General features: G+C 68.7%; 31 protein-coding genes, 2 tRNA genes and 1 pseudogene. 27 read left to right on the plus strand and 7 right to left on the minus strand.

What is annotated here, in order from left to right:
• The 3 genes from ACTWQA_RS50535 to ACTWQA_RS50545 form a co-directional block, all read left to right on the plus strand.
• The coding region (locus ACTWQA_RS50535; RefSeq protein WP_443165979.1) for an amino acid adenylation domain-containing protein at positions 1-8,219 on the plus strand (8,219 nt) is incomplete at its 5' end.
• Between the two features lie 2 nt (positions 8,220-8,221).
• On the plus strand, positions 8,222-9,985 hold the full coding sequence (locus ACTWQA_RS50540) for a non-ribosomal peptide synthetase (protein ID WP_443165980.1): 1,764 nt from the start codon (positions 8,222-8,224) through the stop codon (positions 9,983-9,985).
• Positions 9,972-10,928, plus strand: coding sequence for a TauD/TfdA family dioxygenase (locus ACTWQA_RS50545; protein ID WP_443165981.1), 957 nt, complete (start codon positions 9,972-9,974; stop codon positions 10,926-10,928). Before ACTWQA_RS50540 ends, ACTWQA_RS50545 begins: the two co-directional genes overlap by 14 nt.
• On the opposite strand, the gene ACTWQA_RS50550 is transcribed toward ACTWQA_RS50545, so the two are convergent.
• A complete protein-coding gene (locus ACTWQA_RS50550) occupies positions 10,912-11,874 on the minus strand; it encodes a hypothetical protein (protein WP_443165982.1) in 963 nt (320 codons plus the stop codon). The two genes, ACTWQA_RS50545 and ACTWQA_RS50550, sit on opposite strands and share 17 nt — an antisense overlap.
• 129 nt (positions 11,875-12,003) lie before the next feature.
• Here ACTWQA_RS50550 and ACTWQA_RS50555 point away from each other — a divergent pair, with 129 nt between their 5' ends.
• The 3 genes from ACTWQA_RS50555 to ACTWQA_RS50565 are packed head-to-tail and all read left to right on the plus strand — an operon-like array spanning position 12,004 to position 15,596.
• Positions 12,004-13,491 carry an amino acid adenylation domain-containing protein gene (locus ACTWQA_RS50555; RefSeq protein ID WP_443165983.1) on the plus strand — a complete coding sequence of 496 codons (1,488 nt, stop codon included), beginning with the start codon at positions 12,004-12,006 and terminating at the stop codon, positions 13,489-13,491.
• Between the two features lie 8 nt (positions 13,492-13,499).
• A complete protein-coding gene (locus ACTWQA_RS50560) occupies positions 13,500-15,089 on the plus strand; it encodes a tryptophan halogenase family protein (protein ID WP_443165984.1) in 1,590 nt (529 codons plus the stop codon).
• 9 nt (positions 15,090-15,098) lie between these two features.
• A complete protein-coding gene (locus ACTWQA_RS50565) occupies positions 15,099-15,596 on the plus strand; it encodes a flavin reductase family protein (protein WP_443165985.1) in 498 nt (165 codons plus the stop codon).
• 48 nt (positions 15,597-15,644) lie between these two features.
• Here the strand turns inward: ACTWQA_RS50565 and ACTWQA_RS50570 are convergent, their stop codons facing one another.
• A complete protein-coding gene (locus tag ACTWQA_RS50570; protein ID WP_443165986.1) occupies positions 15,645-16,904 on the minus strand; it encodes a condensation domain-containing protein in 1,260 nt (419 codons plus the stop codon).
• Positions 16,905-17,023: 119 nt separating this feature from the next.
• On the opposite strand from ACTWQA_RS50570, the gene ACTWQA_RS50575 reads away from it, so the two are divergent.
• The 8 genes from ACTWQA_RS50575 (at position 17,024) to sbnB (ending at position 23,298) form a co-directional block, all read left to right on the plus strand.
• Entirely contained in the window at positions 17,024-18,376 is a 1,353-nt protein-coding gene (locus tag ACTWQA_RS50575) for an AMP-binding protein (RefSeq protein ID WP_443165987.1), read from the plus strand.
• Positions 18,377-18,378: 2 nt separating this feature from the next.
• Positions 18,379-18,639 carry a phosphopantetheine-binding protein gene (locus ACTWQA_RS50580; protein ID WP_443165988.1) on the plus strand — a complete coding sequence of 87 codons (261 nt, stop codon included), beginning with the start codon at positions 18,379-18,381 and terminating at the stop codon, positions 18,637-18,639.
• Positions 18,636-19,010, plus strand: a complete 375-nt coding sequence (locus ACTWQA_RS50585; protein ID WP_443165989.1) for an ectoine synthase — start codon at positions 18,636-18,638, stop codon at positions 19,008-19,010. Before ACTWQA_RS50580 ends, ACTWQA_RS50585 begins: the two co-directional genes overlap by 4 nt.
• A 12-nt stretch (positions 19,011-19,022) precedes the next feature.
• Positions 19,023-20,198 carry an acyl-CoA dehydrogenase family protein gene (locus ACTWQA_RS50590; protein ID WP_443165990.1) on the plus strand — a complete coding sequence of 392 codons (1,176 nt, stop codon included), beginning with the start codon at positions 19,023-19,025 and terminating at the stop codon, positions 20,196-20,198.
• Positions 20,195-20,455, plus strand: coding sequence for a hypothetical protein (locus ACTWQA_RS50595; RefSeq protein WP_443165991.1), 261 nt, complete (start codon positions 20,195-20,197; stop codon positions 20,453-20,455). Before ACTWQA_RS50590 ends, ACTWQA_RS50595 begins: the two co-directional genes overlap by 4 nt.
• Complete coding sequence (locus ACTWQA_RS50600; protein ID WP_443165992.1) at positions 20,433-21,248, plus strand: aminoacyl--tRNA ligase-related protein; 816 nt, start codon at positions 20,433-20,435, stop codon at positions 21,246-21,248. The genes ACTWQA_RS50595 and ACTWQA_RS50600 overlap by 23 nt, the downstream gene beginning before the upstream one ends.
• An 81-nt stretch (positions 21,249-21,329) precedes the next feature.
• Entirely contained in the window at positions 21,330-22,310 is a 981-nt protein-coding gene (gene sbnA / locus ACTWQA_RS50605) for a 2,3-diaminopropionate biosynthesis protein SbnA (RefSeq protein WP_443165993.1), read from the plus strand.
• Positions 22,303-23,298, plus strand: a complete 996-nt coding sequence (sbnB, locus tag ACTWQA_RS50610) for a 2,3-diaminopropionate biosynthesis protein SbnB (RefSeq protein WP_443165994.1) — start codon at positions 22,303-22,305, stop codon at positions 23,296-23,298. Before sbnA ends, sbnB begins: the two co-directional genes overlap by 8 nt.
• 64 nt (positions 23,299-23,362) lie before the next feature.
• Here sbnB and ACTWQA_RS50615 read toward each other — a convergent pair whose 3' ends face one another.
• Complete coding sequence (locus tag ACTWQA_RS50615) at positions 23,363-24,250, minus strand: TauD/TfdA family dioxygenase (protein WP_443165995.1); 888 nt, start codon at positions 24,248-24,250, stop codon at positions 23,363-23,365.
• Positions 24,251-24,999: 749 nt separating this feature from the next.
• A tRNA-Leu gene (locus ACTWQA_RS50620) sits at positions 25,000-25,088 on the minus strand.
• A gap of 373 nt (positions 25,089-25,461) precedes the next feature.
• Here ACTWQA_RS50620 and ACTWQA_RS50625 point away from each other — a divergent pair.
• Positions 25,462-26,013 carry a hypothetical protein gene (locus tag ACTWQA_RS50625; protein ID WP_443165996.1) on the plus strand — a complete coding sequence of 184 codons (552 nt, stop codon included), beginning with the start codon at positions 25,462-25,464 and terminating at the stop codon, positions 26,011-26,013.
• Positions 26,014-26,212: 199 nt separating this feature from the next.
• The gene (locus tag ACTWQA_RS50630; protein ID WP_443165997.1) at positions 26,213-28,285 is read left to right on the plus strand and encodes a chaplin family protein; all 2,073 of its coding nucleotides are present in this window, start codon (positions 26,213-26,215) and stop codon (positions 28,283-28,285) included.
• A gap of 157 nt (positions 28,286-28,442) precedes the next feature.
• Here the strand turns inward: ACTWQA_RS50630 and ACTWQA_RS50635 are convergent, their stop codons facing one another.
• Positions 28,443-28,610 (minus strand): DUF5703 family protein, encoded by a 168-nt coding sequence (locus tag ACTWQA_RS50635; RefSeq protein WP_236667176.1) that lies wholly within the window; start codon positions 28,608-28,610, stop codon positions 28,443-28,445.
• Positions 28,611-28,818: 208 nt separating this feature from the next.
• On the opposite strand from ACTWQA_RS50635, the gene topA reads away from it, so the two are divergent.
• The 10 genes from topA to ACTWQA_RS50685 all read left to right on the plus strand — a co-directional run bounded on the left by topA (position 28,819) and on the right by ACTWQA_RS50685 (position 40,774).
• Entirely contained in the window at positions 28,819-31,509 is a 2,691-nt protein-coding gene (gene topA, locus ACTWQA_RS50640) for a type I DNA topoisomerase (protein WP_443165998.1), read from the plus strand.
• Between the two features lie 14 nt (positions 31,510-31,523).
• Positions 31,524-32,840 carry a metallophosphoesterase gene (locus tag ACTWQA_RS50645; RefSeq protein ID WP_443165999.1) on the plus strand — a complete coding sequence of 439 codons (1,317 nt, stop codon included), beginning with the start codon at positions 31,524-31,526 and terminating at the stop codon, positions 32,838-32,840.
• 70 nt (positions 32,841-32,910) lie between these two features.
• The gene (locus ACTWQA_RS50650) at positions 32,911-33,453 is read left to right on the plus strand and encodes a helix-turn-helix transcriptional regulator (protein ID WP_443166000.1); all 543 of its coding nucleotides are present in this window, start codon (positions 32,911-32,913) and stop codon (positions 33,451-33,453) included.
• Positions 33,454-33,592: 139 nt separating this feature from the next.
• Positions 33,593-35,644 carry a dTMP kinase gene (tmk, locus tag ACTWQA_RS50655; protein WP_443166001.1) on the plus strand — a complete coding sequence of 684 codons (2,052 nt, stop codon included), beginning with the start codon at positions 33,593-33,595 and terminating at the stop codon, positions 35,642-35,644.
• Between the two features lie 55 nt (positions 35,645-35,699).
• A complete protein-coding gene (locus tag ACTWQA_RS50660; protein ID WP_443166002.1) occupies positions 35,700-36,872 on the plus strand; it encodes a DNA polymerase III subunit delta' in 1,173 nt (390 codons plus the stop codon).
• A gap of 109 nt (positions 36,873-36,981) precedes the next feature.
• Complete coding sequence (locus ACTWQA_RS50665) at positions 36,982-37,872, plus strand: permease-like cell division protein FtsX (RefSeq protein WP_443166003.1); 891 nt, start codon at positions 36,982-36,984, stop codon at positions 37,870-37,872.
• A 57-nt stretch (positions 37,873-37,929) separates the two neighbouring features.
• Positions 37,930-38,457 (plus strand): SigE family RNA polymerase sigma factor, encoded by a 528-nt coding sequence (locus ACTWQA_RS50670; protein ID WP_443166004.1) that lies wholly within the window; start codon positions 37,930-37,932, stop codon positions 38,455-38,457.
• Entirely contained in the window at positions 38,454-39,503 is a 1,050-nt protein-coding gene (locus tag ACTWQA_RS50675; RefSeq protein ID WP_443166005.1) for a permease-like cell division protein FtsX, read from the plus strand. The genes ACTWQA_RS50670 and ACTWQA_RS50675 overlap by 4 nt, the downstream gene beginning before the upstream one ends.
• A 122-nt stretch (positions 39,504-39,625) precedes the next feature.
• Positions 39,626-40,447: a PSP1 domain-containing protein gene (locus ACTWQA_RS50680; protein WP_371825794.1), complete on the plus strand. Its 822-nt coding sequence runs from the start codon at positions 39,626-39,628 to the stop codon at positions 40,445-40,447.
• A gap of 250 nt (positions 40,448-40,697) precedes the next feature.
• Positions 40,698-40,774: transfer RNA gene (locus ACTWQA_RS50685), tRNA-Thr, on the plus strand.
• 90 nt (positions 40,775-40,864) lie between these two features.
• Here the strand turns inward: ACTWQA_RS50685 and ACTWQA_RS50690 are convergent.
• Positions 40,865-41,253 (minus strand): annotated as a pseudogene (locus tag ACTWQA_RS50690) (DUF5131 family protein).
• Positions 41,254-41,350: 97 nt separating this feature from the next.
• Between ACTWQA_RS50690 and ACTWQA_RS50695 the strand changes: the two are divergent.
• Positions 41,351-41,593: a helix-turn-helix domain-containing protein gene (locus tag ACTWQA_RS50695; protein ID WP_443166006.1), complete on the plus strand. Its 243-nt coding sequence runs from the start codon at positions 41,351-41,353 to the stop codon at positions 41,591-41,593.
• Positions 41,594-41,619: 26 nt separating this feature from the next.
• Here ACTWQA_RS50695 and ACTWQA_RS50700 read toward each other — a convergent pair whose 3' ends face one another.
• Positions 41,620-42,186 (minus strand): hypothetical protein, encoded by a 567-nt coding sequence (locus ACTWQA_RS50700; protein WP_443166007.1) that lies wholly within the window; start codon positions 42,184-42,186, stop codon positions 41,620-41,622.
• Between the last annotated feature and the right edge of the window lie 143 nt (positions 42,187-42,329).

Here is a 42,329-nt window from a genome sequence, read left to right on the forward strand (position 1 = left end):
ATCACATCGCGGGGGACGGCTGGTCCATGGCCCCGCTGGCCCGGGACCTGCTCGCCGCCTGCATGGCCCGCTCGCAGGGCCATACACCGGAGTGGGAGCCGCTGCCGGTGCAGTACGCCGACTACACCCTGTGGCAGCGGCAGCTGCTCGGCGACGAGAACGACCCGGACAGCGTGTTCGCCCAGCAGGTGGACTACTGGAAACAGCGGCTGGCCGGGCTGCCGGAGCAGCTCAACCTGCCCACCGACCGGCCCCGGCCCCCTGTCGCCTCCTTCCGGGGCGCCGACTACCTCTTCTCCCTCGACGGCGACCCGCATCGGCGCATCACCGAGCTCGCCCTGGAATCCAACGCCACGGTGTTCATGGTGCTGCAGGCGGCCATGGCCGCGCTGTTCACGCGCCTGGGCGCGGGCACCGACATCGCGCTGGGCAGCGGCGTCGCGGGCCGTACCGACGAGGCCCTCGAGGATCTGGTCGGCTTCTTCGTCAACACGCTGGTCCTGCGTACCGACACCTCCGGCGATCCCACCTTCACCGAGCTGCTTGAGCAGGTGCGCCAGACCAGCCTGGAGGCTTACCAGCACCAGGACGTGCCCTTCGAGCACCTGGTGGAAGTGCTCAACCCGAACCGCTCCACCGCCCACCACCCCCTCTTCCAGGTGGCGTTCGTGCTGCAGAACGCCCCGGGAGACGTCTTCGAACTGCCCGGCGTACGGGCCGGCGTCGAGCTGGCCGGCACCGGCCGGGCACGGTTCGACCTGCTGTTCTCCCTGAGCGAGCGGCACGACGGCGCCGGCGCGCCGGCCGGCATCGACATCGAGGTGGAGTACGCCACCGACCTGTTCGACGAGGAGACCATAGCGGTCCTCCTGAACCGCTACGCGGGTTTCCTGGACGACGTTCTCGCCGATCCCGCCCGGCGCATCGGGCAGGTGGACATCCTCACCGAGCCGGAGCAGCGCCGGGTGCTGGAAGGCTGGAACGACACCGTTGTCGACGTCCGGCGGGGCACCCTGGTCGAGCTTCTCGAAGATCAGGTCCGCCGTACGCCGCAGGCCACCGCGGTGCGGTCGGGCGAGGAACGACTCAGCTACGCCGAACTCCACGCCCGCGCCAACCAGCTGGCCCGCCACCTGGTGGAGCTGGGCGCGGGCCCGGACCGGCTGGTCGCGGTGGCGCTGCCGCGCTCGGCCGACACCATCGTCGCGCTGCTGGCAGTGCTGAAGGCCGGGGCCGCCTACCTGCCGATCGACCCGGACGACCCGGCCGACCGGATCGAGTTCATGGTGCGCGACACGCGAGCCATGCTGCTGGTGACCTCTCTCAAGGTGGACATGGCGTCGGTGGCCACCGGCACGCCCACTCTCGTCCTCGACGCTGACGAGACCCGCCTCAGGCTCGCGGCCCAGCCGGACCGGGACCTGACCGACGCCGACCGCCTCGGCCGGTTGGACCCGGCGCACGCGCTCTACGTCATCTACACCTCCGGGTCCACCGGCCGCCCCAAGGGGGTGCTGGTCGAGCACCGAGGGCTGGTCAACAACCTGCAGTGGATGCAGGACGCCTATCCGGTCGGCCCCGGTGACACGCTGCTGTTCAGGACCTCGGTCCGGTTCGACTCCGTGGGTCTGGAGATCTGGTTCCCCCTGCTGTCCGGTGCCACGGTGTGCGTCGCACCCGGCGACGTGGTGCGCGACCCGGAGTCGCTGGTCGCCTATCTGGCGGCCAACCAGGTCACGGTCGCCCAGTTCCCGCCGTCGCTGCTGGCGAGCCTGCCCGCCCCGCCGGACCATCATGCGGTGACCCGGATCTGGTCCAGCGGTGAGGCGCTGCGGCCCGAACTCGCCGCCGAGATCAGCACCCGCTGGAACAGCGCGCTGTTCAACCTGTACGGCCCGACCGAGACCACGATCCAGGTGGCCTCCGCGGTCTGGGACGACGCGATGACCGACCGGCCCGCGGTGCCGATCGGCCGGCCCACCTGGAACACCAGCCTGTACGTGCTGGACGCGGGTCTGCGGCCGGTACCCCCCGGCGTCGTGGGTGAGCTGTACGTGGCCGGCGTCCAGGTGGCCCGGGGCTACGTCGACCGCCCCGGCCTGACCGCGGAACGGTTCGTGGCCTGCCCGTTCGCCCCCGGCCGGCGGATGTACCGGACCGGAGACCTGGTGCGGTGGAGCGCCGAGGGCGAGTTGGAGTTCGCCGGCCGCGCCGACGAGCAGGTGAAGCTGCGCGGCTTCCGGGTGGAGCCGGGTGAGGTCCAGGCGAGCCTGCTCGCGCACCCGGGGATCCGGCAGGCCGTGGTGGTGGCCCGCGAGGAGGCGCCGGGCGACCAGCGCCTGGTGGCCTATGTGGTGCCCGACCTGGACGCCGCCGCGGCCCTGGCCTCGGACTCCGCCGGGCAGGTCGCCGAGTGGGAGTCGATCTACGATTCGGTGTACGCCGGGTCCGAGGTGGACGTCTTCGGCGAGGACTTCACCGGCTGGGACAGCGTGTACACCGGCGCTCCGATCCCCTTGGAGCAGATGCACGCCTGGCGTGCGGTCGCGGTGGAGCAGGTGCGCCGCTATCACCCGGAACGGATCCTGGAGGTCGGCGTCGGCTCGGGTCTGCTGCTGTCGCAGCTGGTCGAGCACTGCAAGGAGTATTGGGGCACCGACCTGTCCGGCGCCGTGATCAACCGGTTGCGGCAGCAGGTCACCACCCGAGGACTGGCGGACAGGGTGACCTTGCGGGCCCAGGCCGCCGACGTGGTGGACGGCCTGCCCGAGGGATACTTCGACACCATCGTGCTCAACTCAGTGGTGCAGTACTTCCCCGACGGGCCGTACCTGCAGCGGGTCGTCACCCAGCTGATGGGGCTGCTGGCGGCCGGTGGCCGCCTGGTGATCGGCGACGTCCGGAACGCCGGATCGCTTCGTGCCCTGTACGCCGCCGTGCAGGCCGGCCGCGCGGGCGGCGCGGACCTGGCCCGGGACCGGGTCGCCGTGGATCACGCCGTGCTGATGGAGAAGGAACTGGTGGTGGCACCGGAGTTCTTCACCGCCCTGGCCGAGACCGAGCCGCGGATCGGCGCGGTCGACATCCGCCTCAAGCCGGGAGCCCATCACAACGAGCTGACCCGGCACCGCTACGAGGTCGTCCTGCACAAGGACCCGGTCAGGGCCACCGACGTGTCCCTGCTGCCCACCGTCCCCTGGAGCGAGGACCTCCGGCTGGAGCAGGTCCAGAGTCCGGCACGGATCACCGGCATCCCCAACGCGCGGCTGGTCGGCGAGGTGGCCTGCGAACGCGGCCAGGCGACCGGATCCGCGCTGGCTCCGGCCGCCGGCGTGGACCCGGCCGAGCTGACCGAGCGGGGCCGGGCACGTGGCGTCCGGCTGATCCCGACCTGGTCCGCAGCGGGACCGGAGTTCTTCGACACGGTGCTGCTGCCCGAGGCCGCCGAGCAGGTGCTGTCCGGGGTGTACGCCCCCGCGGGCGCCGCCGGTTCGCCGTTGCAGTGGGTGAACAACCCGCAGGCGGTCCGTGGTCTGGGCGCGCTGCTGGCCGAGGTCCGTGACCAGTTGGGTGAGCGGTTGCCGGACTACCTGGTGCCGTCGGCGGTGGTGGCCCTCGGCGCGGTGCCGCTCACCCCGAACGGGAAGCTGGACAGGCGTGCCCTGCCGGCGCCGGACTACGTGCGCGCGGGCGGTGGCAGGAAGCCCGAGACACCGCTCCAGGAGATTCTGTGCGGGCTCTACACCGAGGTGCTCGGCCTGGCCGAGGTCGGCATCGACGACAACTTCTTCGACGTCGGCGGCCACTCGCTGCTCACCACCCGCCTGGTCAGCCGGATCCGCCGCGTGCTCGATGTGGAGCTGCCCATCGCCGCAGTCTTCGAGACCCCCACGGTCGCCGGCCTGGCCGAGCAGCTGGGCCGCCGCAGCCGCCTGCCGATGCGGGTGGCGTTGACGCGCCAGGAACGGCCCGAGGTGATGCCGCTGTCCTTCGCCCAGCGCCGGCTGTGGTTCCTGCACCGGCTCGAAGGCCGTTCCGCGACCTACAACATGCCCGTCGCGCTGCGCCTGTCGGGCGCCCTCGACCGGGAGGCGCTCCGGACCGCGCTACACGACGTGTTGGCCCGGCACGAGCCGTTGCGCACGGTGTTCCCGGAGATCGACGGCGAGCCGCGCCAGGTGATCCTGGACCCGGTCGACGTCGAGTGGCAGGTTCGCCAGGTCTGCGAGGCCGACATTTCCGCCGCCCTGGGCACGGCGGCCCGCTACGGGTTCGACCTGGCCACCGAACTGCCCGTGCGCGTCACCCTGTTCGACTGCGGCCCCGACGAGCACGTCCTGCTCATCCTGATCCATCACATCGCGGGTGACGGTTGGTCGATGGGTCCGCTGGCGAGGGATGTGCTCACCGCTTACATGGCGCGGGTGGCGGGTGAGGCGCCGGTGTGGGAGCCGTTGCCGGTGCAGTATGCCGACTACACGTTGTGGCAGCGGCAGTTGCTGGGGGATGAGTCCGATCCGGACAGTTTGTTCTCGCGGCAGGTGGAGTACTGGAAGGGGCAGCTGGCGGGGTTGCCTGAGCGGTTGGAGTTGCCGGCGGATCGGCCGCGGCCGGCGGTGGCCTCTTATGACGGCGCGTATGTGGTGTTCGAGCTGGATGCGGGGTTGCATCGGCGGTTGGCGGAGTTGGCGCTGGGTGCCAATGCGACGGTGTTCATGGTGTTGCAGGCGGCGATGGCGGCGCTGTTGACGCGGTTGGGTGCGGGCACCGATGTGCCGTTGGGCAGTGGGGTGGCCGGTCGTACGGATCGGGCGTTGGAAGAGCTGGTGGGGTTGTTCGTCAACACGTTCGTGTTGCGTACCGACACCTCGGGTGATCCGAGTTTCGCGGAGTTGGTGGGCAGGGTGCGGCAGGCGAGCCTGGCCGCCTACGACCACCAGGACGTGCCGTTCGAGCACCTGGTCGAGGTGCTCAACCCGCAGCGCTCCACCGCGCATCACCCGCTGTTCCAGGTCGCCCTGGTGCTGCAGAACACGCCCGGCCGGGAGTTCGATCTGCCCGGGCTGCGGATCCGCCAGGAGGAGGTGGGCATCGGCAAGTCCCGCTTCGACCTGATGTTCAGCCTGTCCGAGCTCGACGGCGATCAGGGCATGGGCGGGCTCGTGGAGTACGCGAGCGACCTGTTCGACCGGAGCACGGTCGAGGGCGTCGTCACCCGCTGGGTGCGACTGCTGGAACAGTTCGTGGCCGAGCCGCAGCGCCCGATCGGCCAGGCGGAGCTCCTCACAGGGACGGAGCTGGACCAGCTCCTGCATGGCTGGAACGACACCGCGGTCGAGGTACCGCCGCTGAGCCTGACCGGCATGTTCGAGGAGTGGGCGGGCCGCACGCCTGATGCGCCTGCGGTGGTGTGCGGCGGCGAGTCGGTCACCTACGCCGAGCTGGACGCGCGGGCGAACCGGCTGGCGCACTGGCTGATCGCCCTGGGTGTACGGCCGGAGCACCGGGTCGGCGTGCTGCTGCCACGGTCGTTGGACTTGGTGGTAGCCGTGCTGGCCATCGGCAAGGCCGGCGGCGTCTACCTGCCCGTGGACCCGGCGTATCCGGCCCGGCGGCGCGAGTTCATGGTGGCCGACGCGGCACCGGTGCTGGTGCTGGAGGAGCTGCCGGACGTCGACGGCTGCCCGGACACCGCTCCTGGCGTGGCGGCCGACCCGGCGGGCGCGGCGTACATGATCTACACCTCGGGCTCCACCGGCATCCCCAAGGGCACGGTGGTGTCGAACCGCGGCATGACCAGCCTGGCCGCGGCCCAGGCGAATCTCGCCGTCGGCCCTGGCAGCCGGCTGCTGCAACTGTCCTCACCCAGCTTCGACGCTGCCATCTGGGAGTACGTCACCGCGTTCGCCGCCGGCGCGACGCTGGTGGTGCCCGAGCAGCAGCGCCTGGTCGGTGACGAGCTACGGGACGTGCTCGCCACGCAGCGCGTCACCCACGCGCTGATCCCGCCGTCCGTGCTGGCCACCCTCCCGCCTGACGCCGCGACCCAGCTGACAGACTTCACCGGGCTGGTGGTGGGCGCGGAGGCGTGCCCGCCGGAGCTGGTACGGCGCTGGGCCCCGGGCCGGGAGATGCTGAACGCCTACGGGCCCACCGAATCGACCGTGTGCGCCTCGATGACCGGACCGCTGCCGCCAACCGGCGAGGTGCCGATCGGCCGTCCGGTCGCCAACACCAGGGCCTACGTTCTCGACGCGCGGCTGCGACCGGTCCCCCAGGGCGTCATCGGCGAGCTGTACGTCGCCGGGGCGGGCCTGGCCCGGGGCTACGCCAACCGCGCGGCGCTGACCGCGGAGCGGTTCGTGGCGTGTCCGTTCGCGGACGGGGAGCGGATGTATCGCACCGGTGATGTGGTGCGCTGGCGCGGCGATGGCCAGTTGGAGTTCGTCGGCCGGGCTGATGAGCAGGTCAAGGTGCGGGGTTTCCGGATCGAGCCGGGTGAGGTCGAGGCGGCGCTGGCTGAGCATCCGGGGGTGCGGCAGGCGGTGGTGGTCGCTCGGGAGGATGTTCCCGGTGACCGGCGGCTGGTGGCCTATGTGGTGCCGGATCTGGATGTGGCCGCCGATGCTGCGGCTGGGCAGGTGGGTGAGTGGCAGGAGATCTACGACACGGTGTATGCCGGGTCGCAGGTCGAGGCGTTCGGTGAGGATTTCACCGGCTGGGACAGCTCCTACACCGGTGAGCCGATTCCTTTGGAGCAGATGCGGGCTTGGCGGGCGGCCGCGGTGGAGCAGGTACGCCGCTATCACCCGGAACGCATCCTGGAGGTCGGCGTCGGCTCGGGCCTGTTGTTGTCCCAGTTGGTCGGGCACTGCGACGAGTACTGGGGCACCGATCTGTCGGGTGCGGTGATCGACCGCTTGACGCGGCAGGTGGCCGAGCGGGGCTTGGCCGACCGGGTGACGTTGCGGGCCCAAGCCGCCGACGTGGTGGACGGCCTGCCCGAGGGACACTTCGACACCATCGTCGTCAACTCGGTCGTCCAGTACTTCCCCGACGGGCCGTACCTGCAGCTGGTGATCGACCGGTTGGTCGGCCTGCTGGCGCCGGGTGGCCGGTTGGTGGTGGGCGACGTACGGCATGCCACTACGCTGCGGACCCTGCATACCGCGGTACGGCAGCCACGCTTCGCCGGCCAGCCCGACCGGCTGCGGGCCGCGGTCGCGCACTCGGTGATGGTGGAGAAGGAGCTCGTGGTGGCGCCGGAGTTCTTCACCACCCTGGCCGAGGCCGATCCCCGGATCGGAGCCGTGGACATCCGCCTCAAGCCGGGCGACTACCACAACGAGCTGACCAGGCACCGGTACGAAGTGGTGCTGCACAAGAACCCGGCCGAAGCCACCGACGTCACCCAGGTACCGGTCCTGGCGTGGAGCCGGGACCTCGACCTGGACCAGGTCGTGGCACCGGTGCGCATCACCGGCATCCCCAACGCCCGCCTGGCCGGGGAGATCGCGCGCGAGCGAGCACTGGACGCCGACGAGGTCGTCCCCGCTGCCGGGGTCGATCCGCACGACCTCACCGAGTGGGGCCGAAAGCGCGGCGTGCAGGCCGTCCCGACGTGGTCGGCGGCCTCAGTGGCCCACTTCGACCTGCTGGTCCTGCCCGCGGGCACCGGACCGGTGCTGTCCGGCGGATACCTCCCCGAGGTGACCGGCGGCTCACCGCTGCGGTGGGTCAACAACCCCCAGGCCGTCCGCGGCCTGGGCACGTTGCTCACCCGGATCCGCACGGACCTGACCCGGCAACTGCCGGAGCATCTGGTGCCGTCGGCCGTGGTCGCGATCGGCGCGGTGCCGCTGACGCCCAACGGCAAGCTGAACAGGGCCATGCTGCCGGCGCCCGAGTACGACGGCGGTGAACGTTACCGCGCACCCCAGACCGAGCAGGAGAAGCGGCTCTGCGCGCTCTTCGCCGAGGTGCTGGGCAGGGACGTGGACCGGGTCGGGGTCGACGACAGCTTCTTCGACCTCGGCGGGCACTCCCTGCTGGCGACCCGGCTGGTGAGCCAGATCCGCGCCACCGCTGGGGTGGAGCTGCCGATCGCCGCCATCTTCGAAACCCCCACCGTGGCGGGCCTGGCCGACCGGCTGGACGCGGCGCCGAAGTCCAACCGGCCCGCCCTGCGGCGGATGGCACGACCGGGAACGGAGCAGTGAGCATGCAGACATCCCTGGAGTTCGGCGTGGGTCCGCAGCGCGAGCTGCCGGACGTCCGCGTCCACCAGTTGTTCGAAGAGCGTGTGCGAGAGCACCCGGACCGGGTCGCCGCGGTGTGCGACGGGGTCGCGTGGACCTACGACGAGCTGAACCGGCGGGCCAACCAGGTCGCGCACGCGCTGCGGGAGCGTGGCGTGGGCACCGAGGACGTGGTCGGCGTGCACAGCGAGCGGCACCTGGAGTGGCTGGCGTCGGTGCTCGCGGTGTTCAAGGCCGGCGGCGTCTACCTGCCCATCGAGCCGCACTTCCCGCAAGCCCGGATCGCCGCCATGCTGTCCCGCAGCGGATGCCGCATTCTGCTCCGCGACGACGACCCCGTCCCCGACCACTATCCCACCACCGACCTGGACCTTCCGGTCGGCGCCGACCAGCTCGCGTACGTGTACTTCACCTCCGGCTCCACCGGCGAGCCCAAGGGCGCGATGTGCGAGCACGCCGGGATGCTGAACCACATCCTGGCCAAGATCGAGGACCTGGACATCGGCCCGGGACAGGTGGTCGCGCAGACCGCGCCCCAGTGCTTCGACATCTCGCTGTGGCAGCTGGTGGCCCCGCTGACGGTCGGCGCCCAGACGTTGATCGTGCCGCAGCGGGACATCCTGGACCTGGGCCGCTTTCTCGACACCGTTGTCGTCGGCGGGGTGGAGGTGCTCCAGGTGGTGCCGTCCTACCTGGAGGTGATGCTGAGCCAACTGGAGCGGCAACCCCGGACCCTGGGACGGCTGCGGTGCGTGTCGGTGACCGGTGAGGCGATCAAGGCCGAGCTGGTCAACCGCTGGTTCGCCTCCTTCCCTGACATCACCCTGGTCAACGCCTACGGGCTCACCGAGACCTCCGACGACACGAACCACGAGGTGCTGACCGGCCCGCCCGGCGGCGACCGGATCCCGCTCGGCCGGCCGGTCCGCAACGTCCGGATCTACCTGCTGGACGACAACGGAGAACCGGTCCCGGCCGGCGAACCTGGCGAGATCGTCTTCGCCGGCGTCTGCGTCGGTCGTGGCTACATCAACGATCCTGAGCGCACCGCCGCCGCGTTCGGATCCGACCCGTACCGGCCGGGAGAACGCAGCTACCGCTCCGGCGACTGGGGCCGGTGGCTGCCCGACGGCAAACTCGAGTTCCTCGGCCGCCAGGACGCCCAGGTCAAGATCCGTGGCTTCCGGATCGAGATCGGTGAGATCGAGAACCAGTTGCTGAAGTCCCCCGAGGTACGGGACGCCGCGGTGGTGGTCGCCGAGACCTCCGACGGCGCCAAGCATCTGGTCGCCTACTTCTCCGGCGCCGGCGAGCCGTCCCGGCTCGGCGCGGAGCTGGCCGCCGCGCTCCCCGAGTACATGGTCCCGCGCTGGTTCGAGCAGCGGGACGCGTTGCCGCTGACCGGAAACGGCAAGGTGGACAAGAAGACCCTCCGCGCGGAGGCGACCGCGCTGGTCTGTGCCGCGAGCCAGGCGGTGGGTTCTGACGCTCCGCTGACGTCGGCCGAGCTGCGGCTGGCCGAGGTGTGGGCCGAGGTGCTGAAGATCCCCGCGGACCGGATCTCGCGCGAGGACGACTTCTTCGGGCTCGGCGGGACCTCGCTCGCCGCGATCCGGCTCGGGATCGCCCTGGGCTCGGCGGTGACCCTCCAGGATCTGGTGGACCATCCCGTGCTGGCCGATCTCGCCTCCCTCATCGAAAGGAACACCACGCATGACCTCCGCTGACCTGGAGCTGAATCCGGGTAAACCCCCCATCCTCTCGGTGACCGGGCCGATAGACGCCGCCGAGTGGGTCGCGGAGCACCGGGAGCTGCTGACGGAGACGCTGCTCGGCCATGGCGCGGTGCTGGTACGCGGCCTCGGGGTGCGAGACGCCGCGCTGCTGGGGCAGCTCAGCGCGCAGCTGATGGAGTCGACGGTGACGGACCGGGAGGCGTTCGCCCGCCGCCAACCGCTCGGGGGCCCGGTGTTCTCCTCGCTGGAGTGGCCGGCGGACCAGCCCATGTGCATGCACCACGAGCAGAGCTACCTGCTGGAGGTGCCGCGACTCCTGGCGATCGGCTGCTTCCTCGCCCCCGTCTCGGGCGGGTGCACCGGCCTCGCCGACGCGGAGGCGGTGCTGGCCGCGCTGCCCGACTCGCTGGTGACGCGCTTCGCCCAGACGGGCTGGACGCTGAGGCGCTCCTTCAAGGAGGTGGTCGGCCTGCCGTGGCGGGACGCCTTCGGCGCGGCCGACCGGGAGGCGGCTGAGAAGTACTGCCAGGACAACCAGATCAGCTTCGATTGGGAGCCCGATGGCCTGCTTACCCGACAGACCCGGCGCGCCGTGCTGGACCACCCGGTCACCGGCCGCCCGGTCTGGTTCAACCAGATCGCCTTCCTCAACGAGTGGACCATGGATCCGGCGGTCCGCGAGTATCTCGTCATGCAGCTGGGCGCGGATGGCCTGCCGTTCAACACCTGCTACGGCGATGGCGAACCGATCACCCCGGAGACGGTCCGTACCATCAACGAGGTGTACGAGTCGCTCACCGTGCGGGAGCCGTGGCAGGCCGGTGACCTGCTGCTGGTGGACAACGTCCGGATGGCGCACAGCCGCGAGCCCTATCAGGGGCGCCGGGAGATCGGCCTGGTGCAGGGCGATCCGGCGCCTACGCCGCGCGGTTGAGCCGGATCGCGGTCTTGCCGTCCGGGATGCTCCAGCCGTGCCGGCACTCGTGCTGCAGCACCGGGTCGTCGGCTTCGTGGCCGGTGGGCATCAGCCGGTTCAGCAGCGAGCCGAGGCACGCCTCCCGGAACCCCGGGTGCGGCTTCTCCGCGTGATCGCGTGCCAGCAGCAGAAACGCCGGATCGACAGTCTTGACCTCACCGTCTTCGTCGATGACCTCTAGCCAGGAGTGAGCGATGTCCAACATGCCGAGGATCCAGCCGCGCCGGGTCCGGGCCTCGAAGCCGGCTGCCCGGCATTTCTCCGCCAGATCCAGCGAGGCGGGGATGCAGGGCGCGAACCCGTGGGGTAGCAGCAGCTCCGACTGCCACTGGAGCTGCTCAGGAATCCGGATCCACCGGTGGCCCTCGCTGTACTCCTGCACGATCTCGCGCAGCCGGGGCGACCGAAGCGAGCGCTGCGCGCCGTTGCTCACCAGAACAGCCTCGACAGCAGCTCCGTCTTTGGTCACGCTGAGTGTTTCGGTCCGGCCGCCATAGAGGTCCGGCTCCGGACGCGCGATGTCCCAGCTCCGCTCGCCGTCGCCGCACCCCTCGGGATGCGGGCACGAGACCTCGATCGAGAAGTTCCACGTCCGGGGCGTGTAGAGGGTCTCCGGCGCATCGTGCATCCACCGGAGCGCGTACTTCATGGCCAGCTCGGGCCCGGAGGTGCCGGATCCCGAGTAGAGCGAGAGGTTGAGCAGGTCGTAGCGGTCGAAGCGGATCTGCCCGCTGCTGTCGGAATAGGGCAGGCCGTGGTCGACCAGCGTCTGCAGCAGGGAGTCGCCGCCGCCCAGTAAGTCGCGAGCCCGATTCCACTCCACCGTCTCGTCACGGAACTCCGGCGGGATACGGAACAGCCTATTGAGTGAGTCAAGCCACCCGTCAAGTGTCTGCGTCTCCATGACTTTTAGCATAACCCGATAATATTCGGCAGGCTTGATTTCATTCAGGGCTTGTAGTTAACTGGTTTCTATTGTTCGGTTGCAGGCGCTCTATCCGAGGATTTGCGTGGCTTTTCCTATGCGTGAAACATGAACAATCTGCACGCCCATGAATTATCATTGACCGCGCTGTTCGAGGCGCAGGTGAATCGGGCGCCCAGCGCGACGGCCGTGACGTGCGGCACCGAATCCGTGTCCTATCGAGAGCTTAATAAGCGGGCGAACCGCCTTGCGTATTGGCTGATATCCCAGGGAGCCGGCCCGGAAAAGCTGGTCGGGGTGATGGTGCCCCGGTCGGTGGACATGGTGGTTGCCGTGCTGGCCGTGGGGAAGGCGGGCGGGGCGTTCCTGCCGCTGGACCCGGCCTACCCCGCCGAGCGGCTCGAATACATGATCGCCGACGCGGCGCCGGTGCTGGTGCTGGACGAGGACCTCGCCGGGGCCGACTACTCGGCGTATCCCGATTCCAACCCCGGCGTGGACTGCCCCGCGCTCGCCGCGGCCTACGTCATCTACACCTCCGGGTCGACGGGACGGCCCAAGGGCGTCCTGGTCACCCACACCGGCGTCGCCGGCCTCGCCCAGGCCCAGGTCGAGCGGCTCGCGGTGACCGCCGACAGCCGCTACCTCCAGCTCGCCTCGCTCAGCTTCGACGTGGCCTTCGGCGATCTGTGCACCACGTTCGCCGCCGGCGCCACCCTGGTGATCCCCGAACCGGGCCGCATGCTGGGCGCGGTGGTGCGCGACCCCACCGGAACCCGGTTCATGGTCGGCATCCGGGAGCTGGCGACCTCCCGCATCACGCACGCCGGCATCCCGCCATCGGTGCTGGCGGCGATCCCCGCCGGCACCGAGTCGAAGCTACCCGACCTGGTCACGATGATGACCGGTGGCGAACCCTGCCCGCCGGAGCTGGTACGCCGCTGGTCGGCCGGCCGCCGGATGGTCAACGCCTACGGGCCGACCGAGTCGACCGTGTGCGCGGCGATGAGCAGGCCGCTGTCGGCCGCCGACCCGGTGGCGCCGATCGGCACCCTGCTGGCCGGCACGCGCGGGTACGTTCTGGACGAGAAGCTGCGGGCGGTGCCGGAAGGCCAGGTGGGCGAGCTGTACCTGGCAGGGCCCGGCCTGGCCAGGGGATACCTCGGCCGGGCCGCCCTGACCGCGACCCGCTTCGTGGCGTGTCCCTTCTCCACCGGGGACAGGATGTACCGGACCGGGGACCTGGTGCGCCGGCGCGACGACGGGCAGCTGGAGTTCACCGGCCGGGTCGATGACCAGGTCAAGATCGGTGGGCATCGGGTGGAGCCCGGCGAGGTCGAGGTCGCCCTGACCGCGCATCCATCGGTACGGCAGGCCTTCGTGATGGCCAGGGAGGACACTCCCGGCGACCGGCGCCTGGTGGCCTACGTCGTACCCGCCGGCATCGACACCGGCGCCGTCCTCGACCACCTGGCCACGTGCCTGCCCCATCACCTGATTCCCGCGGCGATCCTGCCCATGGACACGGTCCCGCTCACCCCGAACGGCAAGGTGGACCGTAGGGCTCTGTCCGGACACCCTCTCCAACCACGCTAGGACGAACCTTGAACGATCGCATTGAGAACGTCGTCATCCTGGGCGGTGGCACCGCCGGCTGGATGACGGCCGCGTACTTGGGCAAGGCCCTGCAGGGCACGGTCAACATCACCGTGCTGGAGGCTCCCGCCATCCCCCGGATCGGCGTCGGCGAAGCCACCGTGCCCAACCTGCAGCGGGCGTTCTTCGACTACCTCGGCCTGGCCGAAGAAGACTGGATGCGGGAGTGCAACGCCAGCTTCAAGATGGCGGTGAAGTTCATCAACTGGCGAACCCCCGGCGTGGGTGAGGCCACCGCGCGGGAGTGGCAGGGCCGGCCCGACCACTTCTACCACCCCTTCGGACTGCTGCCCGAGCACGATCGGATCCCGCTCTCGCACTACTGGTCGCTGCGTAGGGCGCGGGGGGAGACGACCGAGCCGTTCGACTACGCCTGCCTCCCCGACACCGCGGCGATGGACGCCAAGCGGGCGCCGCGGTGGTTCACCGGCGAGCGGGCCACCAACTACGCCTGGCACTTCGACGCCAAGCTGGTGGCCGACTTCCTGGCCCGCTTCGCGACCACCAAGCAGGGTGTCGTCCACGTCCAGGACGAGCTGAGCGAAGTGCTGCGGGACGAGCGCGGCTTCATCACCGCGCTGCGCACCAAGAGCGGCAAGCTCCTCGAGGGCGAGCTCTTCGTGGACTGCTCGGGCTTCCGCGGCCTGCTCATCAACCAGGAGATGGCCGAGCCGTTCATCGACATGAGCGATCATCTGCTGTGCGACAGCGCGGTGGCCACCCAGGTGCCCCACGACGACGACGCGCACGGCATCGAGCCCTACACGTCCTCGATCGCGATGACCTCCGGCTGGTCCTGGAAGATCCCGATGCTGGGCCGGTTCGGCAGCGGCTACGTGTACTCGAGCAAGTTCGCCGGCAAGGACGAGGCGACCGAGGAGTTCTCCCGGCTCTGGGACCTGCCGGAGGACACCCCGTTCAACCACATCCGGTTCCGGGTGGGGCGCAACCGCAGGGCCTGGGTGAAGAACTGCGTCGGCATCGGCCTGTCCTCCTGCTTCCTGGAGCCCCTGGAGTCGACCGGGATCTACTTCACCTACGCGGCGATCTACCAGCTGGCCAAGTACTTCCCGAACCGCGGCTTCGACCAGACGCTGATCGACCGGTTCAACCGCGAGATCGAGGACATGTTCGATGACACCCGTGACTTCATCCAGGCCCACTTCTACCTGGCACCGCGCACGGACACCCCGTTCTGGCGCGCCAACAAGGAGCTGTACCTGACCGACAACATCCGCGAGAAGATCGCGATGTTCAAGGCCGGCATCCCGATCAACCAGCCCGCCGCGGACGAGGCCACGTACTACGGCAACTTCGAGGCCGAGTTCCGCAACTTCTGGACCAATGGCAGCTACTACTGCATCTTCAGCGGGCTGGGACTGCGGCCCGACGGGCCGCTGGCGGCGCTCACGTACAAGCCGGAGTCGATCCAGGGCGTGCAACCCCTGTTCGACGCGGTCAAGCAGCGGCAGAAGGAGCTGGTGGAGACGCTGCCCAGCATGCATGAGTACCTCAAGCGGCTGCACGGCGTCGGTTAGGCAGCACCGGTGACCGGCGGGGCCGCGGCGGCAGTCGGGGCGGACGACTTCAGAGCCTGGATGAGCCGGTATCCCACCGGCGTGTCGATAGTGACGACCACCGACCCGGACGGGCACCCCCGGGGCATGGCCTGCTCGTCACTGGCCAGCGTGACCCTGGACCCGCCCACGGTGGCGGTGAGCCTACGTAGCGAGGCCGTCACGTGCCGGGCGGTCGAGGCGCGCGGTGAGTTCGCGGTGAACCTGCTGCACAGCGGCGGACGGCACGCGGCGCAGGTCTTCTCAGGTCCCGTCGCCGACCGCTTCGCCGCTGTGCAGTGGCAGTGGTCCACCGGGAAGCTGCCCTGGCTGCGTGCGGACGCCTACGCCCTGGCCGAATGTCAGGTGGCCGGCGCCGTCGTCGTGGGGGACCACACCATCGTGCTGGGTGGGGTCGTCGGGCTGGTGGCCGGCGAGGGCGATCCGCTGCTGTACGCCCACCGCGCGTACCAGCGGCTTCACCCGTGAACGCGGCGCTTCCTGCCCGGGTCGAGACTGCCGACCGGGCAGGGCGCGCTACTCCGCGGAACGCAGCAGGGCCACGAAGTCGTCCAGGTGACTGCGCAGTTCCTCAGGACGGTACAAGCCCGCGTTGCCGTCGAACTCGATCAGCAGCCCGCTGCGGTCGGGCCTGTCGTAGATGTTGATGGACATGTCCTCGACCGGACCGGCGCACAAGTTGTAGGGCGTGGACGGATGGCCGCCGAAGGTGAGACTGCCGTTGAACGCGATCACGTTCACCTCCGGGCCCAGCTGGCGCCGTCCGGGCGGCAGGCCGGGAAGCTCGCGGACGAGCAGTTCGTACGGATATCGCTGGCGCTCGTACGCTGCCATGAGTTCGGTGGCCGCCGCGGCCACCACCGCGTCGAAGCCGAGCACCGGGTCCACGGTCAGGCACATCGGGGCCACGTTGGTCAGCATGGCCGGAGTACGGCGGGCCACCGGGCTCGGCCGGGCCGCCACCGGCAGGCCGAGCACGATGTCCCGCAGGCCGGTCACCCGGTGCAGGTAGATCGCCACGCCTGCGATCACGACGCTGTACCAGGGGACCCGCAGCCGGCGAGCCACGGCGCGCAGGCGGTCCACGTCGGCGGCGGCGATCCGGGTGCTCTCCCTGATGAAGGCACTGGTGCCGGACGGCTCCCGGCTGGCGAGGGTGGCCACCCGGGGCGGGTCGGGCAGCCGCGCCAGCCAGAACTCCCGGTCCGCGGCGAAGTCCGGCCCGGCGGCATAGCGCGTGTACTCGTCGATGACCTCGGCCAGCGAGATCGGCGGCTGCTCCCGGACCGGAACACCGGCCGCCAGGTCGGTGTACACGTCCGCGACCCGCGAGGTGATCAAGGAGAGGCCGAAGCCATCCACGATGACGTGGTGCATGGCCTGGTACCACAGGTAGCGGGCCGGCTCGACCTTGATAAGGGCCCAGCGGAAAAGCGGGCCGGCGGCCAGGTCGAACTCGGCGGCCGCGTCGGCGCGCATCCATTGCTCGGCCGCGGCCAGGGGATCGGCCGAGTCGGAGAAATCGAGTTCGGTAAGCGACCAGTCCGGAGAGTCGGTGATGACCTGGCGCAGCCCCTCGCCGGTCAATTCGAACCGGGCCCGTAGCGCGTCGACTTCGGAGAGTACGGTCCGCAGCGCGGCATGGAACTGCGCACCGTCAATCGGACCGTCAATGGCGCCGTAACCAGCAATGTTGAGTGACCGGTCCAAAGGATTGAGTTGTTGCGCGACCCACACACTCAGCTGAGCTGCGGAAAGCTCCAGTTGATACGCCATGCTACTCCAGTTGACCATCTTGTTACGGTTGGTTCAGATGTTAAGGGTATGCCCTCGTGTTGTGATACGGTGCATTGCGAAAGCGAGCAGCCCATCGTGCAGTTGAGCGAGGATTGTCAGTGATCGACGGCTTCGACTTATGCGATGCCTTTCTCGAGCAGGTGCGCCGCCAACCCTCCGCTCCGGCGCTGGTCTGGCACGGCCAGGACATTAGTTATGACGAACTCCTCGCGCTGGCGAAAGCGGTCCATTTAGCCGACGACGAACCGCTGTGTATTGTCGCGCGTAAGACACCGGAAACCATTGCGCAGATCCTCGCCTGCCTGCTGGCGGGCCGGCGCTTCCTGCTGCCCTCCCCGGCGCTGGACCTCGACGAGCTCAGGGCTCTGCCCTGGCAGAGGCTGGGCGGCGAGGCCGACGTCTCGTTCATCTTCACCACCTCCGGGTCCACCGGGCAGCCGAAGATCGTGCCGCTGGGCCGCGGTGCGGTGAACCGCTTCGTCGCGTGGGCCGGTGTGACGTTCGACCTGAGTTCCGGTCAGTCGGTAATCAATTACGCTCCGCTCAACTTCGACCTGAGCCTGCTGGACATCTGGGCGACACTCGCGCACGGCGGCCGGGTGGTGCTGGTCGACACCGAGCAGGTGGTCTCAGGGCGGCACCTGCTCGACCTGCTCGACCGGTACCAGGTGAACCTGATCCAGGCCGTGCCGACGTTCTTCGCGCTGCTCCTGGACACGGCGCCGCCGACCGCCGGGCTCGACGCGGTCAAGCATGTCGTCACCACCGGAGACGTGCTGCCGCAACGAACCCTGGGCGCGCTGCCGCGACTTTTCCCGAACGCCCGCGTCCACAACCTGTACGGCTGTACCGAGACCAACGACAGCTTCATACACGAAGTGACTGAGTCCGACACCGCGCCGCTGCCACTGGGCACGCCGCTACCCGGTGTGCGGACCCTGATCGTGGACGATGAGCTCTACGTGTCCACGCCGTTCCAAGCAAGCGGCTATCTCGACGAGGCGCGCACCGCCGAGAAGTTCGTCGATCTGCCGCTGCCCGATGGCACGCCGGTGCGCTACTTCCGTACCGGCGACCTGGTCCGCCGTGCCGCCGACGGCCGGATCTTCCTCGTCGGGCGTAACGACTTCCAGGTCAAGGTGCGAGGCGTCGCGGTGAACACGGCCACCGTCGAGCAGGCGCTGCTGGGGCATGCCGAAGTACGCGAAGCCGCAGTCGTGGCACTGCCTGACGAGGTCGCCGGTCACCGGCTGGTGGCCGCGGTCCGCCGCGACCCCGGCAGCACGCTGAACAGCTTGCGGCTGCGGGAGGACTGCGCCCGACTGCTGCCCACCGCGGCGATTCCCACGGTGCTCGGCGTCACCGACGACCCGCTGCCCCGTACCTCCACCGGGAAGATCGACCGCAATGCCGTCACGGCGCGGCATCTGTCCAGGACTCGAGAAAGGTGACCATGAGTCACGCCGATGTGATCAAGCAGTTCGTGCTGACCCAGTTCCTGAGCGATGTCAGTGCCGATGAGCTGCCCGACGACTACGACTTCATCGCCAACGGAGTGATCGACAGCCTCGGCATCCTCAAGCTGATCGCTTGGCTCGAGGAGACCTTCCAGGTCGTGCTGGACTACTCCGAACTGGATCCGTCCCATTTCCGCACGGTCGAGTCCATCGACGCGTTCGTCACCGCCGCCCGGGGTCAAGGAGCCTTGTCGTGATCATCCGTAGCATCCAGGACGTCCCGGCGGTGGAGTGGGGCAACGGCTTGAGCCGCCGGTTCCTGACCGAAGCCGACGGGCTGGGGTACACGATCACCGACACCGTGGTGCGGGCTGGCACCAAGTCCCAGCTCGAGTACCGCAACCACCTTGAGTCGTGCTACTGCATCTCGGGCCGTGGTGAGGTCATCGACATGACGGGCACCTCCTATCCGATCGCCCCGGGGACGCTGTACGCACTCGACCAGCACGACGCTCACTACCTGGTCGCCGACCAGCACGAGGACCTTCGGCTGGTGTGCGTGTTCTCGCCCGCGCTCCGCGGCGACGAGGTTCACACCCTGGCCGGGGATCAGTACTCGGCATACTGAAGAGGCGGGGTCATGATCCGATGGAGCCCCGAGCAGGCCGAGTTGCGTGCGGGACTGGCCCGCTGGTACGACGACCTCAGCGCCGATCACGTGGAGCAAGACGCCGAGGGCGTCTTTCCGCGCGAGAAGTGGGAGCTGATCAAGAAGAGCGGCATTCTCGGCCTGCCCTTCGGCTCGTCCTGGGGCGGGCTCGGGCAGGACCTGCTGACCACCATGTACGTGCTCGAAGGGCTGGGCCACGGCTGCCGGGACAGCGGGCTGAGCTTCTGCGTCACCACCAGCATGGCCAGCACCGGGGTGCCGCTGCAGGACTTCGGGTCCGCGGCGCTCAAGGACCGGTATCTGCCGGGGATCTGCAGCGGCGACGCGATCGGCGCCCATGCCATCACCGAGACCGAGAGTGGCTCGGACGCGCTCCAGATGCGCACCACGGCCAAGCGCGACGGCGACCACTTCGTCCTGGGCGGCAGCAAGATCTTCGTGAGCAATGGCCCGATCGCCGACCTGATCATGGTGTACGCCCGGACCCGGCCGGACGCCGGCGCGCTCGGCATCACCGCGTTCCTGGTCCCGAGGGACACGCCGGGACTCAGCGTCGGCGCGCCGACGGCCAAGATGGGGCTGCGTACCTCGCCCCTGGCCGAGCTGTTCCTGGACGGCTGCCGGGTGCCCGCCACCCACGTGGTGGGCAGGGAAGGCGGCGGCTTCCTGGTGCTGGACCACGTGATGAAGCGGGAGATCCTCTTCTCGTTCATCGTCAACGTGGGCGAGATGCAGCACCGGCTGGACCGGTGCGTCGACTACGCCCGGACGCGCAAGCAGTTCGGTCAGCCGATCGGCTCCTTCCAGGCCGTGTCGCACAAGATCGTGGACATGAAGATCCGGCTGGAGACCGCGCGGAAGTGGCTGTACGACACGGCCGAACGGCTGCTCACCGGCGCGAACGTCACCACCGAACTGGCCATCGCCAAGCTGGTCACCAGCGAGGCCAACCTCGAGTCGAGCCTGACGGCCGTGCAGATCTTCGGCGGCAACGGCTACATGTCCGAGTACGGCCTGGAGAAGGACGTCCGCAATGCCGTGGCCGGGCGGATCTACTCCGGCAGCAACGAAATGCAATACAACCGCGTCGCGGCCATGCTCGGCCTGGGCGCGACCGCACCGACGAAAGAGACGCCGAAGCCATGACCCCGCCGACCCCACCCACCATTGACATCGCCGTGCAGTACCTGCGGTCCAAGCAGCCCGAACTCACCGAGATCCCCCCGGACTTGGATCTCATCGAGAGCCGCATCCTGGACTCGATCGGGTTCGTGGGCTTCCTGGTCCTGCTCGCGGAGCACACCGGGGAGGAGATCCGGATGGAGGAAGTGACTCCGGAGGATTTCCGCACCCTGAACGCGATCGAGAAGAGGTTCTTCAGTGCTGGCAAAGCTTGGTCCTGACCTGGTGCGGCTGCGGGCCGCGCTGGAGACCCGATTCACCGGCTGGGCCGCGGAGTCCGGTGCCGCTGCCATGCTGTACCCGCCGCTGGTGCCGGTGGCGGACCTGGAGCGGATCGACTACTTCCGCAACTTCCCGCACCTGGCGCTGCTCGGGTCGGGCCTCAACGGCGAGGCCGTCACGCGGTACGGCGACGCCGGCGTGACCGGGCCCGCGGTGCCGGCGACGGCGCTGACCGATCCCGCCTACGCGCTGCCGTCGGCGGCCTGCTACCAGGTGTACTTCGACCTGGCCGGGCAGCAGCTCGACCAGCCGCGCCGGGTGACCACGGTGGCGACCTGCTTCCGCCGCGAAGAGCACTATGACGGCCTGCGGCGGCTGCTCGGATTCTCGATGCGAGAGATCGTCTGCGTCGGTGACCGGGACGCCGTCCGGGATCATCTGAGCTCGTACAAGGAGCTGCTGACCGGCTACTTCGCCGCTCTCGGGCTGCCGGTCAAGGTGGCGCCGGCGGCGGACCCGTTCTTCGAACCAGGCGAGACAGGCGGCGCGCGGGCGCTGATGGCGCAGCTGTTCCCGGTCAAGGAAGAGTTCCTGTACGACGGCACGCTGGCCATCGCGTCGGTCAACTTCCACCGAAACTTCTTCGGCGAACGCTGTGACATCCGCACCGCGGACGGGACTCACGCCTACACCGGGTGCGTCGCGTTCGGTATCGAGCGCTGGATCAGTGCCCTCACCACGCACTTCGAGCTCAGCAACGCCGAGCTGTGCGAGCTGGTGCTGGCCCACTGAGGGTGCCGCGGCAGCTCTTCGTCCCATTCTCTTTCACGTACTTGCGCCAGGTGCCGCAAGGCCAGACAGGTCGGGGGAAACTTGCCGGTATTCAGCTCTGCGAGCGAGATCATCCTTGATGACATTTTCCTGCGGCTCCCCGGCTTCGTCGCCGATCTGGATGTCTTCCTCAAACTCGAGGCCTTCAACCCGGCCGGTTCCCTGAAACTCAAGACCGCGGTCGGACTGGTCGACAGCGTGCTGTCCGCGGGTCTCCTGACCCAGCCGCACGGCCGGCTGATCGAATCGAGCTCGGGGAATCTGGGTGTCGCGCTGAGCGTGGTCGCCACGGAACGCGGCTTCCCGCTCACCATCGTCACCGACGTGAACGCGAACCGGCAGGCGATCCAGACGATGGAGGCGCTGGGCACCCAGGTTGTGGTGATCGACCAGAGAGACCAGAACGGTGGTTTCCTGCAGCACCGCATCACCTACATCCAGCGTGCGCTCGAGCAGGATCCGCATCTGATCTGGCTGAACCAGTACGCCAACCTGGCCAACGCCCACGCCCACCGGGACCGGACCGCCCGCAACGCCCACGCCGAGCTGGGCACCATCGACGTGCTCGTGGTGGGGGTCGGTTCCACCGGCACCCTGATGGGGTGCTTGGAATACTTCGCCCAGCACAGCGTGCACACCCGCATCGTCGCCGTGGATGTCGAAGGATCGGTGACTTTCGGCGGTATTCCGGCTTCTCGCCATATTCCCGGCATCGGCACCAGTCGCAGACCGGAGATCTTCACCGACTCCGACGCCTTCGACAAGGTGCTCGTCGCCGAGCCGGACACCATCGCCATGTGCCGCCAGGTGGCTCGTGAATATGGCCTGCTGGTCGGTGGCTCGACCGGCTCCGCGCTCAGCGCGGTGCGGCAGATTTCCAAGTCCATCGCGCGCGGAAGCCGAGTGGCGGTCATCTCCCCCGACCTCGGTGACAGGTACCTGGACTCGATCTATTCCGACGGGTGGATCGCGTCGCGCTACGGTGACGCGCTGGCCGAGACAAGCGGGAGCAGTTTTGTTTGAGTTCGACGTGGTGCCCGGGACAGTGGTCGCCGAAACCCTTGGGTCGAGCCGGAAACAGGTCCTCGACCTGGTACGGGACGCCTACCTTTGGCATGAGCGCGACCAGACCGTCAATCCGGACAGCTATTTCCTACGCTTCCCCGACAAGCCCGAGGCCCGCATCATCGCACTGCCCGCCTACGTCGGCGGGACGGTGGACAGGGCCGGAATCAAGTGGATCAGCAGCTTCCCGAAGAATATCGACCGGGGCGTGCCGCGGGCCTCGGCCGTGCTGCTGCTCAACGACTACGCGACCGGGCATCCGATCGCGTGCCTGGAGGCGGCCGGCATCAGCGCCGCCAGGACCGCGGCTTCGGCGGCCGTCGCCACCGCCGCTCTGACCGAGCAGGTGTCGCGGGTCTCCATCGTGGGCGCCGGGGTCATCGCCCGCACCATTTTCGACTACCTGCTGGCGGCGGGCCTCCGGCCGCACCGTCTGGACGTGTACGACCTGGAGACCGGCAGCGCCGAAAGCCTCGCGCGGTATGCCGCCACCCAGCTCGACCACGTGTCAGTGGTGCCGACCCTTGACGAGGCCCTGGGCAGCGACCTGGTCGTCTTCGCCACCACGACGGCGACCCCTTATGTCGACGCCGCCACCCGGCTGCGGCCGGGCCAGATCCTGCTGAACATCTCGCTGCGCGACCTGGCGCCCGAGCTGCTGCTCGGCGCCAACAACATCGTCGATGACGTCGAACACTGCCTGAAGGCGCAAACTTCGCCGCACCTGGCCGAGCAGCTGTCCGGGAGGCGGGACTTCATCAACGGCACCATCGGCGGCCTGTTGCTGGGACAGGTCAGCCTTGACCCTGACCGGCCGGTGATCGTCTCGCCGTTCGGGCTGGGTGTGCTCGACATCGTGGTCGGCAACTTCGTGCTGGAGCAGGCACGCCGCGACGGCCGGGCGATCGGGATCCCCGGCTTCTTCGGCGAGACGACGCGCTGGTAGGGGGTCTGACCCGGGCGCATGACCGCTCGCCGTCGCGCCCGGGTCGCGTCCCGTCTCACCGGAGCTAGATCAGCCCGGCGGTCATGGAGACCAGAGTCCGGCGCTTGCCCGTGAACGGCTGCCTGCCGTGGGCGCAGCGCATGTTGTCCACCACGAGGATGTCGCCCGGCTCCCAGGGGAAGGCGAAGGACGCCTCGTCGTACGCGGTCTTGATTGCTTCCAGATCCTCGGCGGGGATGGGCGACCCGTCGCCGAGATAGGCGTTGCGCGGCAGGCCGTCCTCGCCGTAGACCTCCATCAGCGTCTCGTAGATGTCCGGCGACAGGCTGGAGGCGTGGAAGAGGTTGGCCTGGTTGAACCAGACGCGCTGTCCCCGGTAGTCCTGGTAGGCGGGGCGGTGGTGCCGCGTGCGCAGGCCGTCCGCGGTCCACTCGAACTCCTGGTTGTGCTTCTTGCAGTAGACCTCCACGTCCGTGGGGTCCTCGGTCTGGAACGCCTCCTGCCACGACAGGCCGATGTCGGAGCGGAACGACCGCGTGTACACCACACCCCCCTCGAAATGTTCACGCACGAGCTCCGGGAGAAGCCGGTAGACCGCGGCGCTGTCGGCGATCGGTGTCGCGCCGCCCGTCTCGGCCGCCGTGACGGACAGGAAGAACAGCACGCCGGGCCAGGTCTCGGAGTAGGAGGCCTCGTTGTGCATGGGGATCGACACCTCGGCGGGATACTCGGTCGAGGTGTAGACCGCGTCGGTCACCGAGGTCCGTGGGGTCGAGCGCTCGGTGTACTTGAGGGGCTCCCCTCCTACGTTCCGCACAAAACGCTCGAACTCGTCAACGTCCGCCGAGCCGCCGCGCAGGAGCACGGCGCCGTGCTCCGTGAGCGACTCCCGGATCCGCCCGACGTCGGGGGTGACCGCGATGGTGGTGTGCTCGTTTCCCATGAGTTCCATTTGCTGGTCTCCATCCACAGGGGTTCACAGGTTGACGCGCAAGCCGTACGAGCTTAGCGAAGTTGATCTAGACCGCCAGGCTCGGTACCTCGATCGAACGGCTCCACCCTGACAGGACGACCGGCCAGCCGGGTCGGCTGGCCGGTCCTCTGCTCAACGGCCTCTAGAAAGAAGGCCGTAGTTGCCCCAGTTGTTGCGATGTTTTCGCCGGTGCCGCTTTGGAAGTCCCCTCGGCCGTTGCCTCGGTAGAGGTGGAGGGTTTTTGGTGCCGAGCAGACCATCGTCAAGGCGATCCGGCGGGCCAAGTGTGTGCGGGCGCTCGATGGAGGGCTCCTGGACAAACGAGCGGCCCAACTACCGCTGCCGGCCAGCGTGTTCATCCGTCAGGATGTGATCGCGGCGCATCTAGGCGCCCTGCTTATCCGTGCCATTGCCGATGCCGAAGGCGTGACCGACCTGGATGCCCTCGCGATTTGGCCGAACAGTCCCAGCTTTGTCTTGCCATGGGTCTGGCGCTCACCTATGACCCGGCAGCCCAGGCCCTGACCGCCAGCGGGGCTACGGGCGAGATCAGGATCAGCCTGAGGTAGATCCAGGAGCAGCGGCGGCGACAGGTGTCCCGGGGAGTCGAACCCCCATGGAGGACTATGCAATATCACCTGACACCGGCCCGGAGAGATAGATCTCACAACCGAAATCATCCGGTGACAGGGAGTTATTGCATCTTCATGCGACTCTATGAATGACCTTGGTGTCCGAGGGGGGACTTGAACCCCCATGCCCATCACTGGGCACTAGCACCTCAAGCTAGCGCGTCTGCCTATTCCGCCACCCGGACTTGGTGCCTGCACGCGAGACCGTCATCCCGCGTCGGCTCAGTAAGGTTAGCAAACTCTGCGGGGTGCGTCATACCAAGAATCCGGTCACTCTTCGAAGACCTCTTGGTAGGGCCCGGATGGGGCACGTTGGGGGCGCTGATGGCGGCGTCTTGGTGTGGGTGCCAGCCGGATGGGGTGATTGGGGCTGGTTTGGGAGTTGTGCGGTTGGCGAATTCCTGGGACTCACGTGAAAAGAGGGTTGCGGCGACCTTGCGTGCTGCTACGGTTACGGACCGTTGAGGGATGAGTCCTCGGAACGTCCTCATGGTGTGGGGTCGGTTCTGGAGTCCGGGAGGTCACGTGGTGCGCGCGGCAGTGCGGCAGTCGAGGGAGATGTCCTTCGCTGCGTGCCGTCTGCCCGTGGCCCATCCGGAGCAGGACGCGGCTGACGATCGGGTTCGCCGGATGGCGCGGTTCGCGGCCGGTGCCCGACGGGTCGTCGTGCGGGCAGTCATGATCGGTGCCCTCGCGGTCGCCGGGTGGCTGCTCGCCGTTCTGTTCGGCATGCTCACCGCTGCTCCGGCAGCTGCGGACGTCACCGCCACGGCGGATTCCGCCGTGGCGGAAGCGGTGCCCCATGCCCTCGTGGGCTCGGATCAGGGCTCGGCGTCGATCAACGCCGAGGCCATGGCCGGGCGCACGGTCGACGGGCTCAACAGCCAGCGGGATCCTGGCCTTCCATCACCGTCCACTGCCGGAAAGATCCTGGACACCAATGGCTTGGTGCCCAATGGCGGTGGCAGCGGCCCGTTCGGTGCCGCTACGGGGGACATCGCGAGGTCCGTCTTCGACCCGCGGCTCCAGGCACGGCGCGCTCTCCCGGCGTACGTGCTGCCCCCCGTCGTCCGCACAGCGGCGGACGACCCTTCTTTCTCACCTGACTGACCCCCGCCTTCACATCGCACTGGTCGGCATCTTCATGCCACAGCGGCGGAGCGCGGCTTGATCCCCTCCGCCGGCGGGTGACACGTCAGTCAAACCGGTTCGCGGTCCCGAGGTCTCCGCTGTGCGTGAACCTCATCTGGTCTCGGGCTGCCCGCGATCTGTTCAGGTATCCCCCCAAGAACCACTAGGAGCATTCATCATGCGTACGTGGGCCAAGGCATCGACCCCTGCCGCCCTTCTCGCGGTGGCGGTCATGTCGTTCGGCGGCGGCACCGCCCTCGCCGACACCTCAGGCGACGGTTCCATCGGCGGCGGCAACCAGGTTGACTTGCCGATCTCCCTCCCCATCGACATCAGCGGCAACTCGGTCGCGGCGGCCGGCTCGGCGGAGGCCTCCTCGCAGGGCGGCGCCGAGGTCGTGAACAACGGCAGGAGCGGCATCTCCGGCAGGACCTCGGGTGACGATTCCGTCGGCGGCGGCAACCAGATCAACGTTCCGATCAGCGCCCCGGTCAACGCCTGCGGCAACGCGATCGCGCTGTTCGGCGAGGCCGACGCCGGCTGCAAGGGCGGCGCGAGCGTTCGCAATCAGGGCAAGGGCGGCGCGGGCGGCAACCGTACCTCCGGCGACGGGAGCGTGCTCGGCGGCAACCAGATCACCGCGCCCGTCTCCGCCCCGCTGAACGCCTGCGGCAACGCGGTAGCGATCTTCGGCGACGCCACGGCGGGGTGCAAGGGCGGCGCGACCGTCTACGGCACAGGCGCGGGCGGCAACCGTACGTCCGGTGAGGGGAGCGTGCTGGGCGGCAACCAGGTCGTCGCGCCCATCAGCGCGCCGATCAACCTCTGCGGCAACTCGGTGGCCGTGTTCGGGCGGGCGTTCTCGGGCTGCAAGGGCGGCTCTTCCGTGACCAGCGGCGGGCCGAGCTACCGCAAGCACCACAGGAGCGCGGGCAACGACACCGACGGGCGCTTCGGCGCGGGCAGCGGCAACCAGGTCGTGGCCCCGGTCAGCCTGCCGGTCGAGGTCTGTGGCAACGCCGCGGGCAACGCCACCGCGGGCTGCAACGGCGGCGCCGAGGTCCGCAACGCCGGCGCGGGCGGCAACCGTACGTCGGGAGTGGGCGGTGTGCTGAGCGGGAACCAGGCGGTCGCGCCGATCAGTGCGCCCGTCAACGTCTGCGGCAACGCGGCCGCCGCGCTCGGGCACGCTTTCGCCGGCTGCAAGGGCGGCGCCAAGGTCCGCAACTCCGGCGCGGGCGGCAACCGTACGTCGGGAGTGGGCGGTGTGCTGAGCGGGAACCAGGCGGTCGCGCCGATCAGTGCGCCCGTCGACATCTGCGGCAACGCGGCTGCGGTGTTCGGGGCCTCCGAGGCCCACTGCAAGGGCGGCGCGGGGGTCTCGCCGGGTAACGGCGGCGGCAACCGGACGTCCGGCAGGGGCGGTGTGCTGGCCGGTAACCAGATCGTGGCGCCGATCGCCGCGCCGGTGAACGTCTGCGGCAACGCCGTGGCCGTCCTGGGCGACGCCGCGGCCGGATGCCTGGGCGGGGCGAACGTCGGCAGGCCCGGACACGAGAGTTCCGGCGGCTCGTACGGGCGCACCCACGCCACCGTCAGCAAGACCGCGACCGCGAAGAGCGGCCTGCTGCCCATGCTGGCCGGCGTCCCGGCCCTGGGCGGCCTCCAGGGTGTCCCGGCCGTCGGGGCTCTCGAGAGTGTTCCAGGGGTCGAGGTCCTGGAGAGCGTCCCCGCAGCGGGGGCGCTGAAGGAGACCATCGGTGGCGTCTCCGCGGTGACCGAGCAGGTGCAGGGTCTGGCGTATGGCGCTCGGCTGCAGGACGTCGTCGGTGCCGCGCCGCTCGACGCCGTTTCCGGTCTCACGCAGCAGGTGACCGCGGTGCCGCTGGTCGAGGACGTCGCCAGGACGTTCGGCCTGCCGCAGCTGCCTGAGCTGCCCGGCCTGCCCGTCCAGGCCCAGGCCCCGGCCAAGGCGTCGAAGACCGCGCACTCCCGTCCGGCGCCGGCCCGCTCGTCCTCCCCGCTCAGCACGGCGACCGACCTGGTCTCCTCCACTCCCGTCGGCGGCGCGGTGACCTCCGTCACCCGGGGCCTGCCGATCGGCGGCATCGGCCTGATGAGCGCCGAGCAGCCTGCCGGCCTCACCGGGATGAACCCGAGCTCGCTGCTCGCCCTCGCGCTCGGCGCCATGTTCGCCGCGTCGGCCACGCTGTTCGCGTCGGCCCGCCGCATCCGGTTCGCCCGCAGGTAGTCCCGCCACACCTTCCGGCTTCGACCCGGCCGGAAGTGAGGGATTCGGCGAGTCCGTATACAGGTACGGCTGCTGCTCACAGCCCGTGAGCAGTCAGCGATAGATGCTTTGCCCGTTCCGGGGGCGCGGCCTGGGACGGGCAAAGCCATGTCCGCGTTCAGAGCGTCCGGCGGACCCGCATAATCTTGCGGCGTAGCCGTACGTGACGGCTCCCGTCGGGGTGGACGCGTACGCGCGCGAGCTCCCATTGACCGTACTCTGCGTGTTCGGTCAGCAGCTGACGTGCTGCTTCGCGAGTGAGGTCGCGCGGAATGAAGATATCCATGTAGGAGTAGTCGAGCACAACGATTAGTCTCCAGGGTGAGTCAGGGCGCCATGCCGCTCGATGGGCCTTATTCTGCGTGCTTGTGGGTGGACCCGGAAGGTAGTGGGTAGCCCGGGGGAAGGAAATTTCCGCGAGTCGGGTTACCTTTCAGTCTGTGCCGACTCCCGGCAGGGGGATTTTGCTAGCGAACAGCGAGGTAGGAAGCAGCGTGCCAGCCAAGAACGGCAGCGCCGGCGGAACACGCCTGGTGATCGTCGAGTCGCCGGCCAAGGCGAAGACGATCGCCGGGTACCTCGGGCGCGGCTACATCGTCGAATCGAGCATCGGCCACATCCGCGACCTGCCGGAGAAAGCCGACGACATCCCTGAGAAGTTCAAGGGGGCGCCATGGGCGCGTCTCGGGGTGAATGTCGAGCACGACTTCGAGCCGCTGTACGTCGTCAACCCGGACAAGCGGTCGCAGGTCGCCAAACTGCGGCAGCTGCTGAAGGACGCCGACGAACTCTATCTGGCCACCGACGAGGACCGCGAGGGCGAGGCCATCGCCTGGCACCTGCGCGAGGTGCTCAAGCCCAAGGTTCCGGTGCACCGCATGGTGTTCCACGAGATCACCCCGCAGGCCATCCAGGACGCCGTGGCCAACCCGCGCGACCTCAACCTCCGCCTGGTGGACGCCCAGGAGACCAGGCGCATCCTCGACCGGCTCTACGGTTACGAGGTCAGCCCCGTGCTGTGGAAGAAGGTCAAGCCCAGGCTGTCGGCGGGTCGCGTCCAGTCCGTGGCGACGCGGCTGGTGGTGGAGCGTGAGCGGGAGCGCATCGCGTTCACGTCCGCCCACTACTGGGACCTGCAGGCGCTGTTCGACACCAACAAGCCGGAGGAGCGTCCGCGCGACTTCACCGCGACGCTGACCCTTGTAGACGGCAAGCGGGTGGCGCAGGGCCGCGACTTCGCCAGCACTGGGCGGCTCAAGAACGCCGATGTGCTGCACCTGTCCGAGGCGGCCGCGGGCGAGCTCGCCGGGCGGCTCCAGGGGGTGTCGTTCGCGGTCAAGTCGGTCGAGCGCAAGCCGTACACGCGCAAGCCGTACGCGCCGTTCCGGACGACCACATTGCAGCAGGAGGCCAGCCGGAAGCTGGGATTCTCCGCCAAATACACGATGCAGGTCGCCCAGCGGCTCTACGAGAACGGCTTCATCACCTACATGCGTACCGACAGCATCACGCTGTCGGAGACGGCGATCGCGGCCGCGCGGTCGCAGGCGATCAAGCTGTACGGCCGCGAGTACGTCCCGGACAAGCCGCGCGTCTACAGCAGCAAGGTCAAAAGCGCCCAGGAGGCGCACGAGGCGATCCGGCCCTCTGGCGAGGAGTTCCGCACGCCGGGCGAGACCGGGCTGACGGGCGACCAGTTCCGTCTGTACGAGCTGATCTGGCAGCGGACCGTGTCCTCCCAGATGAAGGACGCGGTCGGCGAGTCGGTCACGGTGAAGGTGAGCGGCAGGTCGTCGGCCGGGGAGGACGTCGAGTTCAGCGCGTCCGGCCGGACGATCACGTTCTACGGCTTCCTCAAGGCGTACGTGGAGGGGGCCGACGATCCGTCGACCGACCGCGACGACTCCGAGAAGCGGCTGCCGAACTTGGCCGAAGGCGACCCGCTCAGCGTGACCAGGCTCGATGTGGCCGGCCACTCGACCAAGCCGCCCGCCCGTTACACCGAGGCGACGCTGGTCAAGGAGCTGGAGGATCGGGAGATCGGGCGGCCGTCGACGTACGCCTCGATCATCGGGACGATCCTCGACCGCGGCTACGTGTTCAAGAAGGGCACGGCGCTGGTGCCGTCGTTCCTGGCGTTCGCCGTGGTCAACCTGCTGGAGCAGCATTTCGGCAACCTGGTCGACTACGACTTCACGGCCGACATGGAGAAGGTGCTCGACGACATCGCCAACGACCGCGCGGAGCGGGTGCCGGAGCTGCAGCGGTTCTACTACGGCTCCGACGGCGACGAGGGCCTGAAGGAGATGGTCACCGACCTCGGCGACATCGACGCCAAGGAGATCAGCTCGTTCCCGGTCAGGGGGTCGGACATCGTCCTGCGGGTCGGGCGGTACGGCCCCTACCTGGACAGGGAGGGCGCCCGGGTCAACGTGCCCGAGGACATGACGCCCGACGAGCTGACCGCGGAGAAGGCCGAGGAGCTGTTCTCGCGGCCGACGGGTGACCGCGAGCTGGGGCACGACCCGGTGACCGGGCACATGATCGTGGCCAAGGACGGTCGTTACGGGCCTTATGTGACGGAGATCCTGCCCGAGCCGCCCGTGGACGAGGAGGCTCCCAAGCGGCGGACGAAGAAGGCCGAAGCGCCGAAGCCCCGTACGAGCTCGCTGTTCAAGACGATGTCGCTGGACACGATCACGCTCGAGGACGCGCTCAAGCTGCTGTCGATCCCCAGGGTCGTGGGTGAGCTGGAGGGCGAGGAGGTCACGGCGTACAACGGCAAGTTCGGGCCCTACCTGAAGAAGGGCACGGACTCGCGCTCGCTGGCCTCCGAGGAGGCCCTGTTCACGGTCACCATCGACCAGGCGAAGGAGCTGTTCGCGCAGCCCAAGCCGCGTGGGCGGCGGGCCGCTGCCGCGGCGCCGCTGCGCGAGCTGGGCGACGACCCCAACTCCAAGAAGCCGGTCGTGGTCAAGGAGGGGCGCTTCGGCCCCTACGTGACCGACGGCGAGACCAACGCCTCCCTGCGCAAGGGCGACACGGTCGAGGACATCACGATCGAGCGGGCGGCGGAGCTGCTGGCCGAGCGGCGGGAGCGGGCGCCGGCGCCGAAGAAGACCACCACGACGAGGAAGGCGCCGGCGAAAAAGCCTCCCGCGAAGAAGCCGGCTGCCAAATCGTAAGTAGCATCTAATACGTGGTGGTCCTGATCTTCGTCGGCCTGGTGCTGCTGGCGCACTATTACCTCTGGCACCGGCTGGTGCGTTCGACCACCGGCCCCGGGCGGCTGCGCAAGGCGCTGACCTGGGGCATGGTGGGCCTGTTCGCGCTGGTCGTGGGCACGTTCGTCAGCACACGGATGGAGTTCGGGCACTGGCTGGCCTGGCCGGGTTACGTCTGGCTGGCGTTGCTGTTCTATCTGTTCCTGTTCTTGGTGGTGCTGGAGATTCCGCGGGCTGTGGCGGGGTTGTTCCTGCGCAGGGCCGAGCGGAAGCGGGCGCCGGAGGCCGAGTTCGAGCCTGTCCCGGTCCTGGCCGGCACGGCGGCGCCGGTCGAGGAGACCGCGCCGGCTGAGACCGCGTCGGTTGAGACGGTTCCGCCAGTTGAGACGATCCCGTCTGCTGAGGGGGCCGCCCCTGTTGAGAGGGCCGCGCCGGCTGAGAAGGCCGCGCCCCCTGCTCCGCTGAGCAGGCGGTTGTTCCTCGGGCGGGCCACCGCCGCCATCGCCGGGGCCGGCGCGCTGAGCGCGGTCGGCTACGGCATCACGAGCGCTCTGGGCGATCCCGTGCTCGAGCGGGTCAAGGTCACGCTGCCGAACCTGGACCAGCGGCTCGGCGGCCTGCGGTTCGCCGTGGTCAGCGACATCCATCTGGGACCGCTGACGGGGAAGGCCCACACCGAGCGCATCGTCCGCATGATCAACGGGCTCGAGGCCGACGTCGTCGCGATCGTGGGTGACCTGGTGGACGGGTCGGTGGCCCAGCTCGGCGCGCTGGCGCGGCCGCTGAAGGACCTCGAGTCCCGCTACGGGGCATATTTCGTGACCGGCAATCATGAATACTTCGCCCCCGGCGGGTTCGCCGAGTGGATCGAGGAATTGGGGCAGCTCGGTGTACGTCCGCTGCGAAACGAGCGCGTGGAGATCAGGCACCAGGGCGCCGTCCTCGATCTGGCCGGGGTGAACGACCTCAACGGCACCTCCCAGGGCGACGGCCCCGACTTCGACAAGGCCCTCGGCAACCGCGACACCAGCCGGTCCACGGTGCTGCTCGCGCATCAGCCGGTCCAGGTCGACCAGGCCGCCCGCCATGGCGTGGACCTGCAGCTGTCTGGCCACACGCACGGCGGTCAGATGGCGCCGTTCAGCCTGGTCGTGGGGCTGCAGCAGCCGGTGGTGTCCGGCTTGGCGACCGTGGACGGGGTGCAGGTCTACGTCACCAGGGGCGCCGGGTTCTGGGGGCCGCCCGTGAGGGTCGGGGCACCGCCCGAGATCACGATGCTGGAACTCGCCTAGCGTAGTCGAGTGGCCACAAGGCGCCATGATGCCGTAGTATCCGGCCGGATACGCAGGGGAAGGATCATCCATGGTGCCCTCGCCGATGGAGGCGGCGCTGGCGTCCGGTGTCGCCGTCTGGGCCAAGCGCGGTGGGCTGCTGTTCAAGCAGGCCAGGCACGCCGCGAGCATGAATCAGAAGGCGCTGGCCACCGTCAGCGGCACGTCGCGGACCACGCTGTCGGCCTATGAGCACGGCAGGAAGTCGCCGACGCTCGAGACGGCCGGGCGCATCCTCGACGCGGCCGGGTTCCGGTTGGCGCTGGAGCCGAAGGTAGAGTTCGCCGCGCGGCCCTTTCCTGTGCCGAACCGGTTGTGGCGGTTGCCGGTCGCCGCGGCGCTGGGGATGGCGCGGCTGCGTGGCCGTGACTACGACCTCGCCGACCGTGCGGGGCGGAGGGCGGCATACACCCTGTTGTTGTGCGAGGGCAGTCCTCAGGAACTGCACGACCACGTGGACGGTGTGCTGCTCGCCGAGCTCTGGGACGATCTGGACCTGCCACCCGATATCCGGGCCGAGTGGGGCCCATTGGTAGCAGAGGCTCGAGATGGGACCGGAGTTTTCAATTGGTGATATTTTCGGGGACCCATTCGAGGTGTGTAACCTGCGCGCGGGGCCGCGTACGTAATACTCTCGGCCACGAGTCCGCCGGGAATATCCGGCTCGTCTCTTGTCCACCCGCTTCTGGTCAAGACCTGGATACCCTGAAATCATGACTGCCCCTGGCCGACGCCGCCCTACCCACGTGCTGGCCAACGCGCCGTTTCGACGGCTCTGGATGGCCATGTCGGTGTGCAGTCTGGGTGACTGGCTCAACATTCTCGCGCTGACCGCGCTGGCCGCCAACCTCACCCAAGGTGACGACTACCGTGTGCAGTCGCTGGCCGTCGGCGGTGTCTTCATCGCCAAGATGTTGCCGGCCGTGCTGCTCGGGCCGCTCGCGGGCGTGTTCGCCGACCGGTTCGACCGGCGGCTGACGATGTTCGCGGCGGACCTGGCCAGGTTCGCCGTGGTGCTGTCGATCCCGGTGGTCAACAGTTACCAGTGGATCATCGTGGCGACCATCCTGGTCGAGTGCGTCAACCTGTTCTGGGTCCCGGCCAAGGACGCCACGGTTCCCAATCTGGTGCCGAAGGAGCAGCTGGAGTCGGCCAACCGGCTCAACCTGCTGGTCACGTACGGCAGCGCGCCGGTCGCGGCCATGTTGTTCGCGGCGCTGTCCGTGGCGGGCGACCTGATGAGGACCGTCGTGCCGTTCCCTGCCGGCCGGGACGCCACCGGGCTGGCGCTGGTCGTCAACGCCTGCGCCTACCTGGCGTCGGCGTTCCTGATCTTCACGTTGCGTGACATCCCCAAGCGGGACGGCGCGATCTCCACTCCCTCTGTGCTCAAGCAGATCGTTGAGGGCTGGCGGTTCGTCGGCGGCAACCGGCTGGTGCGCGGGCTGATCATCGGCATGCTGGGGGCGTTCGCCGCCGGTGGGGCCGTGGTCGGCGTGGCGAGGATCTACGTGAGCACGCTCGGCGGCGGCGACGCGGCCTACGGTGTCGTGTTCGCGGCGGTCTTCGTCGGCATGGCGCTGGGCATGTTCTTCGGGCTCCGGCTGCTGCGCGAGTTGTCGCGGCGGCGGCTGTTCGGGGTGGCCATCACGGTGGCGGGCCTGGTCCTGGTCGCGATCGCGCTGGTGCACAACCTGGTGATCGTGGTCATGCTGACCGTGCTGCTCGGGGCGTGCGCCGGGATCGCCTGGATCATCGGCTACACGCTGATCGGGCTGGAGGTCGAGGACGGGCTGCGTGGCCGTACGTTCGCGTTCCTGCAGTCCACGGCGCGCGTCACGCTGCTGCTCGTGGTCGCCGTCGCCAGCCCGCTGGCGGCGTTGTTCGGCGTGCACAGGCTGGAGCTGGGCGAGTTCGCCTACCGGTTCGACGGGACCAACCTGGTGCTGGTGGTCGGCGGGGTGCTCGCCACGATCGTCGGCCTCCTGGCGCTGCGCCACATGGACGACAGGAAGGGCGTCTCCCTGGCGGCTGATCTCATCGCGGCGGTGCGTGGCGAGCGCTTCCCCACCGAGGCCGTCGAGCACGTGCCGGGGTTGTTCGTGGCGTTCGAGGGTGGCGAGGGGTCGGGCAAGACGACCCAGGCGCGGCTGATCGCCATCTGGCTGCGCGACCAGGGATACGACGTCGTGCAGACGCGCGAGCCGGGCTCCACCAAGGTCGGCATGCGGCTGCGGGCCATCCTGCTGGACGCGGCAGAGCGCGGGTTGTCGGCGCGCTCGGAGGCGCTGCTTTACGCCGCCGACCGGGCCGAGCACGTGGAAAAGGTGATCCGGCCGGCGCTCTACCGGGGCTCGCTGGTGATCACCGACCGCTACGTGGACTCGTCGCTGGCCTACCAGGGCGCGGGGCGGGCGCTCGATCCCAAAGACGTTTCCAAGATCAACGCTTGGGCGACGGGTGGGCTGGTGCCGCATCTGACCGTGCTCATCGATACGCCGCCCAAGCTGGGGCTGACCCGGCTGGGCGGGGCGGTCGACCGGATCGAGGCCGAGCCGCTGGAGTTCCACGAGCGGGTGCGCAAGGAGTTCCGGGCGCTGGCGGCGGCCGCGCCCGAGCGTTATCTGGTCGTGGACGGCACCCAGCCGCTCGAGATGATCACCCGGCAGATCCAGGACCGCATTCGCGACATCCTGCCCGACCCGGTCCCGGAGGAGGCGGAGGACGTCACGGGGACGATGCCGGCGATCCGCGACTGGGGGTGAGTCCCTCGCCCCGTTGTTGCGCCCACGTGGGGTGGCGGGCAATTACCCTTAGCGCGTGACCGTTTTCGATGACCTCGTGGGGCAGGACAAGGCGGTGGCCGTGCTGTCGCGGGCCGCGGCGGCGGCCGGAGAGGTCGTCGGCGGCGGGCGCGGCACGGGCATGACGCATGCCTGGCTGTTCACCGGCCCGCCCGGCTCCGGACGCCAGGACGCCGCCCGTGCCTTCGCCGCAGCGCTGCTGTGCCCTGACGGCGGCTGCGGCCACTGCGACCAGTGCCACCAGGTGCTGATCGGCTCTCACCCCGACCTGGAGTCCGTACGCCCCGAGGGCCTGTCCTACAGCGTCAAGCAGACCCGCGAGCTCATCCTGCGTGCCGCCGGGGCACCGACGCAGGGGCGGTGGCGGGTCATCCTGTTCGAGGACGCCGACCGGGCCACGGAGTCGGCCGCGAACGCCCTGCTCAAGGCCATCGAAGAGCCCCCGCCCCGCACGGTGTGGCTGCTGTGCGCGCCTGCCCCCGACGACCTGATGATCACCATCAGGTCCCGCTGCCGGCTGATCACCCTGACCACACCCAGCGCGGACGCGGTCGCCCACGTGCTCGCGACGCGTGACAGCGTGCCGTGGGAGACGGCCGCGTTCGCCGCCCGGGCCGCTCAGGGGCACATCAGCAGGGCGCGGGCGCTGGCGCTCGACGAGGGGACCAGGCAGCGGCGCGAGGCCGTGCTGAGCATTCCACGCTCGCTCACGGGGGTGGGGGAGTGCGTGTCCGCCGCCGAGCGTCTGGTGAAGACGGCGGAGGAGGAGGCGGCCGCGGCCACGGCCGCGCTCAATGAGAATGAGACCGCCGAGCTGCGCAAAATCTACGGCGAGGGCTCCACGGGCAAGGGGCTCAACCGAGGGCTGGTGCGGGGCGGGGCCGGGGCGCTGAAGGAGCTGGAGGACCGGCAGAAGTCACGGGCCACGCGGATCAAGCGGGACTCACTGGACTCGGCGTTGCTCGAGCTGGTGTCGTTCTACCGCGACGTGCTGGCCATGCAGTTCGGGGCGGCGGTGGAGCTGGCGAACGACGACATCCGGTTCGATCTCGATCAACTGGCCAAGCGGTCGACGCCCGAGGAAACAATGCGGCGGATCGATGCGATCATGCAGTGCAGGGAACGGCTCGGGGCCAATGTCAACCCGCAGATCGCGGTCGAGGCAATGATGCTGGCGCTGCGCGGCTGACATTTCACAAGCGAAGGGGTTCGTGAACAGGGTGCCTGGCGGCATGGTGCGGGCGGGATCCCGGCGTTCGTGGTTATTGAGCGGAGCGGCGGTGTCCGCCGGGGTGCTCGTGGCGGCGGTCTTCGCCGGACCAGGGGGAGGGCCGCGAGCGGTAGCCGCCACGCCCGCCCCCGCGGTCGTCTCGGGCGTTCAGTCCGACGATCAATGGGAGATCGTGGTCTTCCTGTGCATGCCGTCCACGTACGGGTGCCACAAAAGTGATGCCACCGAGAAGCAGAAACGGGCGCTGCAGGCGTTTCTGGGGGCCATGCCAGAGTTGACCGAGATCCGCTTCCTTGATCGCGCCGCCATGTACGAGAGCTTGCGGCATGACTTCGCCGCCAACCGGCCGCTGCTGAAGTCGGTCACGGCCAAGGAGCTGCCGGAATCGTTCCGCCTGCGGGTGAAGCAGGGGGCCGACCGGGCGCGCGTGGTCGCCGCGGTCCACGGACGGTCCGGGGTGGGCAGGGTCGAAGATCTGGCGGAATTCAACGACGGGTCTTGGGCAGACCCCTCGGACGGGACGGTCTTCCTCTGCGCGAAGGGCTCCTTAACGCCTGCCTGCGTGTCCGGCCGAGGCAAGGCGAACAAGAAGGCGGCGACGTTCCGCGAGAAGAAGGCCATTATCGCGGCGCTCGACCGGATGCCCGGAGTCGAGTCGTACGTCTTCCAAGATCAGAGAACCGCGTATCGGCACTTTGCCACCACATATGCGGACAATGAGGCGCTCGTCGCCATCACCAAGGTCTCGGATATGCCCGAGTCGTACCGGCTGACGCTGTACCCCGTGGCCGACTGGAACGGTGTGATGGCCAGCCTGTCGCGGTTGTCCGGAGTGAGCCAGGTTTACAACCAGAGATGCTCGGACACGAAGATGAAGCTGATCGCGGAATATGGGTTCAGCGATATGCCCGGGAGCAACGTGCTCACCAAGAAGGCGTGCGCTCCCAGGGCGGGATAGCCGGAAACCCATCGAGTGACCGAAGCAGCAGATGAGGCTGCCGGGCGTCTCTGTTACGTGGAAGTGGAACTGCTCACCCAAGGTGAGGCCCTGGCGCGGCGGCAGGTCGACGTGGCGGCGATCTTCGCCGATCATCACGTGGGTCTCGTACGGCTGGCACTCATCATGGTCGGCGATCAGGCGACCGCCGAGGACGTCGTGCAGGAGGCGTTCGCCCGCACTCATGCCGGCCGAGGCAGGCTGCGGGACGTCGACAAGGCCCTGGTTTATGTGCGCTCCGCGGTGCTCAACGGGTGCCGGTCGATCCTGCGAAGACGGGCGGTGGTGTTCCGGCGGGCGGTGCCCTACGAGCCACCCGTCTGGTCGGCAGAGAGCGCCGCGCTCATGGGCGAGGAGCGGCGCGAGGTCCTGCTCGCCCTGAGAGAGCTGCCGCGCAGGCAGCGTGAGGCGCTGACGCTGCGCTACTACCTCGACCTGTCCGACCAGGAGATCGCCGAGACCATGGGGATCAGCGCGAGCACGGCCAGGTCCACGATCGCGCGAGGGCTGGGCGCCCTCGGCCGAGCACTCAAGGAGGGATCATGAACAGCCCGGTCGAAGACAGACTGCGTGAGGCGCTCGCCGAGGCGGGGGCGGCGATCGACCCCAGCACCCTCAGGCCGCTGCGGGCACCGCAGCGGCGGCGGCTCCGGATGGATTTCCGGCTGGTGGCCGTGGCGGTGGCCGTAGTGCTCGCGGGGGTGGCGACCGCCGCGGGGCTGGGCGGTCTCGAAGGCGAGGACCAGGTGGTGGCGACGAACCCGGAGGAGGCGGATATGGCCGTCTTCTTGTGCACGAAGTCAGCGCCGAAGGAGACGCTGTGCCGGGGGCGCGACGTGAGCCTGGAGGAGGTGCGCGCGGTCGAGCGGGCGGTGAGGGGGCTGACGCAGGTCGAAGAGGTGTTCTTCGTGGACCAGGCGAGCGCCTACGACAGCTTCCGGGTCAGCTTCGCGGACAACAAGGCGCTGCTTGACTCGGTCAAGGTCACCGACATGCCGATGTCGTTGCGGCTGGAGATCAAGGAGGGGGCTGATCGGCGCGAGGTGCAGCAGGCGCTGCGAGGACTGCCCGGGATACAGAGTGTCGTGGATCGGAAAGCCGCCTCTGCCGAGGCGTCGGCGTCGGCCGAGCGGCTGTCGGAGCCGCGGCTCAGCGTGTTTCTCTGCGGCAAGGGGTCCACCCTGCCGGCGTGCGCTGCCGAGCGCGAGTCCCGGGGCAAGGACAAACTCTCTGCCAAGCGGGGCAAGGAAGCGACGAACGCCCAGAAAACGGCCATCAGGAAGCTGATCGAGGCCATGCCTGAGGTCCACTCGTACGTCTTCGAGGACAAGAAAGCGGCGTATGAGAACTTCATACGCGCGTACAAGAGCAACAAGGCGATTGTCGAGGCAACCCGCGTGGAGGACATGCCCGAATCCTTCCGGTTGGTGCTGAAGCCGAACACCGACTGGGCCGAGACGGTCGCCACGCTGAAGCGCCAACCAGGGGTGGCCTCGGCCAACTACATTCCCTGCCTGGCCGTGCAGGCCACGCTGGAGATCGACTACGGCTTGTTCCTGCATGACAGCAAGGTGTGCCCGATCAGCAAGTGATCCGGCGAACATCCACCTCCGCACCCCTGACCTTCCGCGTACGGACCCACGTAGTGTGGCAACGAAGGCCGCAAGAACCCCCGAGGCCGTCAGGAGGCGAGCTCGAGCCCATGGGAATGATCATGGCCGTGAGCTTCACCCGTTATGGGAGGCTCTACTACCTCGATCCCGGCGGGCACAGCCCGAAGGTGGGCGACAAGGTGCTCGTGCCGACCGACTCGGGTCCGGAGGTGGCGGAGTGCGTGTGGGCGCCGCAATATTCGAGTGAGGACATCGACGGGCTGCCGGTGTGCGCGGGGCCGGCAGGTGAGGAGCATCTGGCCCGCGACGAGTCCAACAAGCGCCGTCGGGCCGAGGCGCGTAGCGTGTCCAAGCGCCTGATCAAGCGGCACTCGCTGCCGATGAAGGTGGTCGGGGTCGACTACCTGGACCAGGACAACGTCTACACGGTCTATTTCTCGGCCCCGCACCGGGTGGACTTCCGTGCCCTGGTCCGAGATCTGGCCCGCAACCTGCGTGCCCGGGTCGAGTTGCGCCAGATCGGCCCGAGGGACGAGGCACGCCTGCAGGGCGGCATCGGCCCGTGTGGCCGTGACCTCTGTTGTGCCACGTTCTTGAAGGACTTCGAGCCGGTGTCCGTACGCATGGCCAAGGACCAGGATCTGCCGGTCAATCCGCTGCGGATCGCGGGCGCGTGCGGGCGGCTCATGTGCTGCCTCAAGTACGAGCATCCGCTGTATCAGGAGTTCCGCGCTTCGGCGCCCCGGGTGGGGGCCAGTGTGGAGACCCCGCAGGGGGCGGGGACGGTCGTGGGGCACAACGTGCCGTCCGACTCCGTGGTGGTGCGGCTCAACGATGGGGGGCGGCGGTGCGCGTGCTCCAAGGCAAGCGTGTGCTCGCCGCGTCAACAACACGACGCCATGTATGGCGACGGACCGTCATAGCCAGGGACGCGGAGCCTACGCTCGCGGGTGCCCCGGACGCGTCTGCGATCGCCTCGATGTCGGCGGCGATACTGGCACCCTTCCTGCGCGGCATCCGGTCCCGCAGTCCGGTCCCGGCCGACTGAAGATGAATACCCTGAGGCAGGTCACTGGGAAGGGCCGGGGGCGGGGTGATCTGTCCGGGCATCGGGTGATCGGTGGGAGCGAGAACCCCTCTGGCTCCTGTAGACTCTTCCAAGCCAAACGGCGCGCCGCCTTAGCTCAGTCGGCCAGAGCACTTCACTCGTAATGAAGGGGTCTGGGGTTCGAATCCCCAAGGCGGCTCCAGGTTTGACCAGGCAAAACGCCCGGTCCGAGATCAACTCGGGCCGGGCATTCTTGATCGAATGCGATGGAAGTGCGATCGATCTTGGATTTTCAGGCCTCCGCTGTCACCAGCCGAGACGAGCGCTTGGTGAGTATCTGGTAGGTGTGTTGCGGTGTCTCAGCGATCACCTTGAAGACCTGGCGGACGAAGTCGACTGGGACTCTCGCGTGGAAGGGTCGCTCATTGAGTTGACGAACACCACCCGTGGCGTACGCCAGGTGTACGGCTGCATCAAGGCAGCGGAGTGAATCGTCAGGCCAAAGCCAGGACCTGAGGTCCGCGGGTCACCGTCTTGCTGGTACTTCTCCACGCCCATGGCTTTCAGCCGCCTAGCCAGAGCGAGGGCGTAACAGTTATCGCATCCGGGCGAGATCTGGTCGTACCCAGTCGTGGGATTCCAGGTGACCTCGGTCCACTCGATGCTTGTCCGCTTGGCCATCGATCCCACCTGCCTGGCCCCAGCATTGCGCAAGAGATCACTGCCAGAGGTGTTAAACTTTTACCGATATTAATTTATCACTCAACTGGGTGGTGCGGTGAGGGTTGGCCGTAGACGACGAACTGAGAGTCGCTACCTGTCTGAGGCCGCGCAGCTTGCGCGAAGGCTGCGTGAGCTCCGGACCCAGGCGGAGCTCACGCAGGAACAGTTGGCCGCTCGAGCGGAGATCGCCGTCTCGACGCTACGAAAGATCGAATCTTCAGCGGTGGTGGAGCCGGGCTATTTCACGATCATGGCATTGCTCAAGGTCTTGAACGCCACGAGCAATGACCTGGCCTGACTCTCTCCCCCGCTGGCGTCTGCGGCTCAACGAAGACTCACCCCACGGTGAGGCCGATCCCCGGGCGTGCTCACCACTGGCGTGCGCGCCCCCGCAGCCCACACCACGACCAGTCCGAAGCTGGTGGGGTAGATAGACGAGGTCGGCCTCCGCCAGCCCTCGCTCGCCGCGCCGTACGCTGAGTTAGAACTCGAAGGAGCGGACCCCTTCGTGCCCTTCGAACAGCACGCACGGCTCATCGTGCACACCGTTGGGTCCTCGGCGCGGTCACTGACATACTCGGCCTGGCACGGTGCCAACGCGATCAGCTCACGCTGTCGATCGGTCCAGCGAATCCACACGAACTGGTCCGGATCGGCCGGAACCAGCTGAACCTCCGACATATGCGGGCCGGCATGACCGGGCTGTAGCTCACACCCGTAGGCGAGTTTCCGCTCATTGGCCACGTACTTTCCCGACAGCGGCCCCCACTCAGCGTCGGTCAGCACGTTGTAGTGCGGGCAGGCGGCTTCGGGCATGTGACGCTGCCGGCCGACCGTCAGCGCGGCCGCCATCCCCGCCGCGTTCACCACGCGTTGGATAGCTTCGGCCACCGCCTCGGCATCACCATCTGAGAGGGCGTTACGCGAGTTGATGTCCGCTTCGTCGCTTGCGCTGGATAGTGCAGGCTGGTCAGGGCAGGGTTCGCCGGGCTACGGGAGCGGTTGAGCGAACAAACCCGGCTCGTTCTCCACGA

The sequence above is a fragment of the Nonomuraea sp. 10N515B genome, assembly GCF_052245915.1.
In the GTDB taxonomy this organism is placed as follows: Bacteria; Actinomycetota; Actinomycetes; order Streptosporangiales; family Streptosporangiaceae; genus Nonomuraea.

Excerpts from the sequence above, each read along its gene's own strand:
- ACTWQA_RS50630 (WP_443165997.1), top strand. The coding sequence starts at position 26,213 with ATGCGTACGTGGGCCAAGGCATCGACCCCTGCCGCCCTTCTCGCGGTG.
- ACTWQA_RS50555 (WP_443165983.1), top strand. The coding sequence starts at position 12,004 with ATGAACAATCTGCACGCCCATGAATTATCATTGACCGCGCTGTTCGAG.
- ACTWQA_RS50580 (WP_443165988.1), top strand. The coding sequence starts at position 18,379 with ATGAGTCACGCCGATGTGATCAAGCAGTTCGTGCTGACCCAGTTCCTG.
- ACTWQA_RS50545 (WP_443165981.1), top strand. The coding sequence starts at position 9,972 with ATGACCTCCGCTGACCTGGAGCTGAATCCGGGTAAACCCCCCATCCTC.
- tmk (WP_443166001.1), top strand. The coding sequence starts at position 33,593 with ATGACTGCCCCTGGCCGACGCCGCCCTACCCACGTGCTGGCCAACGCG.
- ACTWQA_RS50625 (WP_443165996.1), top strand. The coding sequence starts at position 25,462 with ATGTCCTTCGCTGCGTGCCGTCTGCCCGTGGCCCATCCGGAGCAGGAC.
- ACTWQA_RS50675 (WP_443166005.1), top strand. The coding sequence starts at position 38,454 with ATGAACAGCCCGGTCGAAGACAGACTGCGTGAGGCGCTCGCCGAGGCG.
- ACTWQA_RS50615 (WP_443165995.1), bottom strand. The coding sequence starts at position 24,250 with ATGGAACTCATGGGAAACGAGCACACCACCATCGCGGTCACCCCCGAC.
- ACTWQA_RS50650 (WP_443166000.1), top strand. The coding sequence starts at position 32,911 with ATGGTGCCCTCGCCGATGGAGGCGGCGCTGGCGTCCGGTGTCGCCGTC.
- ACTWQA_RS50570 (WP_443165986.1), bottom strand. The coding sequence starts at position 16,904 with ATGGCGTATCAACTGGAGCTTTCCGCAGCTCAGCTGAGTGTGTGGGTC.
- ACTWQA_RS50540 (WP_443165980.1), top strand. The coding sequence starts at position 8,222 with ATGCAGACATCCCTGGAGTTCGGCGTGGGTCCGCAGCGCGAGCTGCCG.
- ACTWQA_RS50680 (WP_371825794.1), top strand. The coding sequence starts at position 39,626 with ATGGCCGTGAGCTTCACCCGTTATGGGAGGCTCTACTACCTCGATCCC.
- ACTWQA_RS50590 (WP_443165990.1), top strand. The coding sequence starts at position 19,023 with ATGATCCGATGGAGCCCCGAGCAGGCCGAGTTGCGTGCGGGACTGGCC.
- ACTWQA_RS50635 (WP_236667176.1), bottom strand. The coding sequence starts at position 28,610 with ATGGATATCTTCATTCCGCGCGACCTCACTCGCGAAGCAGCACGTCAG.
- ACTWQA_RS50595 (WP_443165991.1), top strand. The coding sequence starts at position 20,195 with ATGACCCCGCCGACCCCACCCACCATTGACATCGCCGTGCAGTACCTG.
- ACTWQA_RS50550 (WP_443165982.1), bottom strand. The coding sequence starts at position 11,874 with ATGGAGACGCAGACACTTGACGGGTGGCTTGACTCACTCAATAGGCTG.